The organism is Selenobaculum gibii (assembly GCF_030273445.1).
Lineage (GTDB): Bacteria > Bacillota > Negativicutes > ICN-92133 > ICN-92133 > Selenobaculum > Selenobaculum gibii.
In genome coordinates, this window is the sequence record NZ_CP120678.1 from 2,096,958 (window position 1) to 2,154,628 (window position 57,671).

48 protein-coding genes (2 of these 48 cut by a window edge) are annotated in these 57,671 nt (G+C 34.0%); 17 read left to right on the forward strand and 31 right to left on the reverse strand.

All coding sequences use genetic code 11. The annotated features are described in order from the left end of the window. The 6 genes from htpG to P3F81_RS10085 all read right to left on the reverse strand — a co-directional run. Positions 1-1,793: the 5' portion of a molecular chaperone HtpG gene (gene htpG / locus P3F81_RS10060; RefSeq protein WP_147670022.1), read on the reverse strand. The gene continues 145 nt to the left of window position 1, outside the view; 1,793 of the gene's 1,938 nt are visible here — the first part of the coding sequence; it begins with the start codon at positions 1,791-1,793; its stop codon lies beyond the left edge, outside the window. A gap of 334 nt (positions 1,794-2,127) precedes the next feature. Then, positions 2,128-3,903, reverse strand: coding sequence for a methyl-accepting chemotaxis protein (locus tag P3F81_RS10065; RefSeq protein ID WP_147670023.1), 1,776 nt, complete (start codon positions 3,901-3,903; stop codon positions 2,128-2,130). A 95-nt stretch (positions 3,904-3,998) separates the two neighbouring features. Further along, positions 3,999-4,787: a 7alpha-hydroxysteroid dehydrogenase gene (hdhA, locus tag P3F81_RS10070; RefSeq protein WP_147670024.1), complete on the reverse strand. Its 789-nt coding sequence runs from the start codon at positions 4,785-4,787 to the stop codon at positions 3,999-4,001. Between the two features lie 167 nt (positions 4,788-4,954). Next, positions 4,955-5,497, reverse strand: a complete 543-nt coding sequence (locus P3F81_RS10075) for a hypothetical protein (RefSeq protein ID WP_147670025.1) — start codon at positions 5,495-5,497, stop codon at positions 4,955-4,957. A 217-nt stretch (positions 5,498-5,714) separates the two neighbouring features. Then, positions 5,715-8,870 carry an efflux RND transporter permease subunit gene (locus P3F81_RS10080; protein WP_147670026.1) on the reverse strand — a complete coding sequence of 1,052 codons (3,156 nt, stop codon included), beginning with the start codon at positions 8,868-8,870 and terminating at the stop codon, positions 5,715-5,717. A gap of 15 nt (positions 8,871-8,885) precedes the next feature. Next, positions 8,886-10,025 (reverse strand): efflux RND transporter periplasmic adaptor subunit, encoded by a 1,140-nt coding sequence (locus tag P3F81_RS10085; RefSeq protein WP_147670027.1) that lies wholly within the window; start codon positions 10,023-10,025, stop codon positions 8,886-8,888. Between the two features lie 222 nt (positions 10,026-10,247). Between P3F81_RS10085 and P3F81_RS10090 the strand changes: the two genes are divergently transcribed. Beyond that, positions 10,248-10,682 carry a MarR family winged helix-turn-helix transcriptional regulator gene (locus P3F81_RS10090; protein WP_147670028.1) on the forward strand — a complete coding sequence of 145 codons (435 nt, stop codon included), beginning with the start codon at positions 10,248-10,250 and terminating at the stop codon, positions 10,680-10,682. A gap of 96 nt (positions 10,683-10,778) precedes the next feature. Further along, entirely contained in the window at positions 10,779-11,738 is a 960-nt protein-coding gene (locus tag P3F81_RS10095) for an L-lactate dehydrogenase (RefSeq protein ID WP_147670029.1), read from the forward strand. Positions 11,739-11,902: 164 nt separating this feature from the next. On the opposite strand, the gene panD is transcribed toward P3F81_RS10095, so the two are convergent. From panD to P3F81_RS10125, 6 genes are all read right to left on the reverse strand, one after another. Next, the gene (gene panD, locus P3F81_RS10100; RefSeq protein ID WP_147670030.1) at positions 11,903-12,298 is read right to left on the reverse strand and encodes an aspartate 1-decarboxylase; all 396 of its coding nucleotides are present in this window, start codon (positions 12,296-12,298) and stop codon (positions 11,903-11,905) included. Further along, entirely contained in the window at positions 12,298-13,149 is an 852-nt protein-coding gene (gene panC / locus P3F81_RS10105; protein WP_147670203.1) for a pantoate--beta-alanine ligase, read from the reverse strand. The genes panD and panC overlap by 1 nt, the downstream gene beginning before the upstream one ends. A gap of 22 nt (positions 13,150-13,171) precedes the next feature. Continuing rightward, positions 13,172-14,002, reverse strand: a complete 831-nt coding sequence (panB, locus tag P3F81_RS10110) for a 3-methyl-2-oxobutanoate hydroxymethyltransferase (RefSeq protein ID WP_147670031.1) — start codon at positions 14,000-14,002, stop codon at positions 13,172-13,174. Positions 14,003-14,376: 374 nt separating this feature from the next. Next, positions 14,377-15,015: a hypothetical protein gene (locus tag P3F81_RS10115; RefSeq protein ID WP_147670032.1), complete on the reverse strand. Its 639-nt coding sequence runs from the start codon at positions 15,013-15,015 to the stop codon at positions 14,377-14,379. Positions 15,016-15,208: 193 nt separating this feature from the next. Next, entirely contained in the window at positions 15,209-16,930 is a 1,722-nt protein-coding gene (locus P3F81_RS10120) for a methyl-accepting chemotaxis protein (protein WP_147670033.1), read from the reverse strand. A gap of 264 nt (positions 16,931-17,194) precedes the next feature. Beyond that, positions 17,195-18,898 (reverse strand): GGDEF domain-containing protein, encoded by a 1,704-nt coding sequence (locus P3F81_RS10125; RefSeq protein ID WP_309320364.1) that lies wholly within the window; start codon positions 18,896-18,898, stop codon positions 17,195-17,197. A 541-nt stretch (positions 18,899-19,439) separates the two neighbouring features. Here P3F81_RS10125 and P3F81_RS10130 point away from each other — a divergent pair. After that, positions 19,440-21,101 carry a ribonuclease J gene (locus P3F81_RS10130; RefSeq protein ID WP_147670035.1) on the forward strand — a complete coding sequence of 554 codons (1,662 nt, stop codon included), beginning with the start codon at positions 19,440-19,442 and terminating at the stop codon, positions 21,099-21,101. A 52-nt stretch (positions 21,102-21,153) separates the two neighbouring features. Here P3F81_RS10130 and P3F81_RS10135 read toward each other — a convergent pair whose 3' ends face one another. The 5 genes from P3F81_RS10135 to P3F81_RS10155 all read right to left on the reverse strand — a co-directional run bounded on the left by P3F81_RS10135 (position 21,154) and on the right by P3F81_RS10155 (position 25,877). Then, on the reverse strand, positions 21,154-21,576 hold the full coding sequence (locus P3F81_RS10135; protein WP_147670036.1) for an ACT domain-containing protein: 423 nt from the start codon (positions 21,574-21,576) through the stop codon (positions 21,154-21,156). A gap of 18 nt (positions 21,577-21,594) precedes the next feature. Then, on the reverse strand, positions 21,595-22,893 hold the full coding sequence (locus tag P3F81_RS10140; protein ID WP_147670037.1) for a phenylacetate--CoA ligase family protein: 1,299 nt from the start codon (positions 22,891-22,893) through the stop codon (positions 21,595-21,597). A gap of 21 nt (positions 22,894-22,914) precedes the next feature. Continuing rightward, positions 22,915-23,490: an indolepyruvate oxidoreductase subunit beta gene (locus P3F81_RS10145; RefSeq protein ID WP_147670038.1), complete on the reverse strand. Its 576-nt coding sequence runs from the start codon at positions 23,488-23,490 to the stop codon at positions 22,915-22,917. A gap of 3 nt (positions 23,491-23,493) precedes the next feature. After that, complete coding sequence (gene iorA / locus P3F81_RS10150) at positions 23,494-25,230, reverse strand: indolepyruvate ferredoxin oxidoreductase subunit alpha (protein ID WP_147670204.1); 1,737 nt, start codon at positions 25,228-25,230, stop codon at positions 23,494-23,496. 176 nt (positions 25,231-25,406) lie between these two features. Further along, on the reverse strand, positions 25,407-25,877 hold the full coding sequence (locus P3F81_RS10155) for a methylated-DNA--[protein]-cysteine S-methyltransferase (RefSeq protein WP_147670039.1): 471 nt from the start codon (positions 25,875-25,877) through the stop codon (positions 25,407-25,409). 157 nt (positions 25,878-26,034) lie between these two features. On the opposite strand from P3F81_RS10155, the gene P3F81_RS10160 reads away from it, so the two are divergent. The 3 genes from P3F81_RS10160 to P3F81_RS10170 all read left to right on the forward strand — a co-directional run bounded on the left by P3F81_RS10160 (position 26,035) and on the right by P3F81_RS10170 (position 29,215). Beyond that, positions 26,035-26,682 (forward strand): hypothetical protein, encoded by a 648-nt coding sequence (locus P3F81_RS10160; protein WP_147670040.1) that lies wholly within the window; start codon positions 26,035-26,037, stop codon positions 26,680-26,682. Positions 26,683-26,825: 143 nt separating this feature from the next. Continuing rightward, positions 26,826-28,361: an SLC13 family permease gene (locus P3F81_RS10165; RefSeq protein WP_309320365.1), complete on the forward strand. Its 1,536-nt coding sequence runs from the start codon at positions 26,826-26,828 to the stop codon at positions 28,359-28,361. Between the two features lie 164 nt (positions 28,362-28,525). Next, the gene (locus P3F81_RS10170) at positions 28,526-29,215 is read left to right on the forward strand and encodes a metal-dependent hydrolase (RefSeq protein WP_309320366.1); all 690 of its coding nucleotides are present in this window, start codon (positions 28,526-28,528) and stop codon (positions 29,213-29,215) included. Between the two features lie 42 nt (positions 29,216-29,257). On the opposite strand, the gene P3F81_RS10175 is transcribed toward P3F81_RS10170, so the two are convergent. The 5 genes from P3F81_RS10175 to P3F81_RS10195 form a co-directional block, all read right to left on the reverse strand. Beyond that, entirely contained in the window at positions 29,258-29,749 is a 492-nt protein-coding gene (locus P3F81_RS10175; RefSeq protein ID WP_147670043.1) for a cupin domain-containing protein, read from the reverse strand. A gap of 266 nt (positions 29,750-30,015) precedes the next feature. Continuing rightward, entirely contained in the window at positions 30,016-31,425 is a 1,410-nt protein-coding gene (locus P3F81_RS10180; protein ID WP_147670044.1) for an alanine/glycine:cation symporter family protein, read from the reverse strand. Positions 31,426-32,066: 641 nt separating this feature from the next. Continuing rightward, positions 32,067-32,510, reverse strand: coding sequence for a D-aminoacyl-tRNA deacylase (gene dtd, locus P3F81_RS10185; protein WP_147670045.1), 444 nt, complete (start codon positions 32,508-32,510; stop codon positions 32,067-32,069). A 233-nt stretch (positions 32,511-32,743) separates the two neighbouring features. Further along, entirely contained in the window at positions 32,744-33,016 is a 273-nt protein-coding gene (locus P3F81_RS10190; RefSeq protein ID WP_147670046.1) for a zinc ribbon domain-containing protein, read from the reverse strand. Between the two features lie 93 nt (positions 33,017-33,109). Then, complete coding sequence (locus P3F81_RS10195; RefSeq protein WP_309320367.1) at positions 33,110-33,901, reverse strand: hypothetical protein; 792 nt, start codon at positions 33,899-33,901, stop codon at positions 33,110-33,112. 499 nt (positions 33,902-34,400) lie between these two features. Between P3F81_RS10195 and P3F81_RS10200 the strand changes: the two genes are divergently transcribed. Both P3F81_RS10200 and P3F81_RS10205 read left to right on the forward strand, forming a co-directional pair. Then, positions 34,401-34,997 carry a GNAT family N-acetyltransferase gene (locus P3F81_RS10200; RefSeq protein ID WP_309320368.1) on the forward strand — a complete coding sequence of 199 codons (597 nt, stop codon included), beginning with the start codon at positions 34,401-34,403 and terminating at the stop codon, positions 34,995-34,997. 28 nt (positions 34,998-35,025) lie between these two features. Then, positions 35,026-35,613 carry a GNAT family N-acetyltransferase gene (locus P3F81_RS10205; RefSeq protein WP_309320369.1) on the forward strand — a complete coding sequence of 196 codons (588 nt, stop codon included), beginning with the start codon at positions 35,026-35,028 and terminating at the stop codon, positions 35,611-35,613. 185 nt (positions 35,614-35,798) lie between these two features. On the opposite strand, the gene P3F81_RS10210 is transcribed toward P3F81_RS10205, so the two are convergent. Further along, positions 35,799-35,996: a WG repeat-containing protein gene (locus P3F81_RS10210; protein WP_309320370.1), complete on the reverse strand. Its 198-nt coding sequence runs from the start codon at positions 35,994-35,996 to the stop codon at positions 35,799-35,801. A 331-nt stretch (positions 35,997-36,327) separates the two neighbouring features. Between P3F81_RS10210 and P3F81_RS10215 the strand changes: the two genes are divergently transcribed. Together P3F81_RS10215 and bioC are read left to right on the forward strand one after the other, a co-directional pair. Continuing rightward, the gene (locus P3F81_RS10215) at positions 36,328-37,032 is read left to right on the forward strand and encodes an alpha/beta fold hydrolase (protein ID WP_147670050.1); all 705 of its coding nucleotides are present in this window, start codon (positions 36,328-36,330) and stop codon (positions 37,030-37,032) included. Then, the gene (gene bioC, locus P3F81_RS10220) at positions 37,033-37,827 is read left to right on the forward strand and encodes a malonyl-ACP O-methyltransferase BioC (protein ID WP_147670051.1); all 795 of its coding nucleotides are present in this window, start codon (positions 37,033-37,035) and stop codon (positions 37,825-37,827) included. It abuts the gene before it with no gap. Positions 37,828-38,055: 228 nt separating this feature from the next. Here the strand turns inward: bioC and P3F81_RS10225 are convergent, their stop codons facing one another. Then, entirely contained in the window at positions 38,056-39,135 is a 1,080-nt protein-coding gene (locus tag P3F81_RS10225; protein ID WP_147670052.1) for an HAD family hydrolase, read from the reverse strand. A 309-nt stretch (positions 39,136-39,444) separates the two neighbouring features. Between P3F81_RS10225 and P3F81_RS10230 the strand changes: the two genes are divergently transcribed. After that, the gene (locus tag P3F81_RS10230; protein WP_147670053.1) at positions 39,445-40,782 is read left to right on the forward strand and encodes an MATE family efflux transporter; all 1,338 of its coding nucleotides are present in this window, start codon (positions 39,445-39,447) and stop codon (positions 40,780-40,782) included. A 205-nt stretch (positions 40,783-40,987) separates the two neighbouring features. On the opposite strand, the gene proB is transcribed toward P3F81_RS10230, so the two are convergent. Further along, positions 40,988-41,788: a glutamate 5-kinase gene (proB, locus tag P3F81_RS10235; RefSeq protein WP_309320371.1), complete on the reverse strand. Its 801-nt coding sequence runs from the start codon at positions 41,786-41,788 to the stop codon at positions 40,988-40,990. Positions 41,789-41,998: 210 nt separating this feature from the next. Here proB and P3F81_RS10240 point away from each other — a divergent pair, with 210 nt between their 5' ends. After that, positions 41,999-42,868, forward strand: coding sequence for a LysR family transcriptional regulator (locus tag P3F81_RS10240; RefSeq protein ID WP_147670054.1), 870 nt, complete (start codon positions 41,999-42,001; stop codon positions 42,866-42,868). A gap of 6 nt (positions 42,869-42,874) precedes the next feature. Here P3F81_RS10240 and P3F81_RS10245 read toward each other — a convergent pair whose 3' ends face one another. The 3 genes from P3F81_RS10245 to P3F81_RS10255 form a co-directional block, all read right to left on the reverse strand. Continuing rightward, positions 42,875-43,978 (reverse strand): sensor histidine kinase, encoded by a 1,104-nt coding sequence (locus P3F81_RS10245; protein ID WP_147670055.1) that lies wholly within the window; start codon positions 43,976-43,978, stop codon positions 42,875-42,877. Next, entirely contained in the window at positions 43,971-44,684 is a 714-nt protein-coding gene (locus P3F81_RS10250; protein WP_309320372.1) for a response regulator transcription factor, read from the reverse strand. The genes P3F81_RS10245 and P3F81_RS10250 overlap by 8 nt, the downstream gene beginning before the upstream one ends. Positions 44,685-44,749: 65 nt before the next feature. Further along, positions 44,750-45,244: a DUF6803 family protein gene (locus tag P3F81_RS10255; RefSeq protein WP_147670056.1), complete on the reverse strand. Its 495-nt coding sequence runs from the start codon at positions 45,242-45,244 to the stop codon at positions 44,750-44,752. Between the two features lie 613 nt (positions 45,245-45,857). On the opposite strand from P3F81_RS10255, the gene P3F81_RS10260 reads away from it, so the two are divergent. From P3F81_RS10260 to P3F81_RS10280, 5 genes are all read left to right on the forward strand, one after another. Continuing rightward, entirely contained in the window at positions 45,858-46,130 is a 273-nt protein-coding gene (locus P3F81_RS10260) for a spore photoproduct lyase family protein (RefSeq protein ID WP_147670057.1), read from the forward strand. A gap of 204 nt (positions 46,131-46,334) precedes the next feature. Beyond that, a complete protein-coding gene (locus P3F81_RS10265) occupies positions 46,335-47,579 on the forward strand; it encodes a site-specific integrase (protein ID WP_147670058.1) in 1,245 nt (414 codons plus the stop codon). Then, positions 47,572-49,986: a hypothetical protein gene (locus P3F81_RS10270; protein WP_309320373.1), complete on the forward strand. Its 2,415-nt coding sequence runs from the start codon at positions 47,572-47,574 to the stop codon at positions 49,984-49,986. The genes P3F81_RS10265 and P3F81_RS10270 overlap by 8 nt, the downstream gene beginning before the upstream one ends. Positions 49,987-50,002: 16 nt before the next feature. Next, positions 50,003-51,703, forward strand: a complete 1,701-nt coding sequence (locus P3F81_RS10275; RefSeq protein ID WP_147670060.1) for a site-specific integrase — start codon at positions 50,003-50,005, stop codon at positions 51,701-51,703. Then, positions 51,654-52,319: a hypothetical protein gene (locus P3F81_RS10280; protein WP_147670061.1), complete on the forward strand. Its 666-nt coding sequence runs from the start codon at positions 51,654-51,656 to the stop codon at positions 52,317-52,319. The genes P3F81_RS10275 and P3F81_RS10280 overlap by 50 nt, the downstream gene beginning before the upstream one ends. 221 nt (positions 52,320-52,540) lie before the next feature. Here P3F81_RS10280 and P3F81_RS10285 read toward each other — a convergent pair whose 3' ends face one another. The 3 genes from P3F81_RS10285 to P3F81_RS10295 all read right to left on the reverse strand — a co-directional run. Next, positions 52,541-54,280, reverse strand: coding sequence for a caspase family protein (locus P3F81_RS10285; protein WP_147670062.1), 1,740 nt, complete (start codon positions 54,278-54,280; stop codon positions 52,541-52,543). A 709-nt stretch (positions 54,281-54,989) separates the two neighbouring features. Further along, a complete protein-coding gene (locus tag P3F81_RS10290; RefSeq protein ID WP_147670063.1) occupies positions 54,990-56,474 on the reverse strand; it encodes a hypothetical protein in 1,485 nt (494 codons plus the stop codon). After that, positions 56,474-57,671: the end of a hypothetical protein gene (locus P3F81_RS10295; protein WP_309320374.1), read on the reverse strand. It continues 1,253 nt past the right edge of the window; the window shows 1,198 of its 2,451 coding nt (coding positions 1,254-2,451); its start codon lies off the right edge, out of view; the stop codon is at positions 56,474-56,476. Before P3F81_RS10295 ends, P3F81_RS10290 begins: the two co-directional genes overlap by 1 nt.

The following is a 57,671-nucleotide window of genomic DNA, read 5'->3' on the forward strand; positions in this document are numbered from 1 at the left end:
TGTAGCCTGCTAAATACTTCATGATGTGGATTGATTTCTAAAATACGACTTGCTTTAAACATTGGATTATTTGCTTCAGCAAAAACCTGTTCCATTGACAAGCTGATGCCGTTATCGCCGCTGACTAAACAAACAGCACTTGATTTTAGACGGTTACTAATTTTCACATCAGCAATTTTGCCTTCTAAATTTTCTTTCACTGCCTTGATTAAATCTTCGTTATCTTTCGCAATTGTTTCTGTTTCTTTCTTAACTTCTTGTGATTCTACATCATCGAGATTTAAATCACCACGACTTACAGAATGGAATTTCTTATCACCATATTCACGTAATGCTTCAATAGCAAATTCATCTACATTATCATATAAGTATAGAACTTCAATGCCCTTTTCTTTCAATAATTCCATTTGCGGTAATCTTTCAATAGTAGCTGCATCTTTACCAGTTGCATAGTAAATTAAATTTTGACTTTCCGGCATTCTTTCTATATATTCTTTTAATGTTGTAAGGGCTGTGCCTTCTTTAGATGTAGCAAATAGCAATAAGTCTTTTAATTTGCTGCTATCTTGAGGAGCAGTGTAGACGCCAATTTTAAAAGATTTTCCGAACTCATTCCAGAACGTTTCGTATCTTTCACGTTCATTTTTAAGCATTTTTTCTAAAGTCTTCAATACGTTCTTTTCAAGATTTTTTCCAATTAATTTTAATTCACGACTTTGTTGTAAAAGTTCACGAGAAATGTTCAAAGAAAAATCTGGCGAATCTACAAGCCCACGCACGAACCGTAAGTAATCTGGCAATAATTCTTTACATTTATCCATGATAAATACATGACGAGAATATAATTGAATGCCAGGTTCATAATCCGTATGATATAAATTATATGGTGCACGTTTTGGCAGGAATAACATCGTCGTATATTCCACTGTACCTTCTGCTTTGGAGTGAATCACTTCAAACGGGTCTTCCCACTCATGGAACAAATTTTTATAAAACTCAGTGTACTCTTCCGGTTTTATTTCGCTCTTATTCTTTGTCCAAAGTGGACGCATAGAGTTCAATGTACGTACTTCAATACGTTTTACTTTTTCAGCCCCTTCAATTTCTTTTCCTTCATCATCTTTTGGGGTTTCCTCTACTTCAAAATTCATTTTAATTGGGAAGCGAACGTAATCGGAATATTTTTTTACTAATGCTTCTAAAGCATATTCATTCGTAAAGTCTTCCTCTGCTTTGTCACCATAGAATTCTTCACCAAGCGTTAAAATGATGCTTGTCCCACGCGTTTCTTTTTCCGTTTCTTCAATACTGTAACTACCGTCACCTGTGGATTCCCATTTTACTGCTTTCGTCTCGCCGGCTTTGCGTGTGATTAAAGTTACTTTTTCTGCTACCATAAATGCAGAATAAAAACCTACGCCAAATTGTCCAATTAAATCTTTATCTGTTGTAGATTCTTTTTCTTCTTTTAGTTTTTCTAAAAATGCTTTTGTGCCTGATTTTGCAATCGTTCCAACATTTTCAATCACTTCATCATAAGTCATCCCAATTCCATTATCAGAAATCGTTAATGTATGACTATCTTTATCTGGGACTAAGAAAATTTCAAAATCTTCTTTGCCTTCTAGTAATTCTCTATTCGTCAATGATTCAAAACGAAGTTTATCAATCGCATCTGACGCATTAGATATCAATTCCCTCAAAAATATTTCACGATTCGTATAAATAGAATGAACCATCAAGTCCAGTAATTGTTTCGTTTCAGCTTGAAACTCGCGCATTTCTTTTGCCATTATTCAAACCCCTTTTTCAGTATTATTGTTAGCACTCTAACGTCGTGAGTGCTAATCTATTGATATAATACCGCGATTTGGCGTTGAAATCAATATCTGATAAAAAAATTATGCTAAATCCTCAAGAAATTTTAGCAATAATTTAACCGCTTATCATTTATCCCTTTTTATTGAAATTACCCCACCAAAATTTCACGACAAAAATGTGACAAAATCATTCTATCTAATGGATTTTCAAGCAAAATATATCTTATCGGAAAGCATATCTTTATATAACCATTCTATAAAATAAAGGTTGCAGTAAAAACTACAACCTTTACCCATAATTATTTATCTAAATTTTAAATTTATTTACTTCTACTCGTAATTCTTGTGCCATTGTCGCTAAGGACTGACTAGCTGTAGCAATTTCATTGACAGATGCGGTTTGTTCTTCTGTTGCTGCAGATACCGTTTCTGATTCTTCAGCTACTCTTTTTGTCCTTTCATCGATTGACTGTACAGAAATTACAATTTGTTCTGTTCCCGTAGCCATTTCATGAATCGTCGCAGCAATTCCTCTAGATTGTTGCGCAACACTTTCTACTAAATTTACAATTGCCTTAAACGATTCTCCCGCACTGATCACTACTTTTGTTCCATCTTGGACTTCTTTTGTCCCTTTATCCATAGAAAGCACAGCATTATCTGTATCACCTTGAATTTCATGAATTAAATTTGCAATTTGTTTTGCTGCATCTTGTGATTGCTCTGCAAGTTTTCTTACTTCTTCAGCAACAACTGCAAAGCCACGTCCATGTTCTCCCGCACGTGCCGCTTCTATTGCTGCATTTAGTGCTAATAAATTAGTTTGTCCAGCAATGCCTGAAATCGTATCAACGATCATTTCGATTTCTTTTGACCGTTCTCCTAATTTTCTTACTACTTGTGCTGAATCATTCACGGCAGCTTCAATTAAATTCATTTGATTAATCGCATTATCTACATCCGCACCACCCGTTTTAGCAGTCTCAGCGGCTTGAGAAGCTTTATCTGCTGACAGAGATGCATTTGCAGATGCTTCTTCAATGCTTGCAGATAATTGCTGAACAACAGAAGAGACCGAGTTTATCGCATCTACCTGTTGATTTGAGGAAGCTGCTACGTCTGTAATAGATGTTGCAATTTGTCCACTAACTAAAGCCGATTGGTCCGCACTTGCTGTGAGTTCTTCTGATGCAGATGCTACATGCTCAGAAGAGCTTGAAATTGACTTTAATAAATTTCGCATATTTGAATCTAAAAGATAGAGTGCTTTAATCATCGTGCCAATTTCATCTTTTCGCTGAAAAACTGCTAAACTTCCATCATGGGAATAATCGCCTTTTGAATACTTATCAATTTTATTCGTCGCAGCAATAATTGGTGCAGCAAAATATCGTCCAATATAAACTGAAATAAATAAAACAATCATTTGAATTACAATCAGAATACCTATAGCAAGTAAAATATCTTTTTTCAAATTTTCATTAAGGCTCTCATTATAGATTGCTGATTTTTTATCGATTTCATCCACCCAGTTCCCTGTGCCAATTATCCAATTATAAGGCTTGTACGCTATACTATATGCACGTTTTTTTAATGGCTCACTTTCACCAGGCTTTGGAAAAGAATATTCCGAATAGCCACCACCATCTTTTTGTCCATTTTGAAGGATTTCTTTTATGTAGTATACACCATTCGGGTCAACATCATTAATTCTAGATTTTCCTTCTGCCGGGCGTCCTAATAAAACAACATTTATCCCCTCTGCTGTATCAATCCAAAAATATCCTTTTCCATCATCATAACGCAGCTCTCTTACTAAATCTGCTGCTTGTTTTTTCGCTTGTTCTTCTGTTAGCAATCCTTTTTCCTGATCCTGATGAAATTTTTCTACTAAACTAACTACATTTTGCACTTGTAATCGAAACTCATCATTATACTTTTCTTCAAGCTGTGTACGATAAATTTCTCTTGCATTCATATTAGCACTAATCGTCTGATAAATGAAGAATCCACCTATACAAAAAATAGAGATAATACTGATAAGATTCATTGTTAAGATTATTTGTGTTTTTATTGACTTCATTCTACATTTCCCCCTATCTTTTCCCTAATAGTTTAATTATACTAAATATTCAGAAAAAGAAAAGTAGCCTAAAGTCTTTTCTTATGGATTCCTTGTTATTGCATAACATTTTCACCATAAAGAGGCGCTGGAAGACCATAACCACCTGCAACAGGAAGGGTTTCTCCTGTAATAAATGCAGATTGATCACTGGCAAAAAATAAAACTGCATTTGCAATATCCTCTGGTTTACCAAATCGTTTTATTGGAACGTGTTTTAAAAAATTCTCAATAAAATCTTTGCTCATATTGTTCATTGCTGAATTCGTTGCAATTAAGCCTGGCATAATTGCATTACACCTTACATTTTCACGTGCATATTGTACCGCGATATTTTGCGTTAAAAAATTAATTCCTGCTTTTGAAACACCATAAGCCAACCTTGACACATCAGGTAAAATTGCACCTATACTTGAAATATTGACAATGCTACCGCCATTATTTTTTATCATATACGGAATTGCAAATTTGCTAGGCAAATAAACACTTTGAATGTTATCTTGCAAAATTTCGAAAAAAGTTTCAGTATCTCCTTTTAATAAATCAAAATCCTTTTTCACATTTGTGCGACCATAATTATTAACTAAAATATCAATTTTTCCTTCAGTAGTTACAGTTTCCTCTACAATTGATTGATAAGTATCAATTTGTGTTGCTTCAAAAAAAAGCGCTTTTGCTCGTCCACCGTTTTTTTCAATCTCCTTTACTACCTCTTCCCCTGATTCAATCGTTTGCCCCCCAATATATACACTAGCTCCATGTTTCGCTAGTATAATAGCTGAAGCTCTACCAATTCCTTGTGTTGCCGCTGTAACTAATGCTACTTTTCCATCTAAAATCCCCATTCTAACACTCCTTCTCACAAAACAAAGCTTCTTTTTTATAAATTTTATAATTATCTTGTTCAAAAAAGTAGGATTTATACAAAAAGGGATGCTAACTAATATTAGTTAACATCCCTTTTATCTTACTGATTTCCCGTGCCCGAAAGCCTTTTAATAACAAAAATAATTTATTTTGATTTAAAGCTAATTAATCCTTCTTGATATGGATTAATTCTTTCTTTAAATTTATCCATTGGTGAAATTAAAGTTACCATATAGTTACGTTTACTTTGAATATATGTAACGGCTTCCTTTTTTTCACCTTTATTAATTGTGTAAAGTGCGGGTTCTTCTTCAATTGGCACTACAGCTACAACTTCATTTGCCCCATTATGAAGTAAAAGTTGCATATAGGCATCCAACTCCTGCGTTGGCATATCTTTCAATTTTGGCATATCTTTATCCGTAAAAGCATCAACTAAAATTAGCCAACCATACTTCACTTCATTCGCATCTCCCTCAAATACTAAGAGGACCCCTTTTTCATCCTGTGTTCGATTTAAAGAAATAATGCCTTGCGGTTTATCTGGGCAAGTAATAGAAAAACCATATTCCGTATTCGTATATGTATATGGAGCTGCCTCAGTTCTAAGTGGTAGCACGATTATTGCAAAAAGAGTTACTGCAAAAATAAATAAATGTTTCTTACTTTGATAAAATAGTTTTTTCATTCGTTTATTCCTCCTACTTTATTTATTCAATGATCAATCTGCTTAAAAAAGCTATTATTTCATTGAATGTTTCAACTGTCCATAGAGATTTCTAATCGTTTTCTATAGCAGTCTACTTATCTTAGTTTTACCATTATACTACAGTTTTGAGGATTTTAAAAGAAATGCGTTTGGCTATGCCAAACGCATTTCTAAAATAAAGCCTATTGAAAATATTTTATTTAGTTATTGTAACATCTTTTTGCACGTTTTTCTTTTTCCGTGTATTAAATTTAGCTGCTAGTTTTTCAACAACAACAAACATAACCGGAATTAGATAAATTCCCATTATCGTTGCTACTAACATACCACCAACAACGGCAGTCCCCATTGCATTTCTTGATGCCGCCCCTGCACCAGTTGCCACAGCCAATGGAAGACATCCAATAATAAAGGCAAGTGACGTCATGATAATTGGACGTAAACGAAGCTTCGCAGCTTCAATTGCAGCTTCAACTGGTTCCATGCCACGGTCAACACGAACTTTTGCATATTCTACAATTAGAATTGCATTTTTCGCCGCTAAACCAATCAGCATGACAAGCCCAATTTGCATATAAACACTATTTTGAAGATTTCTTGAGTACTCTGCTAAAAGAGCCCCAAAGATACCTGTCGGTACGCAAAGCAATACCGCATACGGGACACTCCAGCTTTCGTAAAGAGCTGCCAAACAGAGGAATACAAAGATGATTGCTAACGCAAAGATGATCATCGTACTGCTACCTGCTTTTGATTCTTCACGACTTTGCCCTGACCACTCGTATTTAAATCCATCTGGCAAAGTTTGTTCTGCAACTTCTTGCATTGCTTTCAATGCTTGTCCAGAGCTATAGCCTGGAGCTGCTGCACCATTAATTTGAATGCTGCGTGCTGCATTAAAACGACTAATACTTGATGCCGCAGTAATCGTTTTCGGTTTTAAAAGAGTATCGACAGGAACCATCATCCCCGTTGAAGATCTAACATATAAGAACCGTGTCATATCCGCTTCATTTCTAAATTGTGTATCCGCCTGCATCATAACTTTATAAGTACGACCAAAGCGATTAAAGTCATTGACTTGTGTACCACCAAAGTTTACTTGCAGAGCAGTAAATACATCATCAAGATTTACTCCAAGATTTTTTACTTTTTCACGGTCAACTTCAAATTCAATTCCTGGAGAATTAATTTTAAACGTTGAATATGCTTTGGCAATTTCTGGACGCTGATTTGCCGCCATAACAAATTGTTTTGTAATCGCATCTAACTCTTCATCTGTATGTCCAGACATATCTTGAAGCATCATTGTGAAACCACCAACCATGCCAAGACCAGGCAATGCTGGCATATTCATTGCCATAATACTAGCTTCACCAAATTGAGCAGTAGCACCGTAAGCGCGTTTTACTTGCGCATCAATTTTTAAGTCCTCAGTAGTTCTTTGACTCCAAGGAGTTAACCCAACGAACATCGTTCCCGCATTAGATTTAGAAGAACCGGATAAAATATCATAACCGACAATCTCTAAAGTATCTCTTACGCCTGGTTGAGCTCGTAATACTTCACCAACATTTTTTACTGTCTCTTTTGTATGATTTAAGCTCGTACCTTCTGGTAAAGAAATTGATACTAGATAAAATCCTTGGTCTTCATCTGGAATAAATGTACTTGGTACAATTTTAAACATTCCATATGTGCCAATAATAACAATCAGCAAAAATAAACATGCATATTTTGCTTTCTTAATTACTGCATGAACAGCTTTACCGTAGCTTTCGGTTTTTGCTTCAAACCATTCATTAAATTTATCAAAGAACCTTCCTAAAAAGCCTTTATGAGCATTAGGATCATGTGGTTTTAACATCATCGCACAAAGTGCTGGCGTTAATGACAATGCCACGAAAGCAGATAAAGCCATTGATACCGCAATTGTGAGCGCGAATTGTTTATACAGAATTCCTGTCATTCCACTGAAAAATGCAACTGGAATAAATACGCAGGCAAGTACGAATGCAATAGCAACTACCGGGCCTGATACTTCATCCATGGCAAGTTTTGTTGCTTCTTTTGGAGATAAACCTTTATAACGCATATTGTGCTCAACGGCTTCAATAACGACAATTGCATCGTCAACTACAAGCCCAATCGCAAGAACCATTGCAAATAACGTTAGCGTATTGATTGAGAATCCTAATACGAGGAACGCACCGAAGGTCGCAACTAACGATACTGGAATCGCAAGCATTGGAATAAGCGTTGCGCGCCAGCTTTGTAAAAAGAGGAATACTACTAATAACACAAGTAATAAAGCTTCAAAGAAAGTCTTAACAACTTCATGAATGGATTCCCTTACATACTCTGTATTATCAACAATCTCTTTAATTTCCATATCTGGTGGGAAGCTCTTTTTCGCATCCTCAATAACTGCTTTTACAGCATCAACAGATTCAAGCGCATTAGCATCATTTGTTAATTGAATACCAAAGCCAACTGAATTCATATTATTTAAAGTACTATTAATATTTGTAGTTTTCGCACCTGTTTCTACTCGAGCTATATCTTTTAAATAGATAAAAGAACCATTAGGCTCTGCACGAACAATTACGTTTCCAAAATCCTCTGCTGTTGTAAGACGTCCTTGAACTTTACCCGTATATTGAAACTCTTGTGTGTCGGGAGCTGGCATCTGACCAATTGTACCTGCCGGAGCTTGAATATTTTGTTCTTGAATTGCTTTAGAAACTTCGGCAATCGTTAATCCTAGCTCTGCCATTTTATCCGGATTAATCCATACACGCATGGAAAAGTCCGGACCGAATACCATAATATCACCGACACCTTTAACGCGTTTCAATGCATCAAAGATATAAATATCCGCATAGTTTTTTAAGAAAACTTCATCGTATGTTCCATTTGGCGAATATAAAGCAACCATATAGGACATATCCGTTGAAGCTTTTTTCGTCGTAATTCCGACTTGTTTTACTTCACTTGGCAAACTCGCATTTGCCTGTGCTACTTTATTTTGTGTTTGTACTGATGCGATATCCCCATCAGTATCAGAAGAAAATGTTACACTAAGGCTATAACGACCACTATCATCACTTGTAGATGACATATAGTCCATACCCTCAACACCATTAATCTGCTGCTCAATTACCTGAGCAACCGTCTGGTTAACTACATCAGCATTCGCTCCTGTATAAGAAGTCGATACACTAACTGTTGGGGGCTGAATCTGTGGATACTGTGCAATCGGTAAACTGAAAGCTGAAATCGTACCTAAAAGTACCATCATCACAGAAACTACGATTGCAAAAATCGGACGTTCAATAAAAAATTTTGCCACTATTTATTCGCCCCCTTAATTCAAGGACAATTGCAACTCTTCTGGAGTTACTAAAGTCACATCTAGGGCTACACCACTTTGAATTTTTGTTAAACCTTCAACAACAACTTGATCAGCCGCTGTTAAACCGGATTCGACAATATAGTAACTACCCACTTTAGAACCAAGTTTTACCTCACGTGATTCTGCTTTATTATCCGCACCAACTACAGTTACGAAACTCTTTTCCAACAACTGTTGAACAGCACGTTGCGGAACCAAGATGGCATTTGGAATTGTTTCCCCGCTAATTTTTACTCTAGCAAACATACCAGGGATTAAAATTGCATTTGGATTTTCAAAAGTTGCTTTAAAAGTTAATGTCCCACTATTTTGTGCTAAGCCCCTATCGACTTGCGTTACTTTACCTGTAATAGGGTATTGTGTTCCATCACTAAGTGTGATCGCAACAGTTTCCCCCCATTGTTCTGTCATTCCATTTTTGTGTAATGAGGCCAATTTTAAGTATTCATTTTCACTCATGCTAAATTGAACGAATACAGGGTTCGTTGATGATACAGTAGCCATAGTAGTAGAACCTGCTGTAACATACGTACCAACACTTAAATCATTAACGTCCATACGACCATCAATTGGAGAAACAATTACAGTATCTGCAAGGTCATCCGCTGCTTTTTGCACATTTGCACGATTAAATTCTACAACAGCTGCATTTTGTTCTTCTACAGATTGTTGTGTATTTAAAGTTTGCTCTGCAATTGCATCAGCGGCCGCTAATTGACGATAGCGATCTGTATCTAGACGTGCATTACTCAAATTCGCTTCTGCCTGTGCTAAACTTGCCTGTGCAGAATTTAATGCACTTTCATATTGACGAGGGTCTATTCTAAATAAAGGTTGCCCTTTATGTACGCTATCCCCACCATTGACTAGCTTTTCAATAATATTACCAGATACTCTTGCTTGAATTTTAATTTCATTTTTTGCCTGAATTTGCCCAGCATATTCAGAAGTCATCGGTGTATCTTTTTGAATGACCTGAACAGCTTTTACTTTAACTGGTTGTCCACTTTGTGATGCTTGTTTCGTACTGCCACACCCTAAAACAGCCGAAAGTGCAAATACAGCAACCAGGCTTAAACAACAGGCTTTCATTTTTTTTCTTGAAAGTACTATTTTCCTCTACCTCCCTTTAATATTTAAAACCTACAACAATTGCATGACTGTTCATGTAAAAGTTTATGAAAATCACCACAAAATTTAGGTTTTCCCCATTACAATAGTAAATAGTTATTTACTATTCACGGATTCTATAGTATAGTAATACTATAATTTTGTCAATGGATTTTCATTAAAAACAGAACGGAGTTTATACCAATGTCGACTGTTAGAAATAAAGAAATTGCAGAAAATTTCTCACATTTACTTACTATTTTTCATCAAAAATTCATTCAACCTCTTTCGATTCCTTTGCCATTAAACCATTTTGGAACGCTGATCTGCCTCGGTAATAACGGTACACAAACGATTGGCGAATTATCATCTAAGTTGAAAATTTCCAAGCAACAAATGTCTCCTATTATTGACAAATTACATAAGTCTGGATATATCACGCGTGAACAAGATAAAACTGATCGCCGTAGTGTAAATATATCCATTACTTCTGAGGGCTATGATCTGCTTTCTGCCCATCATGATAATATTGTACATTTATTTGAACAAAGATTAGAAACAATATCAAATATAAATAATCTCGAAGAAATAAGACAAGCACAAATTGCGTTAATACGCTTAATTAATAAGTATTTTTAACAGAGGATTTTCCTCTGTTTTTTATTGACTCATTTATTGTAAAGTTGTAAACTTAATTTCATTGATTGATAAGATTTATATAAGGAGTTGTTGTTTATGAAGTCTCTTAAAAGTAAACTGGTAATTATCGGCGTCGGCCATGTCGGCTCTGCCGTTTTGAATAGAGCAATTGCGTTTCAATTAGCAAATGAAATTGTTTTAATTGATATGGATGAAAAAAAAGCCTTTGGTGAAGCACTTGATTCAAGTCATGCTACACCTTGTAACTATAGCCAAAACATCAATGTCCACATTGGCGATTATTCGGAGTGTAAAGATGCAGGCGTTATTATTATCGCTGCTGGGCCAAGTATAATGCCTGGAGAAAATTTAGACAGACTTGTACTTGCAGAGCGCAACATTGCCGTAATTCATGACATTATGCCACAAATTACCCACTATACAAAAGATGCTGTAATCATTATGATTACAAATCCATTAGATGTTACAACTTATTGCGCAGCCAAATGTTTTGACTATCCAGAGAATCGTTTATTTGGAACAGGTACAACATTAGAAACATTACGGTTTAAACGCATTATTGCAAATCACTATAACGTAGATGCTAAAGATGTACAAGGGTATATGTTAGGTGAGCATGGAAATTCAGCATTTCCCGCTTGGAGTTTACTTAATATTGGTGGAATTCCAGCTGATCAACTTGATAATTTTTTTAATAAATCGGAATCACTCGACCGTCAGGAAGTTGCAAAAGCAGTTGTTCAAGTTGCTTACGACGTTCTCAATTGCAAAGGCTATACTAATACAGGTATTGCGATGGGGGCTTGTCGACTTGCAAAGGCAGTTTTAGGAAATGAGAGAAGTATCCTTCCTGTATCTACACCATTAAAGGGCGAGTATGGCTTAACAAATGTCGCGTTAAGTCTTCCTTCATTAATTAGCGAAAACGGTATTGAACGTCGTTTTGAAGTCAACCTTCCAACTGACGAATTAGAAAAATTACATTTTAGTGCAAATAGCATAAAGGGTGTTCTACTAGCAAACAAGTTAATTTAATTCATATTATATAAAATAGACTAGGAGTAAGGTAGAATTTTAAACCATTATTGTCCTAGCTATTAAATAAAAAAGCGAACAAATTCTAAATTTGAATTTGTTCGCTTTTTTTATCTTTGGATAACGATTTCTAAAATTCGGATGGAGTTAAAACTCTATCTGAGTTAAGAACTCTGTTTATCTATTTGACGTTCTGTTTCTTTACTGCGTATTTCACGCATTTTATTCTTCTCATCTACCATAACGACGATCGGCTGATATTCTTGCGCTTCTCTTTCTTCCATCCAAGCATACGCCATAATAATAACAACATCCTCTGGTTGCACAAGTCTTGCTGCTGATCCATTTAAACAAATGACACCTGAATCAGCTTTACCCGGAATGACATAAGTTTCAAGTCTGGCTCCATTATTATTATTCACCACTTGTACACGTTCATTTGGTAATATGTTTGCCGCTTTCATTAGCGTTTCATCAATTGTAATACTGCCCATATATTTTAAATTTGCCTCTGTAACAGTTGCACAATGAATTTTTGACTTCAATAAATTAAGTAACATTATTCTCCTCCTAGGATTGTATTGTCAATTAAGCGAGTCGTACCGAACTTAACTGCTAATGCAACCAGCGCTTCTTTCGCTATCATTTCACATTCTTCTAAGTCAGGGAAAGTATAAATATCTATATAATCAATTTGTGCTAACGGTTCTGCTTGAATTTTTTCCGTTATTAACGCTTTCAATTCCGTTACGGATTTTTTGCCGCTTTTAAAAGCTTTTTGTGCTTCTTTCAAACTTTTCGATAAAACGAGAGCGGCTTTTTTTTCTTTATCGGATAAATATTTATTTCGCGAACTAAGCGCTAAACCATCTTCGGCGCGAACAATCGGCACCATATTCACTTCAACATTCATATTTAAGTCACGCACAAACCTTTTAATCACAACGACTTGTTGTGCATCTTTTTGTCCAAAGAAAGCTTTGTCGGCCTCCGTAATATTAAATAGTTTTGTAACAACTGTTGCTACGCCACGAAAATGTCCTGGACGCTTTGCACCGCATAATTTATTTGTAATATCTCCATCTACAGTTACATAAGCTGTATATCCCTTTGGATACATTTCTTCTGCACTCGGATGGAAAACCGCATCAACACCAACGGAGTCTAGTTTTTCACAATCACGGGAAAATCCACGCGGATATGCATCAAAATCTTCATTCGGACCAAATTGTGTCGGATTTACAAATACACTTGCAATAACAACATCCGCATTTTTTTTCGCATGACGCATTAACGTTAAATGTCCCTCATGTAGCGCTCCCATTGTCGGAACTAGCCCAATCGTTTTTCCTGCTTTTTTCACTGCTCTAACAAATGATTTAACTTCTGCTACCGTAGTTAACACTTTAATTTTCATTTATTTAACCTCGCAATTAATACAATTTTTCTAAAACCTCATCCGACATTGTAAACGTATGCTCCTTTGCAGGAAACTCGCGATTTATAACTTCTTGTTTATATTCCTCAATTGCTTCTTGCATTAATTTACTCAAATCAGCAAACTTTTTAACAAATTTCGGTGTAAAGTCACTATACATACCAAGCATATCATTCACTACCAAAACCTGACCATCACAGACATTACCAGCACCAATTCCAATCGTCGGTACATGAATTGTATCTGTAATCTTCTGCGCCAACTTTTCTGGGACGCATTCAAGAACCAAAGCGCACACACCAGCATCCGCAAGCAATTTAGCATCATCAATCATCTTTTGTGCCGTTTCCATATCTTTTCCCTGTACTTTAAATCCACCCAATTGATGAATAGATTGCGGTGTAAGCCCTAAGTGTCCAACGACAGGAATCCCCGCGTCAACCATTGCTCGCACTACTTCAATAATTTCTTTTCCACCTTCAACTTTTACCGCTTGTGCACCAGATTCCTTCATGATGCGCCCAGCATTACGCAGTGCATCTACAACACTTATTTGATATGACATAAATGGCATATCAACGACCACCATCGCCTGATTTACCCCACGGCATACTGCTTTTGCATGATGAATCATATCATCAACAGTTACAGGAATCGTTGATTCATACCCTAATACAACATTTCCTAAAGAGTCGCCTACTAATATCATATCTATGCCAGCATTATCAACCATTCTTGCCATCGCATAATCATAGGAAGTAAGCATTGTAATTGGTGTTTTCCTTTGCTTTCTTTCCTTTAATGTTGCTACCGTTATTTTTGCCATTTTCCATCCTCCAACACCGCAGACCTCAATTGGAGTTTCGAGATTTTTGCTGCTTCAGGCAAATAAAAAAGCCTTTCGGCAGACTCCGAAAGGCATAGTTATCCTATAAAAAATTCGCCTTCCGTCTCAGTCTACTATAGATCTAAGCGGGTAAATTTTCTTTTAATTTATGAATATAATTTCTAGCAAGCCACAGTACAACTCCAACAAGGATGTTATCTACTACCTGCCACAAATGGATAATAGCACACTCATAAATGAAATACAAGCATTTCATTTATTTAAATTTTAGAAGTAAAAGAAGTTGTAATTTTCATAAAATTGTCACAAAAAAAAGTTATTTCTCCAATTAATTATGAGAAATAACCTTTTTATTATATTTCTTTTCCATCTACATATACGAGATATGGATATAAATATTTCCCCGTATATGAGAACCATTGTGCATCTTCATCCCAATAAATAATCGCAGTTTCCATTTTTAAATAATCGTTTGCTAAATGTTTTTCGACAACAAGCACCGGTTCTGGGTTAAATACACCATTTGCCGTTTGTTTTCGGTAAGCTTGTGCAGGCATAATATAAATAGAATCGTATGTATCAACATCACCAAATATTTTCTCAGTTGCATAGGGAACAATTTTCCCATTACATTCTCCAATTAACCAAAACTGCGTATTAATTGCAACTGCCTCTTTTCCACTCCAACTACTTTTCACATACCAAAAAGATTTACCAGCAACATCCATGCGACGCAGTGTCAAAATCCGCTTGTCATGAATTGTATTCGGAGAATTCTTTAACTTCAAAATAATATCAATTGGCTTGCTTTTTGTAGATTTGTTTTTTACAACAATTTGCGAAGATCCTTCTTCATGATCAAAAGACAGTTTTTCTCCATTAATCCCAGTATAATTCACATTAAATTTTTGATCTTGTGACAACTCGGCAAAACATGTTCCTATCATAAATAGAAATATTCCAGCAAAAATTAAAACGACTTTTTGTAACACTTCTCTTCACCTCTTTTACAGATTTAAACTAATCTTACCTTTAAAATATCATAAATCCTTCTCCAGGGCAATAAATGGTAGGATTTTTGGCGTTATTCAAATTCTCGTTACATTTATCTAATGGGTAAGTTATCAGATTAAATAAACCATAACGCAAAAATATTATGCGTTATGGTTTATTTAAAAGTAGTTTTTATAACTTAAATTTAGCACTTTCCTCATTTAATTCTTGCGCGAGAACTGCTAGACTTCGACTTGCAGAGGCAATTTCTTGCATAGCCGCTGACTGCTCTTCAGTCGATGCAGATACAGTCTGCGTTTCATCAGACATCTTCTTACATGATTTATCTATATCTTCTACAGAAGTAACAATATGCTGTGTTCCATTTGCCATTTCTTCCATCGTCGTTGCAATTTCCTTCGACTGACGATTCACATGATTAACCATTTCTAATATTTTTTCAAAAGCACTACCTGCCGCACTAACAACTTCAGCTCCAACTTTAACTTCAGCAGTTCCTTCATTCATTACAACGACTGCTTCTTCTGTATCTTTTTGAATGCCTTCAATTAAATTTGCAATACGTTCTGCTGCTGCTTTCGATTGTTCTGCAAGCTTTCTAACCTCTTCTGCAACTACAGCAAAACCTTTTCCTTGTTCACCTGCACGCGCTGCTTCGATTGCCGCATTTAAAGCCAGAAGATTTGTCTGCCCTGCGATCCCTGATATCGTTTCTACAATCTGTCCAATTTCTTTGGAATTTTCCCCAAGTTTAGTAACAACCTGTGCTGAACGACTTACAGTCATCTCAATATTATTCATCTGCATTACAGCATTTTTAATAGATTCATTGCCGTCTTGTGCTGCCTTTACCGCTTCGCTAGTTTGATCAGCTGTCATACTAATTGTTGCAGAGGTTTCTTCTATTCCTGCCGACATTTGTTGCACGACATCAGTCGTCACATTTACCGCATCTACTTGATTTTCTGAGAATTCAGATACATGCGTAATAGATTGTGCTATTTGTTGAGTAACTTGAGCTGACTGATCCGCACTAGCTGTCAATTCTTCTGATGCGGCTGCCACCTGACTAGAGGTTTTTTGAATTTGTGAAATCAGCGCCTTAATGCTGCCAATCATACCATTATATTCAGTAGATAATTTTCCTAATTCATCATTAGAATACACTTCTGCCTGTACATTTAAGTCGCCTTTACTCACTGCCTCTGAAACTCGCATAAGCTCCAGAATAGATTTTCTAATATCCCGAACCATAAAATAAGCAACTGCAACCGCAATAATAAATGCAACTACCATAATAATATTTGAATATAAACTATTCGATTTATAAATTTCGTTACTTTCCAGTTTTGCGGCTTTTGCACCATCATTATTAAATGATACCAATCCCTGTACTTTATTTGCTAAGGCAGCATATACCTCAAATGAACGCCCTCTTACCAAATCACCACCTTGAATTTGATCACCAGCTCGACTAAACTTTATTACCTCTTTAGAAATCCCATAATAATCTTGATATAATTTTTCAATTTCATTGATAGCTGTTATATCTTTCTCTTTTTCTTCTTGGCTATTATACTCCATATTATCTATCAGTTTTCTATACTCTTCAAATTCATTATTGACAGACAAAACATCTTTTTCAATATCTTTTTCAATCGCTGTCATTTTATTTGTATCTCGTTCAATCAAATGATTTAGTTCTTCTCTGCGTATTTTATCTAAATTTGTGCCAATATTATTTAATATACGTGTTCCTTCCATCCAACTATCAGTAATTTCAACGGTTTTACTATTCACTTCTGATAATGAATAGTTTGCAAATGAACCTAACCCAATAAGTAAACAGACTAATACTGTAAAACTAGTAATTAACTTTGCTTTAATTGACATTTTTATCCTCCTTTTAATTCATCGTCTTGCAAATAAATTAATCTATCCTCCTTAGTCTAATGAAAATATAAATATGTTACTTTATTTATATTCTCTTCTTTCCTCTTCTCCCCTCTCAAAATTCGACATATTTTCCCCAATTTTTTTTATCTATTGTACTTTTCTACAGTTCAAAAAATTTTTTTGAATTTTGTTTATTATACAAAAATAATCCCCAAAACAACATTGTTTTGGGGATTATAAAATAAGAGCAACCTTTGTATCTTATATTTCATCTTCAACAATAACTTTGTTTCTTCCACGATTTTTCGCGGCATATAATGCTAAATCTGACCGTTTTAAAAAGTTACCATTATTCGTTCCCGTATTACGCCATTGGCTTACACCTATGCTACACGTAATCTTTTCATCTTCAAGCAATATACTATCCTCAACTGTTCTTCTTATTAATTCAGCTAGCTGGGAAGCTTCCTCCTTATCCGAATCTCGGCATAAAATAATGAACTCTTCTCCCCCATAACGAATAAAAATATGTCGTTTATCCAGCTTAGTTCGAATAACTTCAGTAAATCTAATCAATACTTCATCACCTATATCATGTCCGTAAGTATCATTAATTCTTTTAAAAAAATCTATATCTATCATAAGCATAGACAATGGAGATGCATTATGACTACTGAGAGCAACTTCTTTTTCCAATGCTTCGTTAAATTTATTACGATTATAACATTTCGTTAAAGCATCAATCTGCGATTTTTGTGTAACAACGGCAATTTCATCTTGTAGGTTTAAAGCTAAGTCAGTCAATTCTTGTTCTTTTCTTACATTATAACTAAGGATTCTCAAAATAAAAAATGCAAATGCAAAAATCCCCAAAGGCGTTACATGCGTAACCCACGGAACAATTCTAAAATGGGCACCTAAACCATCATACAAAGCAGCTAATGGTAATCCCATTAATCCAATAAGTAACACTTTGCTGTCTTCGTTTCCACGATAAGCCGATACCGCCAATTGGTATGCTACATAGCTTTGTACAATTCCTCCACTAATATAAAATGGCGATAATAAGTAATTCATCGTACTTAATCCGATACATTCACCTATAATGGCAATTAAGGCTAACACTATGTAATATGCTACAACAAGTTTTATTTTTTTCTTCTTATTATCTTCAATGACTTCATAGACTGTTAAATTTAAAAAAATGGGCATACTATAGACAGAAAGAAGTAATAAATACCACCATATTACTGGAAAGTTAAGAAAAAGCAGCTTTGTATTTGATGCCGCGACGAGCCATAATGCAAAAAATGAGAAAAATATCATCGCATATACATGTAATTTATAATGTTTATGCATACTAAGGTAGTAACATATCATAATTAAAATCATAAAAATTGTTACCGGAAAAGCAACGACATACATAGCATCGTATTGAAATAGCCTTATTGTCTGACGAACGCTATCGTCCAACATCATTCTATCAAAAATCCCCAAACGATCAGGATAATTTGAATACATTTGAAATGTTAAATTTTTTCCTTCATATTCCTCTGGCAATGCGACCATATGCCAGCTCATTCCATAAGAAAAGCGTTTATACTGGAGATCTCCATATTGATAGATCATTTTTTTATCTAAATAAACACGAAAAGATTGTTCGGTTGTCGTAAAAAATAATAAGGGGCTAATATACTGCCCTTTGGGCAAAGTAGTCGTTAACCATACGACATTCGTATTTACAGACAGCGGGGGTTGATGAGGAAAGTCAAAAGATTTCCATTCTTGATCATTGGCGATTGCAGATTGAAGCCATAATTCTGCTTTGTCTTCTGCTACAAGCAAATCGCCTTCATGGTATTTCCATTCGCCATTTAGCTCTGAACACAATGCGACGCTATAATCACTTAATAAAAAAACTAAAAGCATAATTTTTGCGATTAAAAAAAATTTTTTTCCCCTCATAACTTTCACCACAGTCATTTTCTCTAAATTTTATTTTCTTATTTATATCATATCATTTTTTTTCTTCGTGGAAAATGAAAGAATTGAGGAAATCAGTTTTAAATTTAGGTAAAACTATTTATTTCTAGCTAAATATAAAAATTAAGGGAATTTACTTTAATTTTAGAAAAATATAAATAATTTATGCTTTTCGTTTGAATTTATAACCATAACTATGATACAATCAAGGTAATGATTTTGAGCGGATTTTTATTATGTAGGAAAGTTTGATTAGTAGGCTATAATCTATTCGTTTGCTTTATCTGGCAATTAGTCTATTTTAAGACTCCCAACTTCTATAATCTAGAGTTAAGAGTAGATTGTTCCTGAAACAAGTGCGATTAGAATTCAAGGAAGTTAGAACTTCACTTGAATTAAGTCTTACTTTATTTATATTGATAAAAAAATAATAAGCATCATGAATTAAACTTTTAGTCTTAAATGAGCTATTAAATGAAAGAATGCTCATCAGATAAATATCAAAATATTGGAGGTACTATTCTTGGAAGATCAAAACAAATTATTAGTAATTCCCCTAGGAGGATTGGGGGAAATAGGAAAAAATATGACCGTGTTTCAATATGGTGACGATATCGTCATCTTAGATGCCGGTCTAGCATTCCCAGATGACGATATGTATGGAATTGATTTAGTAATTCCTGATATAACGTATCTAAAAAACAATATCGATAAAGTTCGTGGAGTTGTCTTGACACATGGGCACGAAGATCATATTGGTTCATTATCCTACTTACTCAGAGAAATCAATGTTCCTGTATATGGGACAAGATTAGCACTTGGCTTAGTAGAAGGTCGTTTAAAAGAAAATAATGTCGGGGCTTGCAAACTTGTTCCAGTACAAGCTGGTGATATTATTCAGCTAGGAATATTTAAAGTCGGATTTATTCAAGGCAGCCATTCTATTCCAGATGCTTGCGGCATCTATTTCAATACTCCAGTCGGTACAGTTGTCCATACAGGGGACTTTAAAATTGACCAAACACCTGTTGACGGTAAGTTAATTGATATTCATAAATTTGCTGAACTTGGAAATAAAGGTGTTTTACTGCTAATGTCAGATAGTACAAATGCTGAACGTCCAGGATATACTGGTTCTGAAATGGAAGTATCCATCACCCTTGATGATGCATTCCAACAATCACGCGGACGTATCATACTTGCAACCTTTGCATCTAATGTATCGCGAATTCAACAGGCAATTCATTCTGCTTGCAAATATAAACGTAAAGTAATTATTTTTGGACGCAGTATGGTAAATGTCGTAAATATTGCTACACAACTCGGTTATTTAGAAATGCCGGAAGGCACCTTAATTGAACCGGAAGAAATGAATAATTATCGTGAAGATCAGGTTTTAATTTTAACAACTGGCAGCCAAGGTGAGCCGATGTCCGGTCTTAGCCGTATGGCTACAAATAATCATCGTACTGTTTCAGTAAATCCTGGTGACACCGTTCTTATTGCAGCAACGCCAATTCCAGGAAACGAAACATCCGTATCAAAAACAATTGATAACTTACTTCGCTTAGGTGCACATGTCGTATACGAAAAAATTTCGGGAATTCACGTTTCTGGACATGCCAGCCAAGAAGAATTGAAATTGATGCTTAACCTTGTCCGTCCGAAATTCTTTATCCCAGTTCACGGCGAATATCGTATGTTAAAACAACATGGTAAAATCGCTGAACGTTTAGGAATTCCTAAAGAAAATATTTTAATCGGTGAAAATGGCTGCGTATTTGAATTTACGTCAGACAGCGCGAAAATTAACGGAAAAGTTCCATCTGGTAAAGTATTTGTCGATGGTCTTGGTGTTGGCGATGTCGGCAATATCGTTTTACGTGATCGTCAACAATTCTCTCAAGAAGGCGTTGTTATCGTCGTTGTTACCTTACAAAAAGAAGGAAATATCATTCTTGCCGGTCCAGATTTAGTATCACGTGGATTTGTCTATGTTCGTGATTCAGAAGAACTCATGAACGAGGCACAATTTAGAGTGCAAACCGCCCTTGAAAATTGTTTGGGAAACAATATTATGGAATGGGCAACATTAAAACAACAAATTCGTGAAGCACTAGGAAAATATCTATATGAAAAAACAGGACGCCGTCCGATGATTCTACCAATCATCATGGAAGTCTAATGCTAAACATAAAAAGTGCAGTTCATTTCGAACTGCACTTTTTTACGTTTATTTAGATATTTTCAATATCTCCAGCATTCCAAATACCGATATTATGTTTTTTGATCAACTCTGCAGCTTTTTCTGGCTCAGAGAACTTGATAACATTCAATGCTTCTTTGCCAATCGAAAATGCATACATATATTCAATTCCGACTTCCGTAATAATATCTTTCATCGCCTTATGTAGTGATCCAGCCGCATGATCAATACGAACACAAATGACATCCGTAAGCATTGCCGACATTCCTTCTTCTTTTAGCGCCTTGATTGCAGCCTCAGCATCGGATACAACCATTCGCATCATTCCGTATTCCGCTGTATCAGCCAAACTAAGCGCGATTAAATTCACGTTATTTCTTGCTAGAACTTCTAATAAATCAGCCAATCTTCCCGCACGATTTTCAATAAAAACTGACACTTGTTTAATAAACATAAGAACTCCCCCCCTCTCTTAGTATAGATGTCTCTTGTCGATTACGCGTTTTGCTTTACCTTCGCTACGTGTTAAAGTTTTCGGTTCCACCAATTTTACTTTCGCAACGATGTTCAGTGCGCTTTTTAATACGCCGCTGATCTTTTTCGTCAATGCATCTAAATGTCTGATTTCATCGGAGAAGAAACGATCTTCTACTTCTACCTGTACTTCTAATGTATCAAGATTATCTACACGATCGACAATTAACATATACTGCGGTAAAATTCCATCCACTTCAAGTAACGCACTTTCTACTTGTGAAGGAAACACGTTAATTCCACGGATTATAAGCATATCATCTGAACGCCCTTTAAATCGTGAAATGCGCGCTGACGTTCTGCCACATTCACATTTTTCATAAGAAATGCTCGTTAAATCTTTCGTCCGATATCTAAAGAGCGGCAATGCTTCTTTTGTAACCGTAGTGAATACAAGCTCACCCGTTTCACCTTCCGCTACCGGTTTTAATGTATTCGGGTCAATAATCTCAGGTACAAAATGATCTTCACACACATGAAGTCCTTTATGATAAATACAGTCGCCTGCAACACCAGGTCCCATAATTTCACTAAGCCCATAAATATCAAAAGCATTAATTCCTAGTTTATTTTCCAATTGAAGACGCATATTTTCTGTCCAAGGTTCAGCACCTAAAATGGCTGATTTCAATTTTATTTTATCAATCTTCCCGGCTTCCTCTAATGCTTCTGCTAAATGTACCGCATACGAAGGTGTACATGCAAGAGCTGTAGCTCCGAAGTCCTCCATCATTGTAATTTGCTTTTTCGTATTCCCAGAAGACATAGGAAGTGCCGTTCCCCCAAGGTATTCAACACCGTAATGAAGACCTAGTCCACCTGTAAAAATTCCATAACCATAAGCAACGTGCACCATATCTTCTGCTGTAATATTTGCCATAGTTAAAACTCTAGCTACGCATTCTGACCATATATCAATATCGCGACGAGTATAAGCAACAACTGTCGCTTTGCCCGTTGTACCTGATGATGCATGAATACGGGCAACTTGTGAGCGCGGTACTGCAACTAATCCAAACGGATAATTTTCCCTTAAATCATCTTTCGTTGTAAATGGAAGTTTATCTAAATCTTCAATGCTTTGAATATCTCCAGGCTCAATTCCTAACTCTTGCATCTTACGACGATAAAATGGCACTTGACGATATACACGATCCACCATTTTCACTAGTCTTGCACTTTGCAATACCTTCAACTGGTCACGGCTCATGCATTCTTTTGCTTCATTCCAAATCATGTTTTTCATCCCTCTACTTCATTATTTACTGAATTCATAGCCGATATCAAAGGCTTTTTTATTTAACTCCACTGTTTTCGGCGGTACGATTTTTTCAATAATATCATACCACTGAGCTTTGCTGAAGTTCATATTCTTTGCAGCAATCCCAAGGACAATCATATTGGATACCTTCGGATTACCTAATTTTTTTGCTTCCAAGCCAGCATCAATTGCATAAACTTGATATTTTTTTTCTAACTGCTCAAAAATATTTTGAGGATACTCGGCCATTCCTAATAGAACTGGCATTGGATCAATCCGTTGATCGTTGGCGATAATTACACCATCTTTTTTCAAGAAATGGGCGAAGCGCATTGCTTCTAAACGTTCAAACGCAATCAAAATATCTGCCATGCCTTCTTCAACAATTGGTTCAGCAACTTCCTGACCATATCGCACATAGGTAACAACACTACCGCCGCGTTGTGCCATACCATGAACTTCTGATAATTTTACATCATAGCCGGCTTCTAATGCCAAACCACCTAAAATACGACTTGTTAATAATGTCCCCTGCCCGCCAACGCCGGCAATAATAATATTTTTTACTGACATCAATTATTCACCTGCTTTCCGGATTGCTGAAAATTTACATAAATCCTGACACAGACCACAGCCAGTACAAAGTGTATCATCAATATGAATTGTGCCATCTGCGTTCTTCGACATCGCCGGACAGCCCGGTTTTAAACACATTCCACATTTACGGCATTTATCCGCAAGGGCAATATACGGTATGCGTTTGCGTTTATCTAATAGTACACAAGGCGACTTCGCTATAATAACCGTAATTTCGTCTTTTACTACAGCTTCTTTTACTGCTGCTGCCATCGCAACCAAATCAAATGCATCAATTTCCATAACATTTGGGATGCCCATCGCTTTGCACAGCGCCATAAGATTTATCATATACGTCGTTTCACCTTTTAGCGTTTTACCTGTTGCAGGATGATCTTGATGCCCCGTCATTCCCGTTGTAGAGTTATCAAGAATAATTACCGTACCTGTCGCTTTATTATAAACCATATTCATTAAAGAATTGATCCCTGTATGTAAAAACGTTGAATCACCGATAACGGCAACCCAATCTTTTGCAAACTCTTTCCCTCTGCCTTTTTCTATTCCATGCATTGTACTAATACTTGCACCCATGCAAATAAATTCATCAATTACATTAAGCGGTGCCAGTGCGCCCAGCGTATAACAACCAATATCACCTGCCGCATGTATTTTTAATTTATTTAATACCGTGAACACGCTACGATGCGGACATCCCGGACATAATACCGGTGGACGAGGCGATACCGTCGCTGGATTTTCTAACGGCAACTCTTCTTTCGCAATCGCTTTGCGAATCATATTTGCACTATATTCGCCTTGTAAAGTAAAAATCTCCTTACCGATAACTTCTATCCCCCATGATTTCACTTGTTCCTCAATCACAGGATCTAATTCTTCCACGACATAAAGCGTGTCTACTTTTGCAGCAAAAGCTTCAATTAACGGACGCGGGAGTGGATTCACAATTCCAAGTTTTAATACCGAAGCTGTCGGTAAAGCTTCTTTTACATATTGATACGGAATCCCACTCGTGATAATGCCAATTTTCGAATCGTTCATCTCTACACAATTCACAGGAAAATTCGCCCCATCTTCCGCAAGACGTTTATCTCTCTCTTCTACAACTGGATGACGAAATTTTGCATGCCCCGGAATCATTACATTTTTTTTGATGTCACGTACATATTCCTTATCGGAAACATCTTCTCGATCACATAATTCAACAATTCCTTGCGAATGAGACAATCTAGTCGTCGTTCGTACAATCACAGGAGTATCATATTTTTCACTTAATTCATAAGCAATTTTGACAAAGTCTTTCGCTTCTTGGCTATCTGACGGTTCAAGTACCGGTACGTGAGCAGCTCTCGCAACTGCTCTTGTATCCTGTTCATTTTGTGAACTATATAAGCCAGGATCATCAGCAACTGCAAGTACCATTCCACCATTTACCCCCATATAAGAAAACGTATAGAGTGGATCTGCCGCTACATTTAGTCCAACCTGCTTCATTGATGCCAATGCACGCACTCCTGCAATAGATGCTCCCATCGCCACTTCTGCGGCAACTTTTTCATTTGGCGACCATTCTGCATAAATTTCATCATATTTTGCAATGCTTTCACTAATTTCTGTACTCGGTGTACCTGGATAAGCTGCAGATACCTTAACACCAGCCTCGTATGCCCCACGGGCAATCGCTTCATTTCCTAATAAAATTACTTTTTTCTTCATCAAAACAGAATCCTCTCATTCCATTATCTAAATCTAATATTTTTAGGAATAAAATAATCATTATACCATCCCATAAATCCATTTGTATTTCTTATCAAAATACATACATATTTTATTATATAATAAATCCTTCATATCGTCTAAATATTTTTGTAAGTTTGTAAACTTTATATGTTTTATCTAAATTCTTTTTCCATTTGCAATAATTTTTCTTTTATATCCAGACCAGCTGCATATCCTGTCAATGCACCATTACTTCCGATCACTCGATGGCAAGGAACCATAAACAAAATAGGATTACGATTGTTTGCCATCCCTACAGCCCTTGCAGCTTTTTGATTGCCGATTGAAGTTGCCAGCTGTCCATAAGTGTAGGTTTGTCCATAAGGAATTTCTCTAAGTTTCTGCCATACCTTCATTTGGAAATCTGTACCGTGTAAGCTGAGGGGAACATCAAAACTTTTTCGTTTTCCCGTAAAAAATTCTCTTAATTCTAGTTTTGCCTGTGCTAATAAGGGTGTCTCTTGCTCTACTATTTTCCCGCATAAAAAGCCATTATTTTTTAAGGCAATTTGACTGATTCCATCTCCATCATCCACAATAATGAACTCACCATAATCATTTTTATCAAAAGAAAAAAATTGCATAGTACTCCCCCGCTTCCGTCATTTTCTCGTTTCATTATAACGCATCTATAAATTTTCAGTAATACCGCCCATCTAATTCACTAACAACTTATTTTTTTTATAAAAAATACGATATATTTTATATAAGGATATATTTTTTTCTAAGGAGGGAACCCAAATGGAAATATCGTCATCAATACAAAACACATATGTAAATCAATCTTATACCCAAGCAGCAAAGGAAACAACTCAAAAATTAACAAGTAAAGATAGCCAAAAGGATGCTGATACAATTCTTACTCTTGGCAAATCTACCGAAAAAGTTACTTATGACCGTCCTAAAGGATTAAGCAGTGAACAAACACGAGCACTGCAAGAATATCAAGCAACCTCACAACAACAAATGTTGCAATCTATGATGCAAAACATTCTGCAAAGCCATAATCAAGAATATCAAAATGGTGTACAACTAAATTTTAATGGTGTATTTATAAACGCTAGTGAATTTAATCTTCCACCCGTTGGAACAACTCCAGAAGAAGCTGCTTCTGCAATCGCAGAAGGCGGCAATTACTCAGTGGACGCGGTGGCTACCCGTATCTTTTCTTTAGCTGAAAAAATTGCAAACGGAGATCCAGAAAGACTTGCAACCATGAAATCAGCCGTTGAAGCAGGGTTTAAACAAGCTGGTACAGCTTTTAATTCCATGACAAAATCAGCTTTACCTCAAATCTGCAGCGATACATATGATGAAATTATGAAACGCTTTTCAGACTTAGAACAAAAGCTCGCAGGCTCCACGGAAAGCACGATAGTTGAATCATAAACCAATGAATAGAAATATCCTATTTATTTCATTATGCTAAATAGATAGGATATTTTTTATTTTGAATTTATTTGAAATTGATAGAAAATTTTGCTACAATATGGTGATATAGTTAAAAATACCATTATAATGAGGTGAAACGATTGCCATCATCCACAAATAAAAAACCTCAAAGCTTTGAACATAGCTTTGATCGCAAACGTCATACTTTAGGCTTATTTATCGCTCCTCTATTCGCACTTATTATTTTTTTCTTACCGATACCAGGGTTAACATTGTCGGCCCATAAACTCCTTGCAATTATGACCTTAGTTTCTTTATGGTGGATTACTGAGCCTGTCCCGATCGCAGTTACCTCTTTATTAGGACCAACTTTAGCAGTTATTTTTGGTGTTATTTCTGTAAAAGATGGATTTGCCCCTTTCGCAAATCCAATTATTTTCTTGTTTATGGGGGGTTTTATCCTCGCTAAAGCAATGATGGTTCATGGATTAGATAAAAGGTTCGCTTTTGGACTTTTGTCAATGAAATGGGTTGGCTCAAGTCCAACAAGAATATTTTTGGCAATTGGAATTGCCTCTATGCTCTGTTCCGGTTGGGTAAGCAACACCGCAACAGCAGCTATGATGATGCCGATTGCCTTAGGTTTATTAACCGCAATCAAAGATATGTTTGCCGCCAATGGAAGGAATATTCATTTGCACGAATACAAATATGCTACTGGATTAATGCTAATGACCGCATATGCGGCGTCTATCGGTGGGGTTTTAACACCAATTGGTACTCCACCAAATTTAATTATGTTAGGATTTCTTGATCAAATGGCGAATATCAAGATTTCTTTTTTTGAATGGATGACATGGGGCTCCATTGCAATGATTTTTTATTTTATTATCACTTATCTGCTTTTAAAAAAGCTATTTCCAGCTGACGTTTCCTCTATCAATGGTGCAAAAGAACTGATTGATAAAAAAGTACAAGAACTGGGCAGTTGGACACAAGGGCAAAAAAATACGGCATTTGCTTTTGGACTAGCTGTCTGTCTCTGGATATTCCCTGGGATTCTTAATATATTTTTAGGTAGTGATTCTCCTGTATTAAAACTGTACGATCAACTATTACCTGAATCAATTGTCGCAATGCTTGCCGCATTATTGCTTTTTCTGCTCCCTGTAAATTGGGAAAAACGCACGTTCACATTAAAATGGAAAGACGCGGTAGATGGAATTGAATGGGGCACACTTATTCTTTTTGGTGGTGGCTTATCCTTAGGGCACATGATGTACACAACAGGTTTATCAAAATGGATTGGCGATGGCATTGCCAATTCTTTAGGCGAGCCAAATTTACTTATGATAGTTACCGTGTTTTCTTTACTTGCATTAATCATGTCTGAACTAACTTCGCATACAGCCGCAACCAATATGGTTGGCCCCCTTGGAATTACAGCGGCTCTTTCTGCTGGTTTTGATCCTACACCAGTAGCCGTTGCAATTGCGTTATCCGCGTCACTCGGCTTTATGCTTCCAGTTTCTACTCCACCAAATGCAATCGTATATGCTAGCGGCTATGTACCTATTACAAAAATGATTTCTACTGGTTTTATTATAGATTTAATCGGGATTTTTTTAATTACGATTCCAATTGTAATCTATTTTGTCACTTGGATATTAAGCTAAAATATATTCTAAAAAAATACTTCAAATTAAAAGGTAGCCTATAGGCGACAGTTTTTAGTGTCTCTCCTATAGGCTACCTTTATATTCCAAGTTAAACTTTCCTTTTGCTTTTTATTGCAAAATCACCTAAAATAACAATGAAAGAAAACGCAATGGAGGTATTTATGAAAATTACATATCTAGGACATGCCAGCCTACTTGTTCAGTCAAAAAATTATTCTGTAATTATTGATCCATATTTAAGTAAAAATCCCCTCATTGACATTGATCCAAAAACAATAAACGTTGATGCTGTCATCGTAAGCCATGGACATCATGATCATATCGGAGATAGTATCACAATTGCTAAAAATAATCATTGCCCAATCGTCGCCAGCCGTCAACTATGTAATCATTTTCTACTAAGCGATCATAGTGTATCCACAATTTCTGCACAAATAGGCGTAAGAACGCAACTTGCTTGGGGCGAAATAGAATTAACCCCAGCAATTCATGGGGATAAAGTCGATATTATAAATAATCTCAAAGATACTGCTCCACCGACAGGCATACTTCTTACAATGAACGGCAAAACACTTTATCACCTAGGCGACACATATTTATTTGATGAAATGAAAACGATTGGCGATACACATACAATTGCCATTGCAGCTCTTCCAATTGGCGGTATTTATACCACCGACATTGATGAATCTATTATCGTCGCCAAAAAAATCAAAGCTAAGCAGTATATACCAATACATTATGATACATTTGAAGATATACAAGCAAATCCAAAAGAATGGCAAGAAAAAATGCAGTCAAATGGATTTAACACTACACTCATCAATTATAAAGAAACGATATCTATTTAAATAAAAAAACTCTACAAAGGACGTATCCTTTGTAGAGTTTTTTTATTTAGTTATTTTAGCAAAAGCCATTTTTTCTATTATATTACGATACTCCGGATATTTTTTAAGTAATGCATCTTGCGTAAAAAGTTCAAATCCATCAAAAGTAAATTGTGGCGTCGTTACACAACTAATTAAAGTAAATTCATCCCGCTTTATATTTTCCGCAGCAAAAATAGCTCCTTTAGGTATAATCACCATTGGTTTTTCTCCTTTAGTGAAATCTATTCCCAAAACCTCTTCTTGCAATCGTCCATCTGGATAAATCAAATATACCTTTAACCCGCAGCCTTTATGATAATACCAAATTTCGTCACAATCAATTTGATGGAAATGTGAAACTTCTTCTCGGTCTAATAAAAAATAAATGCTCCCTGATATTGCTCGATCAACATCTTGCAAACGATTTGGAGCACTATATACTCGAGAAAACCAACCGCCCTCTGGATGTTTCTTTAAATTAAGTCCTTCAATCAACTGCTTTGTAGCTCTCATTCAAATTACACTCCATTCATTTAAATAACGTATATCCATTGCATATTATTACTAAGCTTTTCTATTTAGACTATCAAAATTCATTCAAAAATACAACGTAATAATATTTGCGTCCCAATAATTTATTTAATTAACTATAACTTATCCACAAAATATAAGTAAATAAGAACAATGTGGTGTGAATAAGTTTATTTTTTAGAAAGTTTTCTTTATCAACTCTCAAAAAGAAAAAATCCAAGCAGCTTATTAAACCACTTGGATTTTTTTTATTCTTTATCGTGCCAGACTTCTATTCCTTTTTGACTTGGTAGAATGTCCGCGTCAAAAACAGGCTCTTTTATGCCTTTACGTTTTTGCGCTGTATAATCTTTCAATGCAATTAAAGCATACTTCGCTAAAAAAGCTATAGCAATTAAATTAGTAATCGCCATAAGTCCCATAAATAAATCTGCCAGATCCCACACTAACGAAATCTTCGCAACTGAACCAAATAAAACCATTCCTACTACAGCAATCCGAAAAATCATTAACCAAATTGGGCTAGAATGTAGAAATTCAATATTACTTTCTCCATAATAATAGTTTCCAATAATAGAACTAAAGGCAAACAACAATACGAAAATCGCCAATAAGCTTGGTGCAAATACACCGATATGCGAAGCTAACGAAGCTTGTACTAGCTCAATTCCTGTTAAATTTGTCATATTATAATCGACAGTTAACAAAACAATAAACGCGGAAGATGAGCATACGATTAACGTATCAACAAATACTCCCAAAGCCTGAATCAACCCCTGCTGCACTGGATGAGAAACATCTGCTGTCGCTGCTGCATTCGGTACCGACCCCATCCCAGCTTCATTAGAAAAAAGACCGCGTTTAATACCTGCCATCATTGCAGCTCCAAGTCCACCACCTAATGCAGCATCCGCACTAAATGCAGTTGAGAAAATCTCTTCAAAGACAAGTGGCAACATCGATAAATTCGTAACAATAATATACAAAGCAACTAAAATATAAATGCTCGCCATAATCGGTACTAACCACTCAGTTACTTTTGCAATTCGTGTAACACCACCAAAAATAACGATGGCCGTTAAAATTGCCAAGCCAATCCCCATCATCATCCGCTCAATACCAAATGCCGATTGAACGGCAAGCGTAATTGTATTGGCTTGTACAGAATTAAAAATCAATCCAAACGTAATACTAATCAGCACGGCAAAAAATATCGCAATCCCACGCTGTCCAAGTGCATTTTTAATATAATACGCTGGACCACCACGATATCCACCCCTACCATCATTAATCTTATAAACTTGCGCTAATGTACTTTCGATAAAACCAGTTGCCGAACCAATCATTGCAATAATCCACATCCAAAGAATCGCACCCGGACCACCACTAACGATTGCTATTGCAACCCCGGCAATATTTCCTACACCAACACGTGACGCCGTACTAATACAAAAAGCCTGAAATGAAGAAACTCTATTTTCTCCAACCTTACTGCCAACTCCTTGTGTAAGTAAGCGAAACATTTCTCCAATCATTCGTATTTGCACAAATTTCGTTGCAAATGAAAAATATGCACCTAGTACCAACAACATAAAAATCAAAATATATGACCATATAATATCATTGATGCTATTCACAAAAGAATCCAATAATTCCATAAATCCCTCTTCAACCCTTTCTATATCCATACTGATTCAATAAAAACCCAACACGAACAAATTACGTTTTTACATAACCGCTATTATATCATAAACAAGGTGTTTTCAAAAATAGTTTTAATACTACTGAAATCAAAATAAGGTAAACTTCAGTTTAATCTCAGCAAAACGATAGCTAAAACTCGTCATTTATTATATAAAATCCTTATTTTATATAATATTATCCTATCTTCATTTGAATCATACGTTATAGAAATATTTTTATTTAATTCGAAAATAATTCAATATCTATATTGCGCAGAGATTTTACTAATCGATCAGAAACTCTATCTCCCTCTACTAAATGGCCATATAATAATGAAGAATATGGATTATGCAACCGCATCTTGCTTTCAATATATACCAACTTTACCCTTGACATTAGATGAATCTATTGCTAAATTAACGCCAAAAAACATGTTTGAAACTCAAAAAAATGCTAGTGAATCATAAACTGCCCCCAGAAGTTAGACCTAAATCTAACTTTTGTGGGCAGTTCAATTTACTAGCATTTTTTAAACGATTCTATCCTATGATTAACCTGCTCTATCAATTAAGAGCGACTAAATCCCCAGGTAACAAAATTTTTATTCTCATCATGACTATAGTTCCGCTGTATCAAAAAGTAATGTCACTGGACCATCGTTGATTGATACAACTTGCATATCCGCTCCAAACTCACCATGTTCTACGCTAAAGCCACGATTTTTACACTCCTCCATAAACTTTTCATACAATGGAATTGCAATTGATGGTTTTGCCGCATTTGAAAAGCCCGGACGCCTACTTTTTAAATCTGCAAATAACGTAAACTGTGATACAACTAGAAGCTGTCCGCCTACTGTTTCTAGATTCAAATTCATCTTTCCGTTTTCATCTTCAAAAACGCGTGCTCCACAAATTTTATCTGCCAGTTTGACTGCCTCAAATTCTGTATCCTCAGGCGCAATTCCTAAAAGGACAAGAAACCCTTGTTCAATACTCCCCTTTACTTTCCCCTCAATTTGAACTGATGCACGCTTTACTCTAGTTACTACTGCTCGCATGTACAAATCTCCTTTTAAATATAAAGCGACCCTAATGCCTCAAAAATATTAGAACCGTAGAATTATATCCAATCGTTGATAAATATCAAAATATTTGGTACTCCCATTAATATCTTTAAGCCCAAATAATTACTCTCATTATCTTATGCGGGCTTTGTATAAAATGAACTGCTCTATAAATTCTATTGTTGATTATTTTATTCTATTTTAAATATAGCATAAAATAGTTAATATCAGGTATTATCTTTTTGCCAACGTTTTAATTTTGGAAAATATTCTCCCATCATTTTTCTAGCTGAAGCTTCAGATATTTCTTTATGTGCAGCTGCCATATGCGGAACACAAAATTCTATCATTTCTTCCATAGAGCAATTAGCGACGAATTTTCCATTTTCATAGCAATATTTACAATACTCCTTACTTTTAGCCCCATCAGCTTCCGTACCATACATTTCTTCTGAATTCCCCATTGGCATACCACAACTTTGGCAATATTTTTCTTCCATTTAAATTCTCCCTTTTATTTTTTATTCTTAATATGTCGTATATAATTAAACAATTTCGATTATAAAAACACCATAAACTTTTTCTAGTATAAATTAATTCTGCTTACGTTTTTCTTCAAGATTTCGTAAGATATGTTGCTCAAATCCTCGAATATTTCTTACTATGTCAATTGCCTCAATAAGGGAACGATATTCTTCCCCTATATTAGTCTTGATATTTTTCGCTATATCAATATCTAAAATTTTAAACTCCTCTTTGCATGAAGAAAATCTTTCTCCTAAATACTTAATTAAAGTAATTTCATCTTCTTCAAAAATACTATTAATAATTAATATATCCTTTGCTTCCAAGAATCTATAGATAACTATATCAATAGGTGCCCATTTTATCTTTTTATACAAATTAGAAAATTTTCCTGCAAAATTTTCGGCACTCTCTCCAGTATTAAAATTTAATTTGTTCCATAAACTCCAGTCACATTTTTCTAAAAATAAGCTTTCATACCTTATTGCATACAAAATAATGTCATTTATCGAATTTCCCTTACAACATGGCATATCCTCTATTACGTTATAATTTTGATTCAATTCAATAATTTTACTTTGCCTTTTCTCACATTCTAGCAAAAAATCAGCTAATTCAGTGAATAGATGAACAGCATAACTGTTTCTCAACTGGTTATGTTTTCTCCACTCTGGATAACGGGCCGTTACAAAATAAAATATCACACTGCAAATTATCGTTAAAGCAATTGCTAATAAAACTTCGCTCTGCACTCTAAATAATTGATAATTCTCATTTATATAAATTGTCCATATACTTAATCCTAATAAGATAAAAAAAATCTTTTCTATAAATTTAAAGCTCTCAAAATAAAAATTCATCTTGCAAAAAAAACCATGTAAAAATCTCCCATTATTTTTAAAACCAATATTCAAATTTTACACCCCTTCCATTAAAGTTAAATTTAGCCAGGTATAGATTTTACCAAACTTCATTTTACTAAGAAAATAATATCTAATTTAAATTAGAATTAGAGAATCAAACTTTTTCCTTTATTGCTTGCTACTATCATATTTTCTCCCCCAATTAATTATCGTACATTTATTCTATCTTCTTAATAAAAATGTAGAAATTTGTTGTAATTAGTCGTTTTTATATTGATTATCCATTTCGATAATCGGTAATAATTCTCCTCTATAAAAGGTTCTTTAAAAAATCTATAGTCTTAATTTTTCTCCGAGGTCTCTTTAATTTGATAATTCCCTGCTCTATAGTAGCTACTTTTTAAAATAAAACTTTATCTTACGATAAAGTTTTATTTTAATATTGCTGTGAAATACTATTAAAGTATTTCATGTATTTTATCATAGGAGTAATAGAATGAAGAAAAAGAATTTAAAAATGAAAAGAGTCAGTATCGAACATCTTGATCAATACAATCAATTACTACGATATGTTTTTCAAGTTACGGAAAATGATCTTAATAAAATAGGCTGGGAAGAAAAGGACATACAACTGGCCAAATTCCCCACATTGGAAAAAGCAAACGTTTTAGGCTGGTTTGATAGAGATACCCTCATCTCTCAAGTCGCGGTATATCCTATGAAAGTTCGTATTTTTAATCGCACTTATGACATGGGTGGATTAACAGGCGTGGGTACTTATCCTGAATATTCTAATCAAGGCTTAATGCATAAATTGTTATATCAAGTCTTAAATGAAATGAGAAATAAAAAACAATTTATTTCTTATTTATATCCATATTCTATCCCATATTATCGAAGAAAAGGCTGGGAAATTATCTCTGATAAAATCACTTATGAAATCTGCGATTACCAGCTTCCCAAAAGACAACAAGTCGGCGGAGATGTCCGTCGTGTCTCCACAGATAGCGACAGCTTAAAAGAAGCTTATCATAGATTTGCTTATCAAACTCACGGTGCTTTCTTTATTAAGAGACGACCTGGCTTGGAATGAGTATTGGTTATGGGATTCTGACGACTTAATGGCAGCAATATACTATAATGAAGATGAAAAACCAGACGGGTATGTAATCTATTGGATTGCCGACGATATATTTCATATCAAAGATATTATTTTTCTAAATGAAGATGCTCGATTAGGTTTATGGAACTTTATTGGTGCACATTTCTCAATGATTTCTAAAGTTATAGGAAACACCTTTACAGATGAACCTTTAGCTTTTTTGTTAGAAGATGCAAATATCAAGGAAACGATTTCTCCTTATTTTATGGCAAGAATCGTTGACTTTGAACAATTCATTCAACTTTATCCCTTCAAAACCTCCATTATAGATAGAGAATGGACTTTTACACTACACGATCCATTGCTTTCATGGAATCAAGGAACCTTCACACTTAAAATTTCAAAAAATGGTGAGGGATCTACTAGTCGTTCATTGAAAAAGTGTCATGATAAAATTGATATTCAAACTTTAACAACTATGCTATTAGGATATAAACGACCAGATTATCTGCACAAAATTGGTCGAATCGAGTGTACGCCTCAAACAATAGATATGCTAGAAGATGCAATAGAACAGCAAACTCCGTACTTCTCGGATTATTTTTAATAATGTTTTTAGTATTAGGTCGATTAAAATTCCCCAACCTCTTGTTTCATTTTAAATATTCTCCAAAATAGTAAAATCCGTTAAGAGTTTCATCTTAACGGATTTTACTATTTTATCATAACTTTTTTACTATCCTCTATAATAAGCATACTGAATTCAACCTATTATTTCTATGGGATTTTTCATTACTTATTAAAAAAACGACCTACTTCTTCATACTGTGGTTCTATAACCATATTTCCTGTCTTATCTATAAATCCCCATTTATTATCTTTCTTTGCAGAAATAAAACCATTATAACCATCTGGAACTTCATCAAATTCTATTGGTAATACACCTGTTCCATCTATATTACAATAACCTTCTTTCTTATCTTTTTTCACGCCAAAAACATTACCCCGAAGTTTCATAAATTGCAGGAACTATTTCTTTTCTGCTTTTATCAAATCATGCTAGCTGTAGAATTAACAAGTTGATTTAATTCAGCACCATAAGCAATATGCCCATATATTGCTATCATCACCCCAAGCAATACCGCTGCAAATTTTGGCCTAACTTTCATTTAGCCATCTCCTTTTAATTATCTAAAATAATTTTATTTCAAAATCCAAAGCTCCCTGCATTGCATCTCGTATAATAAAATGATACAATCTATCCGTTAACCAAAATTTAATACAAGTTAACTGATAAATTATATTTTTGTGGAGGATTTTTATGGTTTTATTTATTAACGGTTGGGCAACAAATAAAACAATCTGGTCTAAGCTTCACTTAAGACAAAATAGTAATTTTTATGATGTCTCTTTGCACAAAAGTTTTTCCGACTTAGAACATCAGCTTTATCATCTTTACAAAAAATCTTCTCATCCGCTAACATTAATTGGTTGGTCTCTAGGAGGGATGCTCGCTTTAGAACTTGCGCATCAACATCCAAGAAAAATAAAAAAACTTATTCTAATATCATCAACTGCAAAATTTGTTCAAGACGAAACATATCCTTGTGGCCTAAATGAAATTATCGTAAAAAACTTGTCTAGAAAAATACATAGAAATTCCATCGCTGCACAAAAAGAATTTTATAAGTTAATGTTTTCGATCGAAGAACAATCTTTTCAACAAGAATTTATCCAAGAGCAATTCCCAGCAATGCTCGTAAGCAATATAGATAACCTACAAGAAAATTTACAATATTTATTGCAAAAAGATTTACGGAATATTTTAAAGGAGATAAAAATTCCTACGCAAATTATTCACGGAACCTCTGATAAAATATGTCCTGTCGACGCAGGTAAATATTTATATGAACATTTATTTAATGCTGAGCTTACCTTACTACCCACTTGCGGTCATATTCCATTTCTGACACAGCAAAAAGCTTGCGAGAAAATATTTTTTTCGCAAGGCAAGGAGGATGTTTAAATGTTAAACAAAAATATGATTACCAAACATTTTTCAAAAGCTGCTAAAGAATATGATGAATATGCAAAAGTACAAAAGAAAATGGCGTTGGTCCTAAATGATTTGTTAGAAGAGAAATCAAATTACGAAATTTTAGAAATTGGGTGTGGAACTGGATATTTAACAAAAATTCTTGCTGATAAATTTCCAGATGCGAATATTTTAGCCACAGATATTTCTCCCGATATGATTGAATCAGCCAAATACAAATTATCTAACTATCAAAATATTACTTACGCTATTTTAGATGGCGAAAAAATTTCAACCGATAAAAAATATGATCTAATTATCTCTAACGCAGTTTTTCAATGGTTTTCAGATTATAATCAAACATTTCAACGTTTTTTCGAATGTTTAAATCCCAATGGGTACTTAATCTATTCTACCTTTGGGCCTAAAACTTTTATCGAGCTCAGTCAATCTTTTACCTATGCATATCAAAAAAATCAGATAAAACAAAACTATATTATCGGACCTTCTTTTTCCAAAATGAATGAACTCATTAATATTTCCACTAGCATAGGTTTCATTTCCACGCATCAAGAAAAATTCTATACAGAATATTTTCCTTCTCCTAAAGATTTTTTACGAAGCATAAAAAAAATTGGTGCAAATAATTCTTCACAAGCAGACCATGTTCTTGTTAATAAAAAAGTTATGACAGATATGCTCACTTATTATGAAGATACGTTCTCTAAAGATGATCAAGTATACACAACCTATCATGCTATTTACGGAAAAAATCAAAAAGTTTAGAGTGATTTTTGAATAAAGTACCGTTGATCTTCATTAAGACGAACTTAACTTATTCATTTACATACATAATAAATATTTCTTTATTAAAAATTAAAATAAAAATATTATTTCTACAGCAAATAAAATATCCTGTCCTCATACAAGAACAGGATATTTTATCGAACTCAACCTTCTCAAATTCAGAATAAGTTCTCTTTTCTACTAAGATTTATTACCTTTTTATTTTTATTATTGAGCAGCAGCTCTTTTAACTTCAGGTCCATAAATTGTTTTGAAGTCATTTTTCATAGAAATAGCTACCCATCCATTTTCCTTTGCACTCTTTGCCATTGAATCAGCTTTCTTTTGGTTGCCAAGTTCGCGATCAAGATCATCACAAAGAAGTGTAAATGCATCACTCTTATATTTATTGTTTATTATCGTATATTGGAACATACTAGCATCACCACTGCTATTACCAAATGCTAATACTGGCTGTTTACCAATTTCTTGTGCGATATTAGAGACTTTATTCATTTTTACATTTTTGCGTAAGAACTCACCACGGATAATTCGATCGTCTTTTGCATAAACATAATCAAGTCCATCTTTTCCATTTTGATGCGATGCAAGAATATCAGCATCCGTTCCAATTACATTATTTGGCGCAATCTTCATAATACCATCAACTAAAATACGTAACGCAGGTCTATCACTACCAGATACGATATAAACAGTGAAGTCGTTTGCCTGGAGATAGGAAACAACTTCTACCATTGGTAAATAGAAAGATTCTCCACGTTTTAAATTGGTCAATCCTTCAGCAGGAGTTTCCATGAATTTTTTCACATAATTTTCATATTCGGGGAAAGTCATTCCTGCAAATGCTTTTGATTGTGCAATAGCTTCTTTAAGTTCCATATCTTCTGGAAGATGTCTTGCATCAATTGCAGCTTTTACAACTTTAGCATAATCTTTATCTTCCGGAGAAGCATTATATGTAGGATCATCTAATACACGGTCCAAGTACATCATCCATTCAAAATAAGACGGTGTAGTTTCACAGATTAGTGTACCATCCAAATCGAATACTGCAATTCGGTCTTCAACAGGAATAAAATTAGCACTTTTTTTGTTTGTAACATCTTTAACATAGTTAACAAGAGTCTGCTTTGCTGGAGAATTATCCGCCCAATACTTAAAATCTCCGGCTTTTGATACATGAATATTAGCGATTTCTTCACGAGATGCTGCCTGTGTACAAGTGGCAATGCCTATCGCCATGGCAAATACAAGGATAAATGAAACCAGTTTTTTCGTTTTATTCATTTTTCTGCCTCCCTAAGAAATATTTTGTTACAACTCCAATATACTCCTTTTAAATTAAAAATTTTGTCATAATTTGTACTTAATATTTATTTAATGGTATTTTGCGCTAAAAAATACCCATTTCACTTTATTGTCAGACATATATCACATCGCAATTAACAATATAGAGTTGTTGACAACTAAAATTTATTATGATACTATTTTCTACGTTCATCGGAGACTTGTAATCGCAATTACAACGGTCGGATAAGATGTCGGGGGATCGCCCGGTATTTTATCCGGCTTTTTTTGTTTTTAGGAGGATAAGAATTGGAACAAAAAAATACTTTTACTGAAGGTGCTATTCTTGTACCTTTGCTTAAATTTTCTTTACCGATTTTGTTCGCCATATTTCTTCAGGCTATGTATGGCGCTGTTGATCTAATAATTGTAGGCCAGTTTGGCGATGCTTCTGGCGTGTCTGCAGTTGCTACTGGCGGTCAAATTATGCAAACTATTACAGGAATTATCACAGGCTTAACAATGGGCACTACTGTATTGCTTGGGCAAAAAATAGGTGCTCAAAATAAATCTGGCGCCGCAAAAACGATGGGAGCATCCATTTGTATTTTTACAGCAATCGCAATAATCTTGACTATACTATTATTAATTTTCGCCCGTCCTCTAGCCACACTTCTTAATACGCCTGTTGAAGCATTTGAAAAAACTGTTCAATATACAATGATCTGCTCATCAGGTTTAATTTTTATTGTAGCGTATAATGTCATTAGTGGTATTTTTAGAGGCCTTGGCAATTCCAAACTTCCATTAATTTTTGTTATTATCGCATGCATAGTAAACATCTTAGGAGATTTACTTTTAATTGGTTTTTTTAAACTTGATGCAGTCGGAGCCGCTATAGCTACTGTGCTTGCACAAGCACTAAGTGTTATTTTATCTATTATGATAATTAAAAGAAAAAAACTCCCCTTTAATTTTTCCAAAAAGCATATTAGCTTTCATAAAAATGAAACAAAAAAAATATTATTACTTGGTTCTCCAATAGCACTACAAGACGCACTCACCAATCTTTCCTTCTTGATTATTACCGCAATTGTAAACGTGCTAGGTCTCGTTGCATCGGCCGCCGTAGGAGTAAGTGAAAAAATTGTAATCTTTATCATGTTGATTCCTATAGCCTACATGTCTGCCATTTCAGCATTTTCAGCGCAAAATATCGGAGCAAGAAAACCAAATCGAGCTAGGCTTGCTATGTTTTACGGCATGGCAACTTCTCTAATTTTCGGCTTTATTATGTTTTATATTGCTTTCTTCCACGGAAATTTGATAGCGGAAATTTTTTCAACTGACAATGACGTAATTGAAGCATGTGCCGATTATATGAAATCGTATGCTATTGACTGCATTCTCGTTTCGATCCTATTTTGTTTTATGGGATATTTCAATGGTTGTGGCAGAACAATGTTTGTCATGATACAAGGTCTGCTTGCCGCATTTTTAATTCGTATCCCATTTTCTTATTTTATGAGTAAAGTAGAGGGTGCCACAATGTTCGAAATAGGGCTTGCATCCCCTATTGCAACAACTTTGTCTATCATTCTTTGCATTATGTATTACATTTTTAGTAATCGAAACGAGAAGCTTTAAATTTATGTTCTAATTAGTCTTTACTAATCTTAATAATACTCATCATTACTATATAGGCGTTAAGACCAAAAGTCTTAACGCCTATATAGTATTTTAAGTAAATTTCCAAAATTGCATCTTTGTTACATATATTAAAATATCATATTTAAATAATTTTTATTTATAAAAATTTCAATTTAAATTTAGATTATACAAGAGAAGCATTTTATCTTTTCCCAACAAAAAGAGTCCCACCTCTTCCCCCCTTAACAATTTCATAAATTCCTAATGGATTTTTCCCATTCATAATAATTGTATCAATTCCCTGCGAAGTTGCCATTTCTGCTGCTTGCACTTTCGTTTTCATGCCACCTGTACCACGCCGCGAACCAGCACCTCCAGCTAGAGATAAGATATGTTCATCTATCTTTGTGATGCATTCTATTAATTTTGCCTTTGGATAAAGGCGTGGATCACTATCATAAAAACCGTTGATATCAGATAAAATAATAAGTTTTTTCGCCCTGCACAGTACTGCAACCACAGCCGAAAGCATATCATTGTCTCCAAACAATCTATCCTCTGACTCAATTTCAGTATAACTTACTGAATCATTTTCATTTACAACTGGAATAATTCCCATTTCAAGTAATGTGTTAAAGGTATTAATTAAATTTTCCTTTTTCTCCTCATTTTCCATATCTTCCGCATTCAACAAAATCTGTGCAATCGTTTTATCATAATTATTAAAAAATTTATCATATAAGTACATAATACTACATTGTCCAACTGCTGCCGCCGCTTGTTTTAACCTCATACTCGTTGGCCGTTTTTTCATTTGTAACTTATTCGCTCCTATAGCAATCGCACCAGATGATACTAGAATAACTTCATACCCCATATTTTGAATGTCAGACAACACACAAGCAAGACGATCAAAAATTCTTAAGTCGCTTTTTCCTATATCATTGGTCAATGTAGAAGTACCAACTTTAACAACCATTCTATTGTTATACAAACTCATCATACTTACCTCATCTTTACAAATTATTTTCTTTCAAAAAACATCAAACTCATGAAAATTTTTCAGCAATATCCCTGATTAAACTCTTGCTTTATCCAATTTATAAAACTTGAAATCTCACTAAAGGAAGTGTATCATAGTAAAATAAATCACAAAAGTGAATGTTTATCATGTTAACAATGATAAAATCAGATGAATATGAGGTAATATAAGATGGATATGAACATCCAAAAATATATGGCATTTGTTCAAACTGTTGAATATGGGAGTTTCACCAAAGCGGCGGAAATATTGAATTATTCTCAATCTGGGATTAGTCGAATGATTAACGATTTAGAAAAAGAATGGAATGTATCCCTGCTCGAACGTAGTCGCTTAGGTGTAAAACTAACCTCTGATGGATTGAAACTATTGCCCTTTGCAAAAAATGTTTGCAACGAATATCAAAAACTCCAAACACAAGTAGACGAGTTGAATGGATTACAATCCGGACTTATCCGAATAGGCACATTTTCAAGTGTGGCAACGCATTGGCTCCCAAATATTATAAAGAGATTCCAAGGTAATTACCCTAATATTGAATACGAACTCTTATTAGGTGACTACTTAGAAATAGAAAATTGGATTTTAGAAGGACGCGTCGATTGCGGATTCACACGCCTTCCTACACATCCCGGTCTTGAAACAATTTTTCTAGAGCAAGATAAGTTTCTTGTCGTCTTACCCGAGAATCACCCCTTAGCCTCTTGCGAAATTTTCCCGGTTAAAGAGTTATGTAATTCCCCTTTTATGCTTTTAGAAAAAGGAGTAAAATCTGAAATCTCAGAAATATTTGAACGTAGCAATCTTTCGCCTAGGATACGTTTTACAACTTGGGATGATTATGCCATCATGTCTATGGTGGAAAGCGGTTTAGGAATCAGTATTCTACCACAATTAATATTAAAGCGGATTCCCTATAAGATCATTCTAAAAGAACTCGATATTCCTGCATATAGAAATATCGCAATCGCTCTACGCAATAAAAAAACTGCCTCATTGGCAGTTAAAAAATTTTTAGACTATTTAAAATATAGATACTAATCTACTTTATATATCAGTTGAAACTGGCAAATAGATAATAAACCTACTACCTTGTCCCACTACACTAGTTGCCTGTATCGATCCATTATGAATCTCTAGCAATTGTTTGACGATTGCTAGTCCAATCCCAGAACCACCACTTTTTTTATCTCGCGATTTATCAGCTCGATAAAAATGTTCAAAAATAAATGGCAAATCTTTTTGAGAAATACCACACCCCGTATCTTCAATAATAATTTGTACCCAGCTTTCATTGTTTTTTTCCACCAATGCACTATATACAGTAATTATCCCCTGATCAGGAGTGTAACGCAAAGCATTTACCAATAGGTTATAAAGTACCTGATTTATGCGATTGACATCAACAAAAACATCCGGAACCGGTTGCAATTTTTTCACAAATAGAATCCCTTGATCATCTGCGATTGCCTCCAGCATATTCAATGCTCGACCAATAAGAATATTGATATCCGTAGCTTTTTTTTCCAAAGTCAGCTGATTAGTTTCGGCTAACGTTAAATCCTTCAAATCATTAATCATTCGATTCAAATGTAAAGTTTCTTCATATAGTGATTGAATTTGTTCATCACTACGCTTAATCACATTTTCTAACATACCTTCTAAATTCCCCTGTATTACAGACAATGGCGTTTTTAATTCATGAGCAATATCAGCCAATAGTTGTTTTCTTAGAGTAATACTATCTGCTAAGGATTTTGACATATCATTAAAAGCAACAGCTAATTCACCTATTTCATCATTAGCTATAACATCTACTTTCTCTCCATAATTTCCTTTTTTTAAAGAATCTACACCTTTACCTAACTTACGAATCGGAATAGTAATACTTTGTGCAACTAGAAAACTAGCAATAAGCCCCAATATTAAAAGAATAGCACCTACCCAATATAGAGAATGATGAATCGACTGTAAAAAAATTTGTTCCGGTGTATCCATACCGATTTTATTTATCATATCAATACTCTGCGCATTTAAGTATGTGTTAAAATGTAGTTCCATTTGGTGATTAGCTAAATACACCAGTAAAAATACAGTTATCAAAATCGTTAAAAACATCAGTCCAGTAATTCGCCAAGTAATATTAAACATTATAATCACTGGCTAATTTATAGCCTATTCCATAAACTGTCTGTATATAAGTTGACTCTTGTTGACTATCTTTTAGCTTTCGACGAAGATTTTTAATATGCGCGTCTATCGTACGTTCATATCCATCAAAAGCATAGCCTTGTACTTGTTCAACAATTTGTAACCGTGTAAATACTTGATTAGGATTCGCCGCTAATAACTCAAGTATTTTAAATTCCGTTGGTGTCAACTCTATAGTAATTTTGCCTTTACTTACAATATGTTTAGCAATATCAATAGATATATTGCCAACGCGAATCAGCTCATCAGCATTCGATACATTTTTTGAGCGTCGTAAAATAACTTTAGCTCTAGTAACAACTTCACGCGGGCTGAACGGTTTGGTAACATAGTCATCAGCACCTATTTCTAATCCAATCAACTTATCGGCTTCTTCATCTCTAGCCGTGAGCATTATAATCGGCACATTGCTTTCCGTACGTATTTGCCGACAAATTTCTAACCCACTTATTTGTGGCAACATTAAATCTAATATAACAATATCCGGATGTTTCTCACGGATCCATAGCAAAGCTTCCTGCCCATCATAAGATGCACTGGTTATAAAATTCTCCAATTGAAAATAAGCTTCTAGCAATTTTACAATTTTCTTATCATCATCTACAATCAATACAGTGTGTTGCATGGTTACTTCATTCCCTTGCATATTTTTTATCTATTTAGTATTAAAAGGGTACCCTAAAGTACCCTTTTAATACTAATATTATAATATTACTTCATATGATGATGTATTTCCATAGTATTAGACTGCCAACCAAGCAATGTTGGATCTGACATGCCAAATACCATAGCAATATGTGAAACAATCAGAAACGCTATCAATAAAAGAAAATGCAATTTCATCTTTTCATCCTCAGACTTATTGGGAGCAATAATGCCTAGTTCTAAAAAGGAAATTCCCATCAGAGGAATTACACCACTAACATAAGAACCAACTGCTAATACGTCTAAAATACCCCGCCATTGGATAGATGGAATAACATTAACACATAATTGCAATGCTATCCCCAAAAAGTAAAATCCTAATACTATGCCTAAGCGCTTATTCCATTTTTTCCAGTTACCAGGATGAGAATTTTTAAGATAAACTGTAAAAAATTCAGTAGCAACTAAAGCTTCTGCTAAAAATACTGGTATTACCATATAGAAAATTAAGTTCCAAGGCTGATTAACCGCCAACAATTCCATATAATGTGTCATATTCATAATTCAAAACTCCTTCATTTATTTTAACTAAAAAAATGATATCATTTAAATTTGAAGAAATTATGAACCTTTTGTGAAACATATATGTTAAATTAAAACTATAATTTTCTTTTCATTTTTTTGTGAATGCATTAATCCTTCATTACCAAATACATGACATGCTTTCGCCCAGTGCTGTATCATACATTCATTTGTTACTTTATATTTTGGGGCTAGATAACTATATCCACCTTCTCCAGCGATGTAAGATTGAACGATTTTTTCTTAAGACCACAAGTCTTAACACCAATTCTATATTTAAATCAATTTTCGTAAATTGCGTTTTTTCTGGGGAATACGACTCTCATACAATCTATAAATACAGAGTAATAAAATTTTTCTTAAAAATTCTAATACCAACCTTAATGGTATTAGAATTCAAAAACTTCTCTCATAGTTTATTAACACATATCCATGCAACTCATAAATATTTTCATATTCAATCTTATCTATTCAATCTTAAACTTCGGATAAACCTTTAATTATATGATAAAACTAAGAAAAATCATAATGGATTCAAGAAAATGTACTTTACTGCTACTTTTCTATCTATAATCGTAAAGGTGATAATATAATGTTTATTCCTAAATTAGTTATATTTGAAGAAAAAGCATTAACCTATCCGAAAGGTAAAGCCTTACAAAAATTTTTCGAAGAAAAATCTATTCCTATTCATTATCAAAAAACTACTCGTATTATTTTAAAAGGTGATGCTCCAACAAAATATCAACAGGGTAAAAACACCTTGGTTATTGGTGTTAGAAAAATCAGCGAATTTCAATCATGCAAGCCTTCTGCCCATTATCAACTTCCTTTAGTTAGTGGATGCATGGGGATTGTTTACTAAATGATGACATTAAATAAATTGACATTAAATAAATTGACATTAAATAATACTTGAATATGCTATTAAAACATAAACAAACTCTTACAATAAAAGGGGTTGTTTTTTTTATATAGAATAACATATTTATACATAATTTGGCATTAATCATTTGCACTGATTTATCTCAAGGAGAGTATTGGCATAAATCATTTAGGAGTTGAATATGTGGGCGAGTTAATCTCAATAAATGAAATTGGCTATAAATTTATAATTAGAGCTGCTTATCATAGAAAAGTTACTAATAGTAAAGATGAGTTAGAACAGATTTGTCTAATTGCTGTTCAACACAATACGCTTAACAGACATTTTATTCATCCTTTTTCGGAATTTGTATTACTATTAAAAAAACAAAGTTATAGTTCGATGAAGAACAGAGCAGAAACAGTTGTCCGATTTTTAAATTTTATCTTAAAGAATAATAACAAGTATAAATTAAAGACTTTTTCGGATTTAGATGTCAGACATGGAACTGATTATATAAATAATCTAGTTTATAACAAGCGTACTATTTCATATAGGAAAACAGAAGAAAATAACCTTACCAAATTTTATTACTTTTTAGCGTGCAAAAACCTCTTGAATTTAGTGAATAAGGATGATTTTAAATTCATTATGAATAACGAAAACAAACACCCCAAAACACAATATTTAGAATCATTTTTTCCAGAAGCAGAGCATTCGAGTAGAAAAAGAACGAATCGACACTTACATACAATGGAATCTGAATTATTAGTTCTATTTTTAGAGACCGCTAAAGTGGTTACTCCTAGAATTGCTTTAGGTGTATATTTTCAGGTTATGGGTGGACTAAGAGCTTCCGAAGTGTGTAATTGCACAAGAACAGGAAATACGCTTTATGGCATGTATGGTGAGTTTGGTGTAGATGTGCGTTTACAAAATCAAAACTTTAGTAAAAAACCACAACGTAATGCAACGCACGTAAAAAAACCAAGAATGCAAAGTATTGAAGTTTTCCACGATTATCTTCCTAAATTATATAAAAAACATATTGAAAATTATCTACCTTCCGATGGTACACTAGCTTTGTTTGCGGATAGAAATGGACAAGCAATGACTTTTAGAAATTATGTATACTATTTCGGAAAGCTAAAAGAAGCCTTTATTAAAAATTTAGAGAAATCTCTTAACCCAAAACTTCAGGCTTATGCTATCACTCTAAAAGCGATTAAATGGGGTACCCACATCGGTAGAGGAATATTTAGTAATATAGTATCTGAAATAACCCAAAGTCCAATAATAACCAAAATAAAACGCGGCGACAGCAATATTAAGTCTCAAGAGCCTTATATGGAAAATACGGCAACCAGAAAAAGGCAAAGCGCAGAAGCACTGGATAAAATGTACGAAGAAGGTTATCGTTTATTGAAAGGAGACAATAATCTTGACTAAGAACGCTGAAATTATTGTAGATGGTCAAAAATATATTACTATAAAAAAAGCAGCTATATATTTAGAGCTTAATTGTGGAAGAATTAGAGAACTTTTAAAAAATAAAAGGGTTAAATATCATAAAGCCCCCTCTCGCATTTATATACTTAAAAAAGATATTTTTGAATATAAAGCAAAATGTGATAATATTCGTGATAATTATTATCCATTGCTCAAAGCAAGCCAATTGGCAAATATGGATACAAAATATTTTTATAAGATTGTAAAAAAATACTTTAAATCCTACATCCTTTTTGGTGGTAAATATTATGTATCTAAAGAAGAATTCGAAAATTACATTCAAAAAGAGAATGATCTCAATAAAAACTATTACACCCTTGAAGAAAGTGCAACTCTTTTGGATCGTCATAGCTCATCTGTTTTCGCATTAGTAAAAAAGAAACAGTTTAAGGGTACGCTTCTCTTTAAAAATAAGTACTATATCCCCAAAAGTGAAGTTGAGTTATTTATTACAGAAAATTTTATTAATAACGATGAATATATAGTTATTACTGAAGCAAACAATTTATATGGCATTGACTTAAGGACGTTAAAAAAACTACCAAACACTCGCATGGTGAAGCAACCTAGATTTAAAGCCCTCATCTATAAAAAAGATATCGAGGCATATCTTCATCGACAAAAATACTTAAATACAGATCCAATTCTCGAAGATTCAAAAGCTGCTTATGAGTTTTTTATCATTGAGAGTACAAATTTATTTGAAAACTCTTTATACAAAGAAACAAGTACCCTATATAAAAATTTTGTATTTCTTCAACTAAAAAAATCAGAGGAAAAAAATAAAAGAAAGGCTATCAGACGATATATCCGATGTTCTAGACGTTTACTTAAACTGATACATAAAGATATTTTTTTATTTGATGATAATGAAATTAAATTATTTTTAAGTGAAGAAAGTATTACGACTAACGACAGTGCCCTTATTTGTAGATTTCTACTTTATTGTAAATCTATAAAAAAAAACAAGTGTCGATTTACTGTAATTCCTGTCATACAACGCAAATATGATAATAGTGAGCAAAGAGAAACAATCCCCGAAAAAACGTTCGTTCAATATCATCAAAATGTAATTGATTTGAATTTCCATATACAAAAAGCTGTAAAGAAATCAAAGCACACACAAATTTGGATATATATTATGATGCACTTATTTGAAGCGTGGAGAGCTGGTGATATAAAATCTATTCCAAATATAGATTTAGATCAAGTAAATATTGTTGATTTCAGTTATTTCAATAACAATTTGAATGGTCTCTCTAAGCTCCAGGCAGAAATAATTCTTCAGCAATACTATATGCACGAACTTATAGTTAATAAAACAGGTGCATGTAATAGTTTTAATGTACCTAAATCACTTATTATCCCTTTTGCAACCGCCTTAACTATTGCTGAAATTCATCGGCGGAAAAATAATAAAAAATGTATAATGTATCATTTCCAGAATAGTTATCCTAAGAAATCGGACTATTTGAGATTTTTTAATGGGCAATCAGAACTTGCCGCGTTTTCTAATTTAAAAGCATGTAGAACTTTTTTAACTCTTTTTTATGAATATGTATCTGAAAAATCAAACTTACAGAGTATCGCAAATGAAGTAACACGGAGATTGCGGAGTCATAAATTGCAAGAGAATGATATGTTGCTAACCAATACTACATCTATTTATATCCAAGAGATGAATAATAATGAAAAAGAAGTAAATTTTTCAGTCCATTTATTTGAAAGAGGGAGCTTTGGTTGGCTCTATCATACTTTATTACTCTTTATCGCTGGTGATAAAACATGGAATCGATTATCACTACAAGATAAAACTAATTTAATTGTTGGAATTGAATCTAAACAAAGTCCTCTTCAGATAGAAGGATTAGGTAAGTTTTTATTACGGCAGCAAGAAAAGAAGAAAATACTTATTGATGAAATACGTAATTTTCCCAAAGAAAAATTATTAGATAAAATCCAAGGAATATATGAAGGGATAATGCCAGCAAGAGTTCCAGAAGCTCAATGTTTTGTTTATGGAAATTGTAAGCACCCAAAGCCACAAAAGATTTGTTATCAATGTGAATATCTTATTCCTAATAAATATTTTCTTGTATCTCTAAAAAACGAATTATTTAACTTGCTAAAAGCTTTTCAAGACTTGATCAATAGAGAAGAAAAAGCAATAAAAAGCGGGTATTTCTTAAGTTTAGACGCAGAAAAAATGAAATTAAGATGGATTTTATTAGAATATATGAATTTATTAGGCGAAGCATTAGATGAAGAGTGTGGCTTAGGGAGAGAAACAGTATCAGCTTTTATTGATTTGAATTTGTTATATAAGAGTCTTGAAATAGTGCGTTAAGGGAAGTGCTTTGAAAATGGATCAATTTGTATTAAAAGAGAGTGAAAAAGGAAAAACTCAATTAGTTATTAAAAATGATAATGTTATTTTTAATTCTTCGGAAATTACCGATTACATAAATCGTTTTGAAAAACTAAAAGAACTTGGGAAAATATCTGTAAATACTAATTTCAACGACATTACCTGGATTGCCTGTTATAAGAACGGAAAGATTCGTAATATTAATTTTAAGGTAAATAAATTAAAATTAAATAATGTTTTGAAATGTCTTGTCATTATAAAACTAGAACAAGGTATAAGGCCGTATACCTTACCCCCACTTATTAATGCTTTACAAGAAGTTTTAATTTTAACAAAATGTTTCTCTAAAGATAAAGTTGAGGATCTTGAAGATTTTTTTTATACAAAACCAAAGAATACTGTAAGGAGAGCATATTTAATAATTGATAACTTTTTATCTTTTTATCCTATTTCTAATTTAGACGACTATGAAGATATCTTAGATAAAAACGTTGCTTTGAGTAACAGTAATGTAAGAAAGTTACCGAATTATAAAAGCATATTAACTTTTGATTATATTATTAATAAAACTATTTTAGAAAGACAAAATAATGATTTATTGAAATATTATCCATTATTTCTTTGGTGGAGGATCACTTCTATTATCCCTTTGCGCCCATCGGAATTTTTAGAAATAGAATTTGAGTGTTGCTGGAAGGATGTAAAAGATCGTTATTGGATAAAAATTCCACGAGAGAAAATTAAAGAAACTACTGCAAAACGCAGAATTGAAAGAGTTGATATTTTAGAAACAACTTCAGACATTTATGGCTTTATTGAAGAGTATAAATCTTTATTAAAACCAGAGTTTCGGTCTCCTTATCTTATTTCTTGGAAAGCATTTAACAGTTTCTGCGTTACTCCTGATAACAACTTGAATAATAAATTAGATCAAGAAATTATGTGTCTAAGTAGTATTAGTCACCTTTTTAACAATTTTTATAAATGTAAAATAACTGATACTGATATAGTACCATTAAAGCCAGGTGATTCTCGACACTTAGCTTTTTGCAACATGATATTGCAAGGATTTAACCCAATCGCAATAGCACGGATCGGTGGACATGTTAGTTTAGAATCGCAGTTACATTATTACAATCATTTAGAAACTTACGCTGAGAGCTATGTCTACACTATGTCAAGAAAACTTAAGATTGAAAACCACCTAAATACAAGAAACGCTTCGGGAAAATATGATGCAATCAAAAGAACAGGGCTTCTATGCACGTATTCTTTAGACCAAATTAGAGGATTCTTGGAAATCGAAAAAGGGTATTGCACTATAAAATCAAAAGATTGTAATGAGTTTTTTAATTGTGTAACGGAGTGTTGGTCATGTTTATACCACATTTTAGATGTAGATCGATATCCAGAAGTACAAAAAGAACTTCATGAAAAATCCGATAATCTTGCAAAAATAATTAAGGAGCAAATAGATTTATTAAAAAATATATCTAAAAACATGTTTATTGATTTAGCTATAGAAAAAGGTTCAGTTGGTACAAATTCAAAAATTAAATCTACCGCTGAGCAATTACAAAATCTCATGGCACAAAAAATAGTAATTGATTCTAAATTATTGGACTATGTAAAGGAGGAGAATTTTGTTGAAAAACAACGAGATAATTCGGCACAGAAAACGAGGCAAACCCGCTAATGAAAGTTTTAATAGAGAAAATCTTTTAGTTAAGCTTCGTGAAATTTCATTAGTTACGGATGAAACATTGAACGCGAATAAATTAGAAAAACTAACTGGAATTAAGCGCCGAAACTGGAACAAAGTAAAAGAAGAAATAGATTACATCAATCACTCTCGTCAAACAGGAATGGTAGACACTAACACGATAAGGTCCTTCCCATTACCAAATATTGAGGAAATTTTTGAATTATATTTTCCTCAAAATCCCAAAAAATTAAAAGAAATTTTTCAATCATTAATTGATATGGTAAGTAAGATGTATGAAAAAGTGCTAATCTTTGAAAAGACAAAAGAAAATGCTATAACGGCATCGGCTGAGCAAGCTAGAGAAATAGAAAGATTAAGAAATGAACTCAAACAAGCAAAGGCTGATATAGAATATTATAAAACTAAGTATGATGAAGTATGCGGAGATAGTACATATCATAGTAAGAGAGAAATTCTCAACATCCCCAAAAATGTAATCCATATACCAAAAGGACAAAAAAAACTTTTAACTCTTGATTTTCAAGAACAATTTGGTAAGATCTTACTAGACTCAAATAAAGAGATTTTCATAAAAAAGAATGATTAACAAGCTTCATAGAATTATTTTAAAAAGCTTGTCAATACTGAGTTAGACAAGTTTTTATAAATTAGATTACAAAAATATTATGTTAGTTTGATCACATGATCCAAAAAAGTGAATAAGCCATCAAACTTTTAGTTTGGTGGCTTATTCGTATAGTTAATATATGAATTTTATAATAGTTCAGCGATAATTTGAAGAACTCTCAATATATTAGGAAATCATACTTAATACCAATCTAATCTTTTCAATAATTCCTCATAATTATTAGCAACTTTTTTAAAGTTTTCATATGATCCAGAAAACAAACCCGCTTTCAAAGGCGCCCATTCATCTTTTTTCAAATCAGCTTCTTTTACAATTTCCGCAAAAGGGTTTGTTGAATAACCACGTCTATATTTCCATGCAAACCTTCCAGGTGGTCCCCAACTATTTTTCGTAAGATCTGCAAAAATCAAAGCGATAAATACTTCTGCCTTATCAAACAAATATTCATAACTTTTACCTAAAAACAATATATCATCTAAAATTGGCTGTACTACTTTAAACATATACTCACTTCTTGGAGCGTAATAATTTGGATTTTCTTCATGAACTGCTTGAAATACCTTCGATCTATCAAGTTCTAACATGGCCTTAACTGTTGCTTCAATAGCTGAGTTATTATCGGAACTTTCCTCTGATACGATTTCTGTAGTAAGTATACTAGCAATGGTATCATACCTTTCATTTTCAATAGCAGCGATCGTTGCTACATAAATTAAAATAGATATCGGATACCATCGCATTTTCAGCCAAACTCCGGTTCCACTTTCTACCTCAATATGATCTGCTAATCGTGTTATTATTTTTCTCAATAGATGATTATGGGTAGGATATCCCCAATATGCAACAGTAACAACAATCTTTTGTAACCCCTGACTTATTCTCTCATATTCCTCCAATCGATTACGTACATCATTATTAGTAATGGGGCTTCCCCCCGAATCGATCGGAAAGTATTCTTTTGAAGATAAAGAAAGGTATCTTCGAATTTCTTGTGTAATAATTGTATCCAATTTTATACGAGTACTTTCATCAGAAAGATACAACTTAACATCCTCTAGAAGCTTATTTTCATCATTATCAATATTTCTATCTGAAATAATAGGAATTTCAATCAATTTATCTTCACTAAATTTATCCGCTTCTTTTAAACTAGAAGACATAGGAACATTAAATATAAAATCACCATCCCCATCAAAATAACCATAATGAGGGCTCTGGTTAGAATACTGATCCCTTGAAACTTTGTCAGTAACATATGCCATTAATCTGTTAGCAGTTATTATTCCGTCAGAACTTGCAGCTTCCCCCTCTAAACCGTTAATCAAATGGCCTGTAAATATAGAATGTTCTGGAATTGGCCCACCAGAATCGGCTACAACTTCATCCGCCTTTCCTGCTGTTAATACCTGCCTAGAATATCGTTCTAACATATTCTTTAGATATCGGGTGCTTCCTGGTGGAAGAGAACGTGTAATAGCAAGTCCACTAAAACAAGCATCCATTATAAAAAAGATATGTTTAGCTTTAATTAGGTCAGTATTTCTAGTTAATTCATCCCATCTAATAAATGTTGAGATATCATCAAGCGTTCCATCTACTGGAATCAGGTATCCTATATTGTTACGATTTCCCAATAAAGTATGCCCATGCCCAGCAAAAAATACTAAAATTCTATCATTCTCTTTAATATTTGATTGAGAAAAACTCATATAATTACTTAATATTGCTTTCTTTGTTGCGTCTTGATCAAACAAACTTATTACATTCTCCTTAGGAAAACCAAATTTAGTAATAAGTATCTCTACAATCGCTTCAGCATCATTGCGAGCATATTCAAGCGGATTTACGTACTGATATTTATTAATTCCAATTACTAATGCCCAACTATTATTGTATTTAGATAGATAATTAAATTCCATATTACACTCCTATGTCAAATTCCTAATAATTAACAATACACTGCAATAAACTACAAAATCCTTTTTATTTTTCAATTAAATATTATCGCCGATATGAAAAACAATTTGATAAAAATTATGTATCAACTCCTACCTAGCTACAAAGGAAAAGGTTTCAAAATTTTAATGATTAAAGTATATTTTGTGAATGAAAGATTTAAAGATAAGCTATAACAAATTTACGATTGTTATAGCTTATTTCGTATTGACTTTAAAATTTGATTATGTTGCTCGTCAATAATAGCTCCATTTTCATACCTTATAATCTATATATCTGTTGGCAGAGCTATTTGATATTGCAATTATTCCAAGAGATAAAAGGTTTCAATGGCTCCAAACAAAAACACCTAATAAAAAAAAAGAAAAACAATTCATGGATAATAATTCCAAATAAAACTCAATACGTAATTGGTTCATAACCAAAGCTATAAGAGAACGTGACGAAAAAGCATTAAAACGATATTAATCTGAAGACTGTAAATTCCATGAACGTAAAGATGTTAAAATTTTTAATATTGTTTTAACAGATACCACTAAAGATAGAAACAACCAGACTCTAAATTCAGCTTATTTTTAAAATTGTAAATTTGTTTTAATTCTCTATTTACAAAATTTACGTTAAAAATTAATTTTTAAGGCATTCCTTTATTAAATGATACAAATATTAAAATTATCTTGAATAGTCTGATGGTGTTTTCATGTTACCATTTATAACAAAAACAAATGCTTTAGATGGAAATTTCTTTGTATTGTCAATTCCACCATGAGTTTCAACATCTGTAAGAATAATATCATTACGAATATCCCCTGGAGGATTATCCTTGCTTGTTAGATCAAGAATTAGTAGAATACTCACCTGCCTTGCGTCCACACCAGCATATTGCACAGCTTGAGGTGCATACTTCTTAGAGATAAATTCTCTATCACCTTTTTTCTTTTCGACTTTTAGTTCTACAATTACACCATGATAACTAATATCCGTAATCCCTCCAGCTTGGCTTGGATGTTCTTGAACTTTTTCTTGGTTTAACATTAATCTGAGGTCTCGAAGAACAGTTTTCTGAAACTCTGCTTCTGTCACATCGTTACGGCCTTTATAAATAGCCTCTTGAGCATATGTAGTTAGCAGGCGTGTAAGAGCTTGAAGGATTTCAAGCAAATCTGGTAGCTCGTCACGTACACTTGGGCAATCTCCTATCAGCTTAGTAACAAGTTTCTCAATATGACTATCCATTCGTCGGTTTCCTGTCATTAGAGGGGTACTATCGTCATTAGTTATCCTTAGGCAAAGTTTACTATGTCCGATTACCGGTATTTCCGTAAAACTCCCATCCTCGTTTAAGAATGCGCCCCTAACTATAAACACTATATCGTCTATCAGACTACTCTGTCCTGAATGGAAAATAATATTTCCAGACAATTCTCCGTTATATTCCCCATTTTCAATACAACAAGGCTTTTCTAATATGAATTCTGAAACTGAAAACACCCCATTTGGACAAGTTGTAAGTAAATCTAATCGTAGGCGTATTGCATTAGCGTTCCAGAATAGACCACAAACTTGAAATTTAAGCGGATATAAAATATTAGATTTCAAGAGTGTAGGACTAGCAATTGGTGCATTATCCAAAAAAACGATAACCCTCAACATCGGATTCGATTCAACAACGTTTCCTTTAGGCTCTCTTATATTCACTTCTTTTGACTGCCAATAGAGCAATGGCAGTGGAATTAATAGCAAAAACGCTCGCAACTCTTCATAGCTAGATCCAGGTTGTAATAAAATCTGCCTTACTAACTCTGTACTACTATGTAACTTCAAGTTACTAGAAAGTAATAAACGACGTAGTTCACCAAGTAATATTTCGTATTTTGTACGTTCCTTAACAAGATCACCCTCACCAGTCTGAGCAATTGTTAAGCATGTAATCTGACTAGCTAACGTATGAAGTCCAGCAATCATAATTGTCCATTCTATAGGGATATGAACATGAAAAGTTTTTTTGATTATTTCTTCAGCTCTTTCAATTAAAGAAGTAACTTCTTTTGACCATTCAGTATGATTACTATTTACTACATTCAGTGTTTTACGTATCTCCGAAAAAAGGGTCGCTGAATTAAGAGCATGTTTAAAATTTATTTCTTGTTCTTCCATCAAACGTCACTCCAACTGCTGCAAAAACAATTATTTGCCTTTTCTTTATCATTATTTTGTAGTGCCGCATTTCCTGCAGAAATGCTTGCTAATTTCCTTAATTCTTTACGAAGTGAATCATGTCTTGGCTCTTGCGGTAAACCATTAACTGCGCTTTCTAGTACAGCAGATTCTAAATTAAATGCTCTATGGAGTGAAAAAATACTTGCAAAATAGCATGCCTCCCAAGCATCACGTTTTGCTATGCCGATTGCAGCAGCCAGTAATTCCTGTTCGACTCGCTGATAAGATTCTTCCGGCAAATTATGCAACCACCAGAGCATCTGAAATCTTTTCGAATATGCATAGTGATTGAAAAGATCTCGTTCATAATTTCCAAGATAAGTAATAATATTTTTCGCAACAAGATGTGCCATAGCTTCTGTTGGTTTGCAGAAGAATAGTAAATTCCCAGCAATTTTAGAATCCACAAGTTCTTCACCTGTAGGATAAACAGACTCAACCATATGTAAGGCCAATACCTTGAGGCGCTCACTATTTCGTGCAACTGCCATCAAGCCATCACAGATATCATCTAGTTGGTATTTGTCGCTCTTATATACTTTTAAATGATTCATAAGGCAGGAAAGAACTTCAACTGACTGCTTTTCGTCAAACCAATTCGCGTGCCAAGAAACAGCTCTCAAAGCAGATTGATGAACAGCTACATACGTGTCTTGCAAATGTATAATAATTACGTCCACAAGATTAGGCGGTGGAGTAGCACTGGAATGCGAGAACATTTCGATGGTGGCATTTATTGCTACAGCTCGTACCAAAGCTGAACTATAATCCATTAATGCGCGCCAAATGAGAGGCATAACCCGCACGCGAAGCTGATACTCCTTGCCAAGTTGCCCTAACAAAGACACGCAAGTTGCTCTAAAGCTATCTTCCATTTGATCGTATGACTGGTTTAGACAATCTGCGACTAGCTCGAATACCTCTGTTGGTCTATTTTCACAGATTTCCTCCAGGCATTTTTGCAATCTCTGTTTAAAAATTTCCCATTCCTGTTTACGATTGAAATTATTTAATTCCTCAAGTTGGGGATTATTTTTTTGACCTGGGATAAAAATTTGAGGTGGAGAAACAGGTAGGTTTTTCTTACCACTTATGAGTGCAACGTATCCTAGGAGAGCGTTAAAATGCGGAAGT

What these genes read in the sequence shown, in the direction of transcription:
- P3F81_RS10065 (WP_147670023.1), bottom strand. Translation starts at nt 3,903, where the DNA reads ATGAAGTCAATAAAAACACAAATAATCTTAACAATGAATCTTATCAGT.
- hdhA (WP_147670024.1), bottom strand. Translation starts at nt 4,787, where the DNA reads ATGGGGATTTTAGATGGAAAAGTAGCATTAGTTACAGCGGCAACACAA.
- P3F81_RS10075 (WP_147670025.1), bottom strand. Translation starts at nt 5,497, where the DNA reads ATGAAAAAACTATTTTATCAAAGTAAGAAACATTTATTTATTTTTGCA.
- P3F81_RS10085 (WP_147670027.1), bottom strand. Translation starts at nt 10,025, where the DNA reads ATGAAAGCCTGTTGTTTAAGCCTGGTTGCTGTATTTGCACTTTCGGCT.
- P3F81_RS10090 (WP_147670028.1), top strand. Translation starts at nt 10,248, where the DNA reads ATGTCGACTGTTAGAAATAAAGAAATTGCAGAAAATTTCTCACATTTA.
- P3F81_RS10095 (WP_147670029.1), top strand. Translation starts at nt 10,779, where the DNA reads ATGAAGTCTCTTAAAAGTAAACTGGTAATTATCGGCGTCGGCCATGTC.
- panD (WP_147670030.1), bottom strand. Translation starts at nt 12,298, where the DNA reads ATGTTACTTAATTTATTGAAGTCAAAAATTCATTGTGCAACTGTTACA.
- panB (WP_147670031.1), bottom strand. Translation starts at nt 14,002, where the DNA reads ATGGCAAAAATAACGGTAGCAACATTAAAGGAAAGAAAGCAAAGGAAA.
- P3F81_RS10120 (WP_147670033.1), bottom strand. Translation starts at nt 16,930, where the DNA reads ATGTCAATTAAAGCAAAGTTAATTACTAGTTTTACAGTATTAGTCTGT.
- P3F81_RS10125 (WP_309320364.1), bottom strand. Translation starts at nt 18,898, where the DNA reads ATGAGGGGAAAAAAATTTTTTTTAATCGCAAAAATTATGCTTTTAGTT.
- P3F81_RS10135 (WP_147670036.1), bottom strand. Translation starts at nt 21,576, where the DNA reads ATGTTTATTAAACAAGTGTCAGTTTTTATTGAAAATCGTGCGGGAAGA.
- P3F81_RS10140 (WP_147670037.1), bottom strand. Translation starts at nt 22,893, where the DNA reads ATGATTTGGAATGAAGCAAAAGAATGCATGAGCCGTGACCAGTTGAAG.
- P3F81_RS10145 (WP_147670038.1), bottom strand. Translation starts at nt 23,490, where the DNA reads ATGTCAGTAAAAAATATTATTATTGCCGGCGTTGGCGGGCAGGGGACA.
- iorA (WP_147670204.1), bottom strand. Translation starts at nt 25,230, where the DNA reads ATGAAGAAAAAAGTAATTTTATTAGGAAATGAAGCGATTGCCCGTGGG.
- P3F81_RS10155 (WP_147670039.1), bottom strand. Translation starts at nt 25,877, where the DNA reads ATGCAATTTTTTTCTTTTGATAAAAATGATTATGGTGAGTTCATTATT.
- P3F81_RS10160 (WP_147670040.1), top strand. Translation starts at nt 26,035, where the DNA reads ATGGAAATATCGTCATCAATACAAAACACATATGTAAATCAATCTTAT.
- P3F81_RS10170 (WP_309320366.1), top strand. Translation starts at nt 28,526, where the DNA reads ATGAAAATTACATATCTAGGACATGCCAGCCTACTTGTTCAGTCAAAA.
- P3F81_RS10175 (WP_147670043.1), bottom strand. Translation starts at nt 29,749, where the DNA reads ATGAGAGCTACAAAGCAGTTGATTGAAGGACTTAATTTAAAGAAACAT.
- P3F81_RS10180 (WP_147670044.1), bottom strand. Translation starts at nt 31,425, where the DNA reads ATGGAATTATTGGATTCTTTTGTGAATAGCATCAATGATATTATATGG.
- dtd (WP_147670045.1), bottom strand. Translation starts at nt 32,510, where the DNA reads ATGCGAGCAGTAGTAACTAGAGTAAAGCGTGCATCAGTTCAAATTGAG.
- P3F81_RS10190 (WP_147670046.1), bottom strand. Translation starts at nt 33,016, where the DNA reads ATGGAAGAAAAATATTGCCAAAGTTGTGGTATGCCAATGGGGAATTCA.
- P3F81_RS10195 (WP_309320367.1), bottom strand. Translation starts at nt 33,901, where the DNA reads ATGAATTTTTATTTTGAGAGCTTTAAATTTATAGAAAAGATTTTTTTT.
- P3F81_RS10200 (WP_309320368.1), top strand. Translation starts at nt 34,401, where the DNA reads ATGAAGAAAAAGAATTTAAAAATGAAAAGAGTCAGTATCGAACATCTT.
- P3F81_RS10205 (WP_309320369.1), top strand. Translation starts at nt 35,026, where the DNA reads ATGGCAGCAATATACTATAATGAAGATGAAAAACCAGACGGGTATGTA.
- P3F81_RS10215 (WP_147670050.1), top strand. Translation starts at nt 36,328, where the DNA reads ATGGTTTTATTTATTAACGGTTGGGCAACAAATAAAACAATCTGGTCT.
- bioC (WP_147670051.1), top strand. Translation starts at nt 37,033, where the DNA reads ATGTTAAACAAAAATATGATTACCAAACATTTTTCAAAAGCTGCTAAA.
- P3F81_RS10225 (WP_147670052.1), bottom strand. Translation starts at nt 39,135, where the DNA reads ATGAATAAAACGAAAAAACTGGTTTCATTTATCCTTGTATTTGCCATG.
- proB (WP_309320371.1), bottom strand. Translation starts at nt 41,788, where the DNA reads ATGATGAGTTTGTATAACAATAGAATGGTTGTTAAAGTTGGTACTTCT.
- P3F81_RS10240 (WP_147670054.1), top strand. Translation starts at nt 41,999, where the DNA reads ATGGATATGAACATCCAAAAATATATGGCATTTGTTCAAACTGTTGAA.
- P3F81_RS10245 (WP_147670055.1), bottom strand. Translation starts at nt 43,978, where the DNA reads ATGTTTAATATTACTTGGCGAATTACTGGACTGATGTTTTTAACGATT.
- P3F81_RS10250 (WP_309320372.1), bottom strand. Translation starts at nt 44,684, where the DNA reads ATGCAAGGGAATGAAGTAACCATGCAACACACTGTATTGATTGTAGAT.
- P3F81_RS10255 (WP_147670056.1), bottom strand. Translation starts at nt 45,244, where the DNA reads ATGAATATGACACATTATATGGAATTGTTGGCGGTTAATCAGCCTTGG.
- P3F81_RS10260 (WP_147670057.1), top strand. Translation starts at nt 45,858, where the DNA reads ATGTTTATTCCTAAATTAGTTATATTTGAAGAAAAAGCATTAACCTAT.
- P3F81_RS10275 (WP_147670060.1), top strand. Translation starts at nt 50,003, where the DNA reads ATGGATCAATTTGTATTAAAAGAGAGTGAAAAAGGAAAAACTCAATTA.
- P3F81_RS10285 (WP_147670062.1), bottom strand. Translation starts at nt 54,280, where the DNA reads ATGGAATTTAATTATCTATCTAAATACAATAATAGTTGGGCATTAGTA.
- P3F81_RS10290 (WP_147670063.1), bottom strand. Translation starts at nt 56,474, where the DNA reads ATGGAAGAACAAGAAATAAATTTTAAACATGCTCTTAATTCAGCGACC.